Source organism: Hydrogenophaga sp., assembly GCF_030158645.1.
In the GTDB taxonomy this organism is placed as follows: domain Bacteria; phylum Pseudomonadota; class Gammaproteobacteria; order Burkholderiales; family Burkholderiaceae_C; genus Hydrogenophaga.
In genome coordinates this window covers 1-42,615 of the sequence record NZ_JAOASO010000096.1, presented here as the reverse complement: position 1 = coordinate 42,615, position 42,615 = coordinate 1, and the positions used below count along the sequence as shown (strand labels likewise).

Genomic DNA, 42,615 nt, shown 5'->3' with positions numbered 1-42,615 from the left:
GGATGTGGGTGTCCAGCGGGCCGCAGAGGTGACCCATGCGGACGTTGTCGGGCGGAGAGAAGGTGTGTCTGAGAATCAAGCCGATAATTCCTCAAAAGGATGTCCAGATGATAGGCAAGTTGACCGGTACGCTGCTGGAGAAAAACCCACCCCAGATCCTGCTGGACTGCCACGGCGTCGGATACGAGGTCGATGTGCCGATGAGCACGTTCTACAACCTGCCCGCCACCGGCGAAAAGGTGGCCCTGCTCACCCACTTCGTGGTGCGCGAGGACGCCCAGATTCTCTACGGCTTCGCCACATCACCCGAACGTGAGGCCTTTCGCCAGCTCATCAAGATCAGCGGCGTGGGCCCGCGCACTGCGCTCTCGGTGCTGTCGGGCATGAGCGTGGGCGACCTGGCCCAGGCCATCAGCGCGCAGGACAGTGGCCGCATCATCAAGGTGCCCGGCATCGGCAAGAAGACCGCCGAGCGCCTGCTGCTCGAACTCAAGGGCAAGCTCGGTGCCGATCTGAACCTGACGGGTGGCGGCCCGGCCCAGAGCGACGTGCAGAGCGACATCCAGCAGGCCCTGATGGCACTGGGCTACAGCGACAAGGACGCCGCGGCCGCCTTGAAGCCTCTGCCGGCGGATGTGGGTGTCAGCGAAGGCATCAAGCTCGCGCTCAAAGCCTTGGCCAAGTAACAACCATGAGCATCCAGACCGACGACTTCGCCCCGGCGCCGCGCATGGTGTCCGCCGCGCCGGCTTCGCCCAAGGAAGAGGCGATCGAGCGCGCCCTGCGCCCCAAGCTGCTCGACGAGTACGTGGGCCAGGTGAAGGTGCGCGAGCAGCTCGAGATCTTCATCGGCGCGGCCAAGAAGCGCAACGAGGCGCTGGACCATGTGCTGCTGTTCGGGCCGCCTGGCCTCGGCAAGACCACGCTCAGCCACATCATCGCGCAGGAACTCGGCGTGAACCTGCGCCAGACCAGCGGACCGGTGCTGGAAAAGCCGAAAGACCTGGCCGCGCTGCTGACCAACCTCGAAGCCAACGACGTGCTCTTCATCGACGAGATCCACCGGCTCAGCCCGGTCGTCGAGGAAATCCTGTACCCCGCGCTGGAGGACTACCAGATCGACATCATGATCGGCGAAGGCCCGGCGGCGCGCAGCATCAAGCTGGACCTGCAGCCCTTCACCCTGGTGGGTGCGACCACGCGCGCCGGCATGCTCACCAACCCGCTGCGCGACCGCTTCGGCATCGTGGCGCGGCTGGAGTTCTACACGTCCGAAGAGCTTGCGCGCATCGTCAAGCGCAGCGCCGGCTTGTTGAACGCGCCCATGGACGAAGCAGGCGGTTTCGAGATCGCACGCCGCTCGCGCGGCACGCCGCGCATCGCCAACCGCCTGCTGCGCCGCGTGCGCGACTTCGCCGATGTGAAGGGCACAGGCACCATCACGCAGGACATGGCCAACCGTGCGCTCGCCATGCTCGACGTGGACCCGCAAGGCTTTGATTTGATGGACCGCAAGCTGCTCGAAGCGGTGATCCACCGCTTCGACGGTGGACCGGTCGGGCTGGACAACATCGCAGCCAGCATCGGCGAGGAGCGCGACACCATTGAGGACGTGATCGAGCCCTATCTGATCCAGCAGGGCTTCCTGCAGCGCACGCCGCGCGGGCGCATCGCCACGCTGGCGGCCTACCGGCACCTGGGCGTGGCGCCGCCCGCCGCCGACAACGGGCTGTTCCAGCCCGGCAACTGAAGTCATCTCACCCATGACCCTGTCTTCCGCTCAACGCCGCTGGGGATGGGGTGCAGCAGGCGTGCTGCTGGTGCTCGCGTTCTGGGCCGGCTGGCTCTGGCGCCACCCCAAGGTGGATGCGGTCGAGCTGGAAGCGGCACCGCTGGTGCGCAGCCTGCAGTTTTCGGCCCGGGTGGCCACGCTCTCGCGCGTGGAGATCGGCAGCACCATCACCGGGCGGGTGCAGGCCGTGCTGGTGGCAGAAGGCGCCAGCGTTCGCCGGGGCGACGTGCTGCTGCGCCTGGAATCCGACGAACTCGCTGCCGCACTCATGCAGGCGGAGGCGGCCGAGCGCCAGGCCGCGGCCCGGCTGGCGGGCTTGCGCAGCACCGGGCGCACCGCCGCCCAGGCCGCGCTGGCCCAGACCGAGGCCACCGTGCGCGCCGCCCAGGCCGAACTCACGCGCACCGAACAGCTGGTGGCACAGGGCTTCGTGAGCGCCTCGCGGCTGGATGAAGTGCGTCGCGCCCTGGACGTGGCCCGTGCTCAGCAGGCCAGTGCGCGCTCGCAAACGCGGGCCAACGAAGAATCGGGGACCGACCTGGTGCAGGCGCAGGCCCAGCTGGCCGTGGCCCAGGCCACCACCCAGGCGGCGCGCGCCCGGCTGGCGCAAACCACGCTGGTGGCACCGGCCGACGCGCAGGTGCTGCTGCGCGAGGTCGAACCCGGCCAGATCGTGCAGCCCGGCAAGGCCTTGCTGGGCCTGGCGCTGGCCGGTCCCACGCAGATCGTGGCGCCGGTGGACGAGCGTTTTCTGGACCAGCTGCAGACCGGCCAGGTCGCGCGTGTGGTGGCCGATGCCTTTGCCGGGCAGCCGCTGGCCGCGCGCGTGCTGTCCATCGCCCCGTCGGTCGATGCGCAGCGCGGCGCCATCGAGGTCAAGCTCACGCTGGACGCGCCCGCACCGGCCTTTCTGCGCGAAGACATGACGGTGTCGGTCGAGGTGGAAACCGCCCGGCGAGACAAGGCGCTGGTGTTGCCGTTGGCCGCCCTGCGCACCGCGCTGCCCGACGGATCGACGACTGTGATGGTGAGCGCCGATGGCCACGCACGCAGCCGCGCGGTGAAGCTGGGCCTGCGCACGCTCGACGCGGCCGAGGTGCTCGAGGGTCTGGCCGAAGGCGACGTGGTGCTGATCGGTGGCACGCCGCAGGCCGACAGCCGCGTGCGTGTGCGCCGCGTTCAATGGCGGCCGGGCCAGAGCACGGTCCCCGGAGCGGCAGCGCCCGACGCCGGTGCTGCGCTGACCAATGCCATGGGGCGCTGAGCACCCCATGAGCGCCTGGCTGGGATTTGAACGCCGTGTGGCACTGCGCTTCCTGCGCGAGGGGCGCATGCAGACCGTGCTGATCATCGTGGGCGTGGCGGCCGGGGTGGCGGTGATTGCCTACATCTCCGCGCTCATCAGCGGCCTGCAGACCAACACCCTCAACAAGACGCTCGGCGCCCAGGCCCACATCACGCTCAGCGCGCCCGACGACGTGGTGGCGCCGCCCGCGATCCGGGCGCCGGGCACGACCACCCTGACCGAAGCCCAGCCGCGCGCGCAGCGCCTGCGCTCGGTGGCCAACTGGCAGGCGCTGGTGCCACAGCTCGAACGGCTGCCCGGCATCGCGGCGGTATCACCCATGGTGGCTGGCGGCGCGCTGGCGTTGCGCGGCGAGGCCACGCAGTCCATCTCGCTGGTCGGTGTGGAGCTGGACCGCTACGACCGCATCGTCGGCCTGCGCAGCAAGGTGGTCAGCGGCACCGCACGCCTCGCGCCCGGCGAGGCCATCGTGGGACGCGACCTGGCGGCCGATCTGGGCGTGCGCGTGGGCGACCGCCTCACGGTGCAGACCAGCACCGTGAGTGAATCGGTCCGGGTGACCGCGCTGGTGGATCTCGGTGTGAAAGAACTCAACCGCCGCACCGTGATCGTGCCCTTGCGGGCCGCGCAAAGCCTGCTCGGTCTGCCCGGCGGCGCCACCACGATCGACCTCACGGTGGACGACGTGTGGGCCGCGCAGGGGCTCACCGAAGACCTGCGCCGTCAGCTGCCCTACCAGCTGGAGAGCTGGCAGGAGAGCAACGCGCAACTGGTCTCGGCCCTCAATGCGCAGTCGGTGAGCACCAGCCTGATCCGGGGCGTGGTGCTGGTGGTGGTGGTGCTGGGCATTGCCAGCGTGCTGGTGGTGTCGGTGGTGCAGAAGCGCCGCGAGATCGGCATCCTGCGCGCCATGGGCGCCACGCGGGCCCAGGTGCTGCGCGTGTTCCTGGTGCAGGGCGCGGTGGTGGGCGCGGTGGGTTCGGTGCTCGGCATTGCGCTGGCCGTGTTGATGATCTGGCTGTTCACCACCTTCGTGCGCGGCGCCGACGGACAGCCGCTGTTCTCCATCGCCTTGCCGCCCCTGCTGGCGCTGCAGGTGGCCGTGTTGGCCACGGTGTGTGGCGTGCTGGCGGCCATTGCGCCGGCCCGCCGCGCGGCGGCCATGGACCCCGGCCAGGCCATCCGCATCTGACGCGATGACCCCCCCCGACACCGTTGCGCTGATCGAACTCAGCGATGTCCGCAAGACCTACAACGCCGGCCTGCCCAGCGAAGCCGAGGTGCTGCACGGGTTGAACCTGCGCGTGATGCCGGGCGAATTCATCGCGCTCATCGGTCCTTCGGGCTCGGGCAAAAGCACCTTGCTCAGCATCGTTGGCCTGCTCGAGCGCATGAGCTCGGGCACCTACCGTTTTCAGGGCGAAGCGGTGCAGGGGCTGGACGACAACGGCCTGACCATGCGCCGGCGCAACAAGCTCGGCTTCGTGTTCCAGTTCCACCACCTGCTGCCGGCCTTCACCGCGCTGGAAAACGTGACCATGCCCGCGCTCATGGCCGAAGGCCGGGTGAGTGCGGCGCAGTTGGCAAAGGCGCGCGAATTGCTGGACGCGGTGGGTCTGGCCCAGGCCATGGACAAACGGCCATCCGAGTTGTCGGGCGGCATGCAGCAGCGCGTGGCGATCGCCCGCGCGCTGGTGATGGAGCCGCCACTGGTGTTGGCGGACGAGCCCACCGGCAACCTGGACACGGCGTCGTCCGATGAGGTGTTCGTGCTGCTGCGGCGCATGCACGCCGAGCGCGGCGTGTCGTTCGTCGTGGTCACGCACGACCCGCGGCTGGCGGCGCGCTGCGACCGGCTGGTGGAGCTGGTGGACGGCCGCATCGCACGCGACGAGGCCATCGTTCACCCCTAGGAAACGCACCGAAACGCCGTGCCAGAATCCGGCATGACCGTCACGCCGCAGCCCGCTTCGGAGACCGCGACCACCGCGCTGTACCGCGCGGCATTGGGTCCGGTGAATGTCGGTCGGTACTTGCCCGTGTTTGCCCGCTTCGACGAGGCGGGACAGGCCGGCCCCGGCTGGAACTGGGCCGCTGCCTTGCTCACCCTGAACTGGCTCGTCTTTCGCCAGCTCTGGGGCGCTGCCCTGGTGTACGTGGCTGCCGTGGAAGGTTTGGCCTTGCTCGTGTTGGGGCTGGGCCGGGAGTGGCTGGCCATGCCGTCGCTCGCCGAGTGGGGTTTTCTGGGCGCGATCTTCGTGTTGAGTTGCCTGATTCCGGGCGTGTATGGCAACGCCTGGCTGCACGCCGACGCGCGCCGGCGCATGACCCGCGCCGTGCGCGAGGCCAGCACGGTGCGCGAGGCCTGTGTCGCCCTGGCACAGCGCTCAAGCTCCCGCAAGCGCTGGTGGGTGCTGGCGGTCATCAACGCGGTGCTGGCAGCCGCTGCGTTGGGGGCTTACTGGGGTTTGTCCCGGTGGGTGAACGAACGGCCGGTGCTGCCCACGGTGGTGTTGCCGGCGGTGGTGGCGCCGGTGGAGCCCACGCCCGTGCCGCCCGCTCCTGCGCAGGCCGAAGAACCTCCACCGGCACCACCCTCGCCAGCCGCGGAGCCACCTGCAGAGCCACCCGCCGAACCGCCGCCAGGTCAGCCAGCCGAACCGGTGCCCTTGCCTTCCACGCCTTCGGTGGAATCCTCCACCACGTCGTCGCAAAGACCCCCACCCGCACCCGCCGCGCCGTCTTCCCGCGCGGACGCGCAGCAGAGCTTTGCCATCAACGTCGGCCTGTTTGCCGATGCCGGCAACGCCGACCGCGTGCTCACGCGGTTGATCGATGCCGGCTTGCCGGCGTTCATTCAGGTGGTTGACGCGCCCACGGGTCAGCGCACCCGCGTGCGGGTGGGTCCGTTCGCCAACCGCGCGCTCGCCGATGACGCGGCGGTGCGCATCCGCGCGCTGGGGCTGGACGCGGTGGTGTTCCGGCAGTAAGCCGGACGCAAGTGGCCCTGTGCTACATTGTTCACCCATGAAAGCGCGCAATTTCTTTGCCTTTTACTTTTGGTTCTCGGTCCCCGGCGGACGAGAGGCGAGGCTGTAAGCGCATCACCGAATCTCGATCAAACCGCCGGAGCCCTCAGCCCGGCGGTTTTTTTTCGACCCCGTTTTTCCACCCTCAACACCAGCCCCAGGAGCCCTTGATGACCGCGAAACATGCCCCCGCCAGCAGCGACGCCTGGCACACCCGTTCGATCGACAAGACCAGCCAGACCGACGACGAACGCATCAAGGACATCACCGTGTTGCCCCCTCCCGAACACCTGATCCGCTTCTTCCCCATCGGCGGCACGCCGGTGGAGACGCTGATCAGCCAGACCCGCCAGCGCATCCACAACATCCTGCACGGCAAGGACGACCGCCTGCTGGTCATCATCGGCCCGTGTTCCATTCACGATCCGGCCGCAGCGGTGGACTACGCGCGCCGCCTCAAACCCTTGCGCGACCAGTACGCCGACACGCTGGAGATCGTGATGCGCGTGTACTTCGAGAAGCCGCGCACCACGGTGGGATGGAAGGGCCTGATCAACGACCCCTACCTCGACGAGAGCTACCGCATCGACGAAGGCCTGCGCATCGCACGCCAGTTGCTCATCGAGATCAACCGCCTGGGCCTGCCCGCGGGCAGCGAGTTCCTCGACGTGATCTCGCCGCAGTACATCGGCGATCTGATCGCCTGGGGCGCCATCGGCGCACGCACCACCGAGAGCCAGGTGCACCGCGAGCTGGCCTCGGGCCTCTCAGCCCCGATCGGGTTCAAGAACGGCACCGACGGCAACATCAAGATTGCCACCGATGCAATCCAGGCCGCTTCACGCGGGCACCACTTCCTCTCGGTGCACAAGAACGGCCAGGTCGCCATCGTGCAGACCAACGGCAACAAGGACTGCCACGTGATCCTGCGCGGCGGCAAGGCGCCCAACTACGACGCATCCAGCGTGGCCGCATCGGTCAAGGAGCTCGAAGCCGCCAAGCTGCCCCCGCGCCTGATGGTGGACTGCAGCCACGCCAACAGCAGCAAGCAGCACGAGAAGCAGCTGGAGGTGGCGCGCGACATCGCGGGCCAGATCACTGGCGGCTCGCGCAGCATTTTCGGCGTGATGATCGAGAGCCACATCGAAGCCGGCGCGCAGAAGTTCACCCCGGGCAAGGACGAGGTGGGGGCGCTCAAGTACGGACAGAGCATCACCGACGCGTGCCTGGGCTGGGACGACTCGCTGCAGGCGCTCGATGTGTTGTCCAACGCGGTGAAGACCGCGCGCCAGGCGAAGGCCTGAGCGGGCTGCGGGCTTTCACGGAGTTCCCCGCCCTGGGCGGGGGCCACAATGGAAGTCCATCAGGAGAACCACCATGCGAAGCCAAGTCACCGTGAGTTGGGGCGTCCGCTCCACCTACCCCTTCGATCTGGAAGAGGTGCAGCCCATGCCGCACGACCTGGCCCGCAGCTGGCTGGACGAGCAGTTCACCTTCCTGGGGTGTGATCCGATTCGGCCCACCGGCAAGGTGCTCACGGCCGACAAGATCCTGGCGGTGGCCGAGGCTGTGGGCGAGGAACGTTTTCGCGACGATGCGCACCGTGCCTGGGCGATGGCGTTTGCACGGGCGGCCAGCGCGGCGCTGGCCAAGCCGGTCATCTCCATCGATGTGCCGGCCCAGGCCCTGAGTTACTAGCAGGGGAGCTCCCCCGCGCCGCCTTCGGCGTCACCCCCTCAAGGGGGCGCATCCTGCGGCCTGGCAAAGCCAGTTCCGCGGATGCTCTGGGCAAGAGCGCGTCTTCAAGCGGAGAGTGCCTTCAGCAGGCGCTCGTGCACGCCGCCAAATCCGCCGTTGCTCATGCAGACGATGTGGTCGCCGGGTTGGGCGGCCAACACGACCTGCGCCACCAGCTCGTCGATGCTCTTGCCCACCCGGGCCCGCGCGCCCATGGGCGCCAGCGCCTCGGGGGCGTCCCAGTCCAGACCGCCCGAGTGGCAGAACGCGAGGTCGGCCGCTTCCAGGCTCCACGGCAGTTGCGACTTCATCGTGCCCAGCTTCATCGTGTTGCTGCGCGGCTCGAACACCGCCAGGATGCGCCCCCGCGGACTGCCCAGGCGGCGCTGGAGGCCGTCCAGCGTGGTGCGGATGGCGGTGGGGTGGTGGGCAAAGTCGTCGTAGACCGTGATGCTGCCACCCGCGCGCGCCACGGTGCCGCGCACTTCCATGCGCCGGCGCACGTTCTCGAAGCTGGCCAGCGCGCGCGCGGCGTCGGCCGGCGCCACGCCCACGTGTTCGGCGGCGGCAATCGCCGCGAGTGCGTTGAGCTGGTTGTGCACGCCGCTGAGTGCCCATTCCACACGGCCCGCCGGCTGGCCCTGGTTCAGCACGTCGAAGGCATGGGGTTCGCCCACGGCAGTGAAGTCGCTCACGGCGGCACCGAAGGTGCGCAGCTCGCTCCACAGGCCCTGGTGAAGCACGCGGTCCAGGCTTTCCTCCAAGCCGTTGGACACCACGCGCCCGGATGGCGGCACGGTGCGGATCAGGTGGTGGAACTGGCGCTCGATGGCGGCCAGGTCGTCGAAGATGTCGGCGTGGTCGAACTCGAGGTTGTTCAGCACGGCCGTGCGCGGGCGGTAGTGGACGAACTTGCTGCGCTTGTCGAAGAAGGCGGTGTCGTACTCGTCCGCTTCAATGGTGAAGGTAGGGCCAGTTCCCATGCGTGCCGACACGCCGAAGTTCATGGGCACCCCGCCAATCAAGAAACCCGGCTGCAGGCCGTTGGCCTCCAGAATCCAGGTCAGCATGGCGGTGGTGGTGGTCTTGCCGTGGGTGCCGGCCACCGCCAGCACATGCCGGCCTTGCAGCACGTGTTCGGCCAGCCACTGCGGGCCGCTGGTGTAAGCGGCGCCGCTGTCCATGATGGCCTCCATCAGCGGAAACTTGGGCGTGCCGTCGGGCTTGCGCGCGCGGCTGACCACATTGCCGATCACGAACACGTCGGGTTTCAGGGCCAGCTGGTCGGCACCAAAGCCTTCGATCAGGTCGATGCCGAGCGCGCGAAGCTGGTCGCTCATGGGGGGGTAAACGCCGGCGTCGCAGCCGGTGACGCGGTGGCCGGCTTCGCGGGCCAGCGCGGCCAGGCCGCCCATGAAGGTGCCGCAAATGCCCAGGATGTGTATGTGCATCGGGCGATTCTAGGTGGCAGGCCACCCGGGTCTTGCGGGTATGGCTGGTCTTGGCCGTGGCGATGTCCCGGGCGGGCACAATCCACTCGATGGAAGCGAGCCGGGACGACATCACCTTCGAAATTGCGGCCGTTGCCGCCCGCCTCGTGGCCGAAGACGGCCTGGAGTACGCGGCCGCCAAGCGCCAGGCGGTCAAGCAACTTGGCCTGCCCGCGCGCACGGCCCTGCCCGACAACGCGGCGCTGGAGGCCGCGGTGCGCGAACACATCGACATCTTCTGTGCCGATACCCAGCCCGGCGAGCTGGTGGCCCTGCGCGAACTGGCCTTGCTGTGGATGGAGCGCCTCAAGGCTTTTCGCCCGCACCTGGGCGGATCGGTCTGGCATGGAACCGCCACGCGTCACAGCGATCTCTACATGCAGCTCTTTTGCGACGACCCCAAGGCGCCCGAGTGGGCCTTGCTCGATCATCGCGTGGAGTACCACCCCGGCACGGTGAACGGCTGGCGCGGCGAGCCGGTGGAGGCGCTTACCCTGCGCACCCGCTGTGACGCGCTGGGTCAGTGGGTGCTCATTCACTTGATGGTGCACGAGCACGACGACCTGCGCGGTGCCCTCAAACCCGATGCCCAAGGCCGCAAGCCGCGCGGCGACGCCGCTGCGCTGCGGCGACGCATGGCCGTCGAGGCCGATACCCCTGGACTGGACGAATGAAATTGCAACGAAGAACGGTGTTGATGACGGGGGCCGCGGTGACTGCCGCTGGTGCGGGCGCCTGGGTGTCCTGGCAGCGCATCGCGCCCCAGGTCGTGTTGAGTGGCGCCGAGGCCGCTTTCTGGGCGGGCGCCTTTGAGGGCCCGAACGGCGAGGCGGTGAACCTGGCGGGCATGCGCGGGCGTCCCTTGCTGGTGAACTTCTGGGCCACCTGGTGCCCGCCGTGTGTGGAAGAGCTGCCCTTGCTCAACGCCTTCAACACGGCCAACGCACCGCAGGGCTGGCAGGTGCTGGGCCTCGCGGTCGACCAGCCCAGCGCGGTGCGCGGCTTCCTGCAGAAGCTGCCGCTGAATTTCCCCGTGGGCATGGCCGGCTTTGCCGGCACCGAGCTCAGCCGCAGCCTGGGCAACCCCAGCGGCAGCCTGCCCTACACAGTGGTCTTCGGGGACGAGGGCACGGTGCTGCACCGCAAGATCGGCAAGGTGTCCGAGGCCGACCTGGCCCAGTGGGCGCAACTGGGTTGACGCTCGCCAGGTGGCGGAACGACCGCTGGTCCCTTGCCGGGAATGTTCGCCCATAAAGGGCTAAATTCCAGCTTTGTCGCCCAAAACGGCAATCGACGTTCTGCGGTGGGCTTGCAAGCCTGGGCGGCCCGATCGTGCGCTACCGCACAACCCTTCGTGTACACTGCGGCACCCTGGCTGGTGGGGGTGGGTCGGCAGCCTTGAAGTTGCTCGAACTTAGAACAAATTAGCCGCTTTTCGTTGGAGAAATCATGGACTTGAGAAAACTGAAGACGCTGATCGACCTGGTGTCCGAATCAAACGTGTCGGAGCTGGAGATCACCGAAGCCGAAGGCAAGGTCCGCATCGTCAAGAGCGCGCCGATGTCCGCCGCGGCCCCCGTGACGTACAGCATGGCGCCAGCGCCGGTGGCTCCCGCGGTGGTTCCGGCGGTGGAGGCGGCGCCCGCCGTGGCCGCAGCCCCCGCCGAGCCGGTGGGCCACACCGTCAAATCTCCCATGGTCGGCACTTTCTACCGCGCTTCCAGCCCGGGCGCCAAGCCCTTCGTGGAGATCGGCGACACCATCAAGGAAGGCGAGACGATCTGCATCGTCGAGGCCATGAAGATCCTCAACGAGATCGAAGCGGACAAGTCCGGCACCGTGACCAAGATCCTGGTGGACAACGGCCAGGCCGTCGAGTACGGCCAGCCTTTGTACGTGATCGAATAAAGAAGGCCCCGAGCCCATGTTCAAGAAAATCCTGATCGCCAACCGCGGAGAGATCGCACTGCGCGTGCAGCGCGCCTGCCGCGAAATGGGCATCAAGGCGGTGATGGTGTACTCCGAGGCCGACCGCGACGCCAAGTACGTGCGCCTGGCCGACGAGGCCGTCTGCATCGGCCCGGCGTCGAGCACCCACAGCTACCTCAACATGCCGGCCATCATCTCGGCGGCCGAGGTGACCGACGCCGAAGCCATCCATCCCGGTTACGGCTTTCTTTCGGAAAACGCCGATTTCGCCGAGCGCGTGGAAAAAAGCGGCTTCACCTTCATCGGCCCCACGCCCGACTCCATCCGCCTGATGGGCGACAAGGTTTCGGCCAAGCAGGCCATGATCCGCGCCGGCGTGCCTTGCGTGCCGGGCTCTGAAGGCGCGCTGCCCGACGATCCGGTGGTGATCAAGCGCACCGCCAAGGCGGTGGGCTACCCGGTGATCATCAAGGCCGCCGGTGGCGGTGGTGGACGCGGCATGCGCGTGGTGCACACCGAAGCGGCCCTGCTGCACGCGGTGCAGACCACCAAGGCCGAGGCCGGTGCCGCGTTTGGCAACGCCGAGGTCTACATGGAGAAGTTTCTCCAGAACCCGCGCCACATCGAGATCCAGATCCTGGCCGACACGCACCGCAACGCGGTGTATCTGGGTGAGCGCGACTGCTCGATGCAGCGCCGCCACCAGAAGGTGATCGAAGAAGCGCCGGCACCGGGGATCCCGCGCCGCCTGATCGAAAAGATCGGCGAGCGTTGCGCGACCGCCTGCAAGAAGATCGGCTACCGAGGCGCCGGCACGTTTGAGTTCCTGTTCGAAAACGGCGAGTTCTATTTCATCGAGATGAACACCCGCGTGCAGGTGGAGCATCCGGTGACCGAGTGGATTTCGGGCGTGGACATCGTGCGCACCCAGATCTCGGTCGCGGCGGGCGAGAAGTTGCCGTTCACGCAGCGCCAGGTCCAGCTGCGCGGACACGCCATCGAGTGCCGGATCAACGCGGAAGACGCCTACAAGTTCACGCCTTCGCCCGGTCGCATCACGACCTGGCACGCACCGGGCGGCCCGGGCGTGCGCGTGGACTCGCACGCCTACACCAACTACTTCGTGCCGCCGAACTACGACTCCATGATCGGCAAGATCATCGTGCACGGCGACACGCGCGAACAGGCGCTGGCGCGCATGCGCACGGCGCTGGCCGAAACGGTGATCGAGGGCATCAAGACCAACATCCCGCTGCACCGCGAGCTGATGGTCGACGCGAGCTTTGTGGCGGGCGGCACCAACATCCACTACCTTGAAGAGTGGCTCTCACAGCGAGAGCGTTAACCCATGCCGTCCTTGTTCGAGCTGGTGCTCATGGTGCCAGAGACTTCGGTTGAAGCCGTGGGCGAAGCGCTGGACGCGCTGGACGCCTTGAGCACCTCGGTGGAAGACGCCGACGCCATGACCGACGCCGAGCAGGCTTTGTTCGGCGAACCCGGCATGCCGCCACCCAAGGAGGGCTGGCAGCGCTCGCGTGTGGTGGCCCTGTTCTCGTCCGAGAGCGTCGCACGGGAAGCTGCCGATCTGCTCAGGCTGCAAGACTTTTTTGAAGGCTGCGCGGTGCTGGGTGTGCAGGCCGTGCCCGAGCAAGACTGGGTGCGCCTGACGCAGTCGCAGTTCGCGCCGGTGGAGATCACACCCACCTTCTGGATCGTGCCCAGCTGGCACGAACCGCCCGCCGCCGCCAAACAGGTCATCCGGCTCGACCCGGGTCTCGCGTTCGGCACCGGCACGCACCCCACCACCCGCATGTGTCTGCGCTGGACCGCCCAGCACCCACCGGTGGGCTCGCGGGTGCTCGACTACGGTTGCGGCTCCGGCATTCTTGCTATCGGTGCGGCCAAGTTCGGCGCGCGCGAAATCGTGGCAGTGGACATCGACCCGGCGGCGGTGGAGTCGACCCGGCTCAATGCCTCGGCCAACCACGTCACGTTGAGCGAAGGCCTGCCCGACATTGCCCACGGAGAGCACGACCTCGTGCTGGCCAATATCCTGGCCACACCACTGAAAGTGCTCGCGCCGCTGCTGTGCTCGCACGTTCGCTCGGGTGGTCACCTGGTGCTTGCGGGCATTCTGGCGCGCCAGGCCGACGAGTTGATCGAGGCCTACGCGCCCTGGGTGGCGTTGCAGGTCAGCGACGAAGAAGAGGGCTGGATCCTCATGACCGCGGTCAAGGCCTGAGCCGCCGCGCAGCGCCCCCGATAATCGGCGCATGAGTTTCACCACCCGTTGTCCGGCCTGCGGAACGACCTTCAGGATCGTTGCCGATCAACTGAAGATCTCCGAAGGCTGGGTGCGTTGTGGCCATTGCGCCGATGTGTTCGACGCCACGCTGTACCTGGAGCCTTGGGCTGCCGGCGCACCGGCACCTTCCGGGTCTGCGCCAGCGCCCGATGTGCCACCGGTCGAGCCCGCCGGCGCCGACCTGGCCGACAGGGATGAGCCCATCACCCGGTCACCTGATTCCATGGCGGATGACCCGCCTGCAGATCCGTCCGTCGACGCCGACTTCAGCACCGAACTTCAGCGTTTCGCGGCTGCCAAGGCGACCCCCGAGGCGCAGGCTGCAGCGCTCGTGGCCCCGGTCTCCGATGCCGATAGCGAGTCGCCTGCCCAGGCCCCACAGGACCTCGGTGCGGAACCCGTCGAGCGGGCCGTGCCCGAGGCGGTGCCGGGATTCGTGCGCCAGGCGCAGCGGCGCGCGTTCTGGCAGTCGCGCGGTGTGCGGGTGGGACTGTCGTTGCTGGCGCTGCTGTTGGCGGCCGTGCTCGTTGCCCAATGGGTGTTGCACGAGCGTGATCGCATCGCAGCCTGGAAACCCGAAACGTTGCCATGGCTGCAACAGCTCTGCGAGCCGATCGGCTGCACCGTCGGTCCGGTGCGCAACATCGACGCCATCGTCATCGACAGCTCGGCGCTGGTTCAGCGTCTGGGCAACTTCCACTCGTTCGACCTGGTGCTCAAGAACACCGCCGACATGGCGCTGGCCCTGCCGGCCCTAGAGTTGAGCCTGACCAATTCGCGCGACGAGGTGATCTCGCGCCGCGTCTTCCTGCCAGAAGAGTGGCCCGATGCCCCATCCGTGATGCCTGCGCAGAGCTCGTTGAATGTGAGCTTCCGCCTGTCACTCTCGGTGGGCGAGGCCATGCCCATGGCGGGCTACCGTGCGCTGGTCTTCTACCCTTGATTCCTCTCCACCTTTCGAACTGACCACACCATGCCCATTCTTGTTTGCGGATCGCTGGCCTTTGACACCATCATGACGTTTGAGGGGCGCTTCGCCGAGCAGATTCTGCCCAGCCAGTTGCACATCCTCAACGTGTCGTTTCTCGTGCCTGCGCTGCGCCGCGAGTACGGAGGGTGTGCCGGCAACATTGCCTATGGACTTCGCCAGCTGGGAGCGCACGCCGTGCCCTTGGCCACGCTGGGCAACGACGGCCAGGAATACCTCGAGCGTCTCCAGGCGCTGGGCGTCGACACTGCGCACGTCAGCAGTGCGACCGAGAGCTACACCGCGCAGGCCATGATCATGACCGACCGCGACAACAACCAGATCACAGCGTTCCACCCTGGTGCCATGTCGATGGCCCACGACAACCCGGTGCCTGTGCGCACAGACATCGCTGTGGCCATCATCTCGCCCGACGGCCGCGACGCGATGCTCACGCACGCGAAGCAGTTGCATGCGGCGGGCGTTCCGTTCGTGTTCGATCCGGGCCAGGGCCTGCCGATGTTCAACGGTGAAGAGCTCAAACAGTTCATCGAACTGGCCACCTGGATCACGGTGAACGACTACGAAGGCAAGATGCTGTCCGATCGCACAGGCTGGTCGTTTGAAGACATGGCATCGCGTGTGCGTGGCGTCATCGTCACGCTGGCCGAGCATGGGTGCGAGGTGTGGGAAGGTGGTCAGAAGAGCGTGGTGCCCGGCGTGAAGGCCGCACAGGTTGTCGATCCCACCGGCTGTGGCGATGCGTTTCGCGCCGCACTGCTGCACGGGCTGGAACAAGGTTGGTCGCTGGCGCGTTGTGCCGAGCTCGGCAACCGCATGGGCGCAGCCAAGATCGCGACCCGCGGTGGTCAGAACTACACCGTCCCCGTGCTTTGAAGCAGACATGAAAAAGCCCGGCGCTTTCGCGCCGGGCTTGCCAAGTCATCGCAAGGACGACTTCAGGGCTTGCTGGACGTTGGAAACGGCCAGGCAGCCTGAGGGTTGAGCTTCGTCTGAGCCGCAGGAGCAGCAGGGGCCGCCGGCTTCTTGGCCGGCTCAGCTTTTTTTGCTGGGGCTGCCTTCGCGACGGCGGCCTTTTTGGCCGGAGCTGCTTTTTTTGCAGGAGCTGCTTTTTTCGCAGCAGGCTTGGCAGCCTTCTTCGCTGGAGCTGCCTTCTTCGCAGGCGCTGCTTTTTTCGCTGCTGGCTTCTTCGCAGCGACTTTCTTCGCTGGAACTGCCTTCTTCGCAGGAGCCGCTTTCTTCACTGCGGGCTTTTTGGCCGGTGCAGCTTTCTTCGCGACAACCTTCTTGGCCGGTGCCGCCTTCTTCGCAGGAGCCGCTTTCTTCGCCGCTGGCTTTTTGGCCGGAGCAGCTTTCTTGGCGACAACTTTCTTGGCCGGGGCGGCCTTCTTCGCAGGCGCTGCTTTCTTCGCAGCGACTTTTTTGGCCGGGGCGGCCTTTTTCGCCACAGCTTTTTTAGCTGGGGCTTTTTTCGCAGTTGCCATTGTTTTCTCCTTGATCAAGTTGCAAAGAGCACTTCAACCGGTCACTGTGCCGGTGAAGTGATTCAACGCGCTGGAGCCGTGTGGATGCATCCACGTGTGGCTCCAGGGTGCTGAATCCTGTGACAAAACCCTGCCTCCGGCACCGTGGTGCCCGCAGCAGGGTTTTGAAATGTTGAAACGCATGTGAGGTGGGTTCAATGAGGCAGTGCGACCCCGGCGATGGCATCAGTCCCAGGACAGGGCGCCGCCCGTCTGGTATTCGATCACGCGGGTTTCAAAGAAATTGCGTTCCTTCTTGAGGTCGATCATCTCGCTCATCCAGGGGAACGGGTTCTCTTCGTTCGGGAACATGGGCTCCAGGCCGATCTGCGTGGCGCGCCGGTTGGCGATGTAGCGCAGGTAGCCTTTGAACATGGACGCGTTCATGCCGAGCACGCCGCGTGGCATGGTGTCTTCGGCATAGCGGTACTCGAGTTCGACGGCCTTGAGGAACAGCTGCTTGATCTCTTCCTTGAACTCGGCCGTCCACAGCATCGGGTTCTCCATCTTGATCGCGTTGATCAGATCGATGCCGAAGTTGCAGTGCATGGACTCGTCGCGCAGGATGTACTGGTACTGCTCGGCGGCACCGGTCATCTTGTTCTGGCGGCCCAGCGCCAGGATCTGCGTGAAGCCGACGTAGAAGAACAGGCCTTCCATCAGGCAGGCGAAGACGATCAGGCTCTTCAGCAGCGTCTGGTCGGTCTCGGGCGTGCCGGTCTTGAAGTTCGGGTCCATGATCGCCTCGATGAAGGGGATCAGGAACTCGTCCTTGTCGCGGATCGACTGGACCTCGTGGTAGGCGTTGAAGATCTCGCTCTCGTCGATGCCGAGCGACTCGACGATGTACTGGTAGGCGTGCGTGTGGATCGCTTCCTCGAAGGCCTGGCGCAGCAGGAACTGGCGGCACTCCGGGGCGGTGATGTGCCGGTAGGTGCCGAGCACGATGTTGTTGGCGGCCAGCGAGTCGGCGGTGACGAAGAAGCCGAGGTTGCGCTTGATGATGCGGCGCTCGTCTTCGCTCAGGCCGTTCGGGTCCTTCCAGGTCGCGATGTCGCGCGACATGCTGACCTCTTGCGGCATCCAGTGGTTGGCGCAGGTGGCGAGGTACTTCTCCCAGGCCCACTTGTACTTGAACGGCACCAGCTGGTTGACGTCGGTCTGGCCGTTGATGATGCGCTTGTCGGCAGCGTTGACGCGGTGACCTGCGGTGGCTGCAGCAGGCGCCTTGGCGGGCGCTGCGTTCGACGCGAAAGAGGGAGCGAGGGATGCGGCTGCGGAGGAGGCGATGCGCTCACTCGACAGTGAGGCTTGCAGACCCTGCATGCCGGAGGGCATGGGGTTGATCGCTGGCTTCGTGGAGGGCGTGGTGTGTTCGTCCCAGGTCAACATAGGTGTTTCCAATTCCTCGGATTATCAAAGTGTCTGCATGAATTGCAAAGTGATCGTGCGTGCTGCGCTGTGTTTGTGTTGCTGTGTCGCATCGATTGAAGTTCGACGCGACTCAACTCACACAACACAGCGCGGTGTCATTCACTGACAAGCTTCGCAACCGGGATCGTCGATCGCGCAGAACTTGATGTCGGTGGCGGGCACTTCAGACGTCGCTGCGTTCGTTGTGACCGCCGCGTTTGCAGCGGTGGTGGCGGCCATGCCGGCGGTGGTTGCATCCAGCGACACAGCGTTGAGTTGTCCCGTGCGACCAGTGGATTTCTCGGCTTGTGTGGCCGAGGTCGTGCGCAGGTAGTAGGTGGTCTTGAGACCACGCAGCCACGCGAGCTTGTAGGTGTCGTCGAGCTTCTTGCCCGAGGCGCCGGCCATGTAGATGTTCAGGCTTTGTGCCTGGTCGATCCACTTCTGGCGGCGCGCAGCGGCTTCCACCAGCCACAGCGGTTCGACTTCAAACGCGGTGGCGTACAGCGCCTTCACTTCTTGCGGCACGCGGTCGATCGGACGCAGCGAACCGTCGAAGTGTTTGAGGTCCATGACCATCACGTCGTCCCACAAGCCCAGGCGCTTGAGGTCTTTGACCAGGTAGCCGTTGATGACGGTGAACTCGCCCGACAGGTTGGACTTCACCGAGAGGTTGCCGAAGCAGGGCTCGATGGAGGCGTCCACGCCGATGATGTTGGAGATGGTCGCGGTGGGGGCGATGGCCACGCAGTTGGAGTTGCGCATGCCGTCGGTGGCAATCTTCTGGCGCAGCGCGTCCCAGTCCATGCTGACCGAGCGGTCCACATCCACGTAACCACCACGCTCGCGCGACAGCAGGTCGAGCGTGTCGGGGGGCAGGACGCCCTGGTCCCACAGCGAGCCCTTGTAGCTGGCGTAACGGCCGCGCTCTCGGGCGAGTTCGGTGGACGCCCAGTAAGCGTAGTAGCAGACCGCTTCCATGGAGCGGTCGGCGAATTCCACGGCGTCGGTTGATGCGTAAGGGATGCGCAGTTCGTACAACGCGTCCTGGAAGCCCATCACACCCAGGCCCACCGGGCGGTGGCGCATGTTGGAGTCGCGTGCCTTCTTGACCGCGTAGTAGTTGATGTCGATCACGTTGTCGAGCATGCGCATCGCGGTCTTGATCGTGACCTGCAGCTTGTCGTGGTCGAGCACCTTGGCGCCGTCGTCGGTGTGCTTGATGTGGTTGAGCAGGTTGACCGAGCCCAGGTTGCACACGGCGGTTTCGGTGTCGCTGGTGTTGAGCGTGATCTCGGTGCAGAGGTTGGAGCTGTGCACCACGCCGGCGTGCTGCTGCGGGCTGCGAACGTTGCAGGCGTCCTTGAACGTGATCCAGGGGTGGCCGGTCTCGAACAGCATCGAGAGCATCTTGCGCCACATGTCGGTGGCGGGCACCTTGCGGTAGGGCTTGATCTCGCCGCGCGCGGCTTTCTCTTCGTAGGCCACGTAGGCCTTTTCAAAGTCGGCACCGAACAGGTCGTGCAGGTCGGGCACGCTGTTGGGCGAGAACAGGCTCCACTCGCCTTTTTCCATCACGCGCTTCATGAACAGGTCGGGAATCCAGTTCGCCGTGTTCATGTCGTGGGTGCGGCGGCGGTCATCGCCGGTGTTCTTGCGCAGCTCCAGGAATTCTTCAATGTCCAGGTGCCAGGTTTCCAGGTAGGTGCAGACCGCGCCCTTGCGCTTGCCGCCCTGGTTCACCGCCACGGCGGTGTCGTTCACCACTTTCAGGAACGGCACCACGCCTTGCGATTCGCCGTTGGTGCCCTTGATGTGGCTGCCCAGGGCGCGCACGCGGGTCCAGTCGTTGCCCAGGCCGCCGGCGAACTTGGAGAGCAGTGCGTTTTCCTTGATCGACTCGTAGATGCCGTCGAGGTCGTCGGGCACGGTGGTCAGGTAGCAGCTGGAGAGCTGCGAGCGCAGCGTGCCGCTGTTGAACAGCGTGGGGGTGGACGACATGAAGTCGAACGAGGAGAGCACCTCGTAGAACTCGATGGCGCGCGCTTCGCGGTCGATCTCGTTGAGCGACAGGCCCATGGCCACGCGCATGAAGAAGGACTGGGGCAGCTCGATGCGGGTCTTGCGCACGTGCAGGAAGTAGCGGTCGTACAGCGTCTGCAGGCCGAGGTAGTCGAACTGCAGGTCGCGCTCGGGCTTGAGCGCGGCACCCAGGCGGGCCAGGTCGAACTGCATCAGGCGTTCGTCGAGCAGGTCGTTTTCCACACCCTTCTTGATGAATTGCGGGAAATAGTCGGCGTAGCGCGCGCCCATCTCGGTGGAGGGCACTTCTTCGCCCATGACTTCCTTGACGATGGTGTGCAGCAGCAGGCGCGCGGTGGCGTAGGTGTAGTCGGGGTCTTTTTCGATCAGCGTGCGCGCGGCCAGGATGGAGGCTTTGTAGACCTCTTCGATCGGCACGCCGTCGTACAGGTTGCGCTTGGTCTCTGCCACGATGGGGTCGGCGTGGATGTCCTTGCCCAGGCCGCTGCAGGCGTCGGCGATGAGCGCTTGCAGTCGTTCGAGATTCAACGGCACGCGCTGGCCGCCGTCGATCACGTGCAGCGTGGCTTCCACCGGCTTGGCCACTTCGGCCTGGTGGGCACGCTCTTGCGTGCGGCGTTCACGGTAGAGCACGTAGGCGCGGGCGACTTCGTGGTGGCTGCTGCGCATGAGGCCAAGCTCGACCTGGTCCTGCACGTCTTCGATGTGGAAGGTGCCGCCGCCCGGGCGCGAACGCATCAGCGCCTTGACCACCGCGCCGGTGAGTTCGTCCACCGTCTCGCGCACGCTGGCCGAGGCCGCGCCCTGGGTGCCGTGCACGGCCAGGAAAGCTTTCATCATGGCCACAGCGATCTTGCTGGGTTCAAAAGAAACCACCGCGCCGTTGCGGCGGATGATCTGGTACTGGGCGAACACCGAGCTGTTCGTGCTTGCGGGCGCCGTGGTGGATGAACCCATGGGTTGCTTCGGGGAGGCTGAAGGTGTGGCGTGGGTGGGGGAAGCGGTCAGCATGGTTCCTCTTTCGTTTGTTGTGATGGGCCTGCTCGCAAGGCGCGGTGACGGGGAGCAAGACGTTCGGTTTCAGTTCGGGTTCGCGGCGTTGTTCGGGGTGCCAAAAAGTTCTCAGCGGGGTGAAAACGGGCCGGAACAACGTGGACAGTGTCGAATCTGGAAACGCAGAGCACACACTATATCTGGTGTGTGGGTGGTCTTCAAGCCACTACCGGTAGTGTTTGAGAAAAAATCTCCCCGGTGCTGAAAGCCCTGTTTTGGTGATCCCGGCCGGCGCTCGATCAGCCCATGCGCCGCGTCGTACCGGCGTCGCGCCGGAATGCCCGAAATCCTTGGGCGCCCCGATCTGCGCTCAGCAACGGCGGGCTTTGTGGCGCGATTTGCCCGCGCATGCCGCTGCCCGCTTGTCGCCCGTCGACGCAGGCGCGCGCCCGGTGTGTGGCCTCAGACGCCGGGCGGGTTCGTGCCGGTCATCGCCTCGGGGAAACACGCCCCCGACCAGCCCAGTTCGTGTTGCAAACGCGCCCAGTCAAACCCCGACCCCGGGTCCTGTTTGCGACCGGGAGCGATGTGCTCGTGACCCGCGATGTGGGCCACCGGGTAGCGCGCCCGCAGTTGGCGGCACAACCGAGCGAGGGTGCTGTACTGCGGCGCCTCGAACGGCTCGCCCTCCAGGCCTTCGAGTTCGATGCCGATGGAGTCGTCGTTGCAGTTCTCCCGGCCGCGCCAGCAGGACGCGCCCGCGTGCCAAGCGCGCGCATCGGCGTCGACGAACTGCACCAGCTCACCGTCGCGGCGGATGAAAAAGTGGGCCGAGACTTCCATGCCGCGGATCTGTCCGAAGTAGGGGTGGGCGTCCCAGTCCAGCGTGTTGGTGAACAGCTGCTCGACCTCGGGGCCGCCGTACACGCCGGGCGGCAGGCTGATGGAGTGCAGCACGATCAGGTCGATCTGTGCACCCCCGGGCCTGGGTCCGTGATTGGGTGATGGGCAGTGGCGCGCCGTGGCCAGCCATCCGCCAGCCCAGGAGCTTGCAGGCGATTCAGGCGGCATCGTCATCGTTGGAGGGCATGGCAATGCCCAGGCGCTGGATGCGGTATCGCATCTGCCGCAGGTTCAGGCCCAGCCGCGCGGCCGCAGCAGTGCGGTTGAAGTCGCATTCGCGCAGGGCCTTGAGCAGGACTTGCTTCTCCTGTTCGTCGAGGTAGGACTGGAGGTCGCTCGGAATCTCCTCGTGCTCTCGTGCCGTCGAAGTGGAGGCTGAGAGCACCGAGTCGGGCAACTGGTCGGGTTGTGTGGGGATTTCGTCCGTGTCGTCGGTGTCGCCGAAGTCTTCGGGTTCCAGCCGTTCACCGCTGCTCAGGGCCAGCGCGCGTTGCAGCAGGTTTTCCAGCTCGCGCACGTTGCCGGGCAGGTCGCGTGCCTTGATCCAGTCCAGTGCCCGGTTCGAGAGCTCGGGGGTGGGCTGACCCGATTCTTTGCAGATGCGCTGCAGCAGGGCATGCGCCAGCTCGGGCAGGTCGTCACGCCGTTCGCGCAACGAGGGTGTGCGCAGCTCGATCACGTTGAGCCGGTAGAAGAGATCCTGGCGGAACTGCCCCGCCTGCACCAGCGCGACCAGGTCGCGGTGGGTGGCGCTGACCAGGCGAACGTCCACCGCTTCTTCCTGCACACCGCCGAGGGCCCGCACGCGCCGCTCCTGGATCACGCGCAGCAGCTTGGCCTGCATGGCCAGCGGCAGATCGCCGATTTCATCGAGGAACAGCGTGCCGCCCTTGGCGGCCTGGAAGTAACCCTCGCGATCGTGCGTGGCGCCGGTGTAGGCGCCCTTGCGCGCGCCGAAAAACTCGGCCTCGATGAGGTTCTCCGGGATGGCGCCGCAGTTCACGGCCACGAAAGGACCATGGCCGCGGTGGCTGCAGTCGTGCACCGCGCGCGCCACGAGCTCTTTGCCGGTGCCCGACTCGCCCAGGATCAGCACCGGCGCCATGCTGGTGGCCACCTTCTCGATGCGACCCTTGATCTGCACGATGCTGGCCGCGCGGCCGACGATGCGCCCGAGCGACTTCAGGCCCGAGGGCGGCGGTGGCGCGCTGCGCATGGGTTCCGCGCTGGTGGCTGCGCCGTTGCCCGCCGGGCTCTGGTGTCCCGCGAGCGGGTGGCGCTGACTCTGCACCGCTTGTGTCACCGCATTGCGCAGTTGTTTGAGGTCCACCGGTTTGGTGAGGTAGTCGAATGCGCCGGCCTTGAGCGATTCCACCGCATTGTCGGCCGAGCCAAAGGCGGTGATGACGATGCACTTCTCGGTGCGTTGGGCTTGTGTGAGTTCGCGCAGCAACTCCAGGCCCAGGCCATCGGGCAGGCGCATGTCGGAGATCAGCACGTCAAACCGTTGCTGGGCCAACCACTCGCGCGCCTGCGCCAGGTCGGCGGCGGCCACCACCGCATGACCTTCGCGCAGCAGGGTGAGCTCGTAGAGCGTGCGCAGGTCGGGCTCGTCATCAACGACGAGCACGGAGGCCGAGAGGGAGGGGGTGTTGGAGCTGATGGCCATGGGTGCGCTGTGGCCGGGTCAGCCCGTTGCCAGCGGGGGGTCGCCCAGGGTGGGGCTGAAGCGGGTGCTGTAGGGTCGTGAGTCGCTGGACGGGTAAGCCAGGCTTTGTTGCGTGGGCTGTTGTCCTGCGTGGCCGTTGGGCATGGTGACGAAGAATTCGTTGCCTTCCAGCTGGTCCAGCCGCACGCGCTGGTAGGCGATCTGCGCGCCGTAACGCTCGCAGAGTTCGCGGCAGATGTACAAGCCCAGCCCGCTGGAGCGGCTCTCCGACGAGAAGAAAGGTTCGAACAGGTGGCGCATCACGCTGTCTTCCAGCGGCTGCCCGTCGCTCCAGACCGAAAGCCGGCTGTGGTCATGGCCATTGGGCTGCGTGACCACACGGATGGACGAGGGCTTGCCGGATGCGTGGCGCAGCGCGTTGTCCAGCAAGTTGACCAGCAGGCGGCGCAGGTGCTCGGGATCGAACTCCACGTGCGCCTCGGGTGCATGCAGGTGAACGCCCAGCACGCCCTTGGCCGGGTTCTGGCGCAGCCAGTCCATGGTGATCTGGCGCACCATGGGGTCCAGCGCGAGGCTGGGCATGGAGCCGTCGCCGCGCACCGGCTGGACGCGCGCCACGTTCAGGATGTCGTCCACGATGCGCGAAAGCCGCTGCGCGTTTTGCTCGATCATGCGGGTGAGCCGCTTTTGAGCCGGGTCTTTCACCTCTTCATCCAGCAAGGCGCTGGCCTGGGTGATGGCCGAGAGCGGGTTGCGGATTTCGTGCGCCACGGCGGCCGACATGCGGCCCATGGAAGCGAGCTTCTCGGTGCGCACGCGGGCTTCCACTTCGCGCAGGTCTTCGAGGAACAGCACACACAAACCCGTGCTGCGGCCGCCCTGCGACGTGAGCCGGGTGCGCGCATGCAGCCGTTGGCTGGGCCGGTCTTCGTTGTCGATGGTGGTTTCTGTTTCCAGCGCTTGCCCCAGCACGAAGGTCTCGCTCACCAGGTCGGACAGGTGGCACCAGCTGGGGCGTGCCGAGAGCAAGAGCTTGGAGGCTTGCGGGTAGACCTCGCCCCTGAGCATGATTTGCGCAGCCGGGTTGGCATTGCGCACCACGCCGTCCGGGTCGACCACCAGCACGCCCACACTCAGGCTCTCGATCACCAGTTCATTGACCTGTGCCTGCGTGCGCGCGGCGGCCTGGCTGCTGGAGGCCAGGGCTTCCTCGCGCGCCAGGCGGATCGCCAGCTGGTTGGCCAGCACCGCCACCAGAAAGAAGCCGGTGCTGGCCAGGCCCGCCTGCAAATACCGCGCGGTGCCGAGGTCGCTGAACAGCGGCGCACTCAGGAACGCCTCGGTGAGCAGGAACAGCGTCACGATCGCTGCGGTGCCCAGTGCCAGCACGAGTGGGCCCAGGATGGACGCCAGCAACACCGGCAGGGCAAACAGCGGCGTGTAGTTGATGGAGCCGATCTGGAAGAACTGCAGCAGCGCGAACACCACCACGTCCACGCCGATGGTCAGCAGCCATTGCGCCTGGATCGGCGCGCTTTGCTCCGCGGGCCGCCAGGCGTACAACACAACCAGCGTGGCGGTGAGGTGGACCGCTGCGAGCAGCAGCAGCCAGTCCGGACCACCAGAGCCCGTGACGACCATGAAGATCTGCAGGGCCAGCAGCACGAGGGCAATGAACACCCGCGCCCGCATGAACGCCACCCACAGGCGCACAAAGGCGCGCAGGCGCTGTTCGCGTCCCTGGTTGTTGCCGGACTCAAAGGCCACGAACCAGGAGGGGGCGAACTGCGAGCTGTCTTCGCGGGCCATGTCAGTTCCCGTCGCGGGGCGCGCTGGCCCGGGGTGTGCGCAGGGGCGTCATGCCGGGCCACCTTCCTTGATTCGTCGGTGTTCAGCGCTGCAGTAGGGCCCCAGCACCCCCTGAACCGTGTCGCCCTGCGGCAGGTGGGTGCCGCACTGCTGGCAAGCCACCATCACCACCGGCAGGCGCGAAGCTCCCGGGGAGGGGGGGTGCTGGCGCGACTTCTCCGAGCGGTCGGTGACGCGGTTGTTGCGCCACACATAAAACGCCACCATCACCACGGCCAGGACGAGCAGGTATTTCATGTGGAGAGTGGGTCAGCCGCGGTGCAACAGCACTTCGAGCACAAAGCGGGAACCGGCGTATCCCAGCAGCAACAAGCCCGCGCCCAGGTAGAGGGTGCGAGCGGCAAAGCGGCCGCGCCAGCCCAGGCGCCAGCGCCCCCAGAGCAGCACGCCCATGGTGATCCACGACAGCACCGAAAAGACCGACTTGTGGTCCCACACCCAGCGGTGGTTGAGCAGCTCTGAGAAATACCAGCCCGCCATCAACGTGGCCGTGAGCAGCACGAAGCCGGCGGCCACGAATCGAAACGTCAGGCGCTCCAGTGTGAGCAGCGGCATGGCGGTTTTGGCAGAGGTGCCCAGTCGCATGGCTTTCTCTGCGCGCTGCATCAGCCAGGCATGGCCCACGGCCACGGCGATCAGGCCGTAGGACGCGATGCCCAGCGCCCAGTGCAGCGGCATCCAGTTGGAGCGCAGGGCGGGATAGGGTGTGCCCGGGAACACCAGGGCCAGCAGCACCACCACGGTGCCCACCAGGGCGAAGGTCCAGCGTTCGCGCAACTGGGGATACAGGCGGCTCTCGATCATGTAAACCGTGAGCACCAGCCAGACCGTGACCGACAGCGAGGGCGCAAAGCCGAAGCGCGCCGGTTGCTCGAACAGCCCGAACACCAGCACGCCGAGGTGCAGCAGCCAGGCGACGGTGAGCAGCGCGCGGCTCTGAAGCGCCGAAGCGCGGGGGTGGACCCAGGCCAGGATGGCGTAGGCCAGTGCCGCCAGGCCCGAGAGCACCACTGCGGGCAGGTTGGTCGCTAGCGTCGGCAGCAGGTTCATAGGGGGTGAGGCGCGCGCAGCGGGCAGGGGGTGGGCGCGGCTAAAATCATGGGCGGAGTTTAACGGCCCTGACCGTTGCCAGACGCCGGTTTCCCGGTCAATGGCCCGACATACCCCCCAGCTGGCGTGCATTCCGCAGCCCGCGGGCACTTCTCCCACCACCCGAGCGCAGCATGGCATCAGCCCTTTCCGACCGACTCTCACGCATCGTCAAGGAAATGCGCGGCCAGGCCCGCATCACCGAGACCAACGTCACCGACATGCTGCGCGAGGTGCGCATGGCCCTGCTGGAGGCCGACGTGGCCCTGGCCGTGGTGCGCGATTTCATTGCGAGGGTGAAAGACAAGGCCCTGGGCCAGGAGGTGGTGGGTTCGCTCACGCCGGGTCAGGCCCTGGTGGGCATCGTCAACCGCGAACTCGCGCTGACCATGGGCGACGGCGTGGCCGACATCAACCTGGCGGCGCAGCCGCCGGCGGTGATCCTCATGGCCGGCCTGCAGGGCGCGGGCAAGACCACCACCACCGCCAAGCTGGCCAAGCACCTGATCGAAAAGCGCAAGAAGAAGGTGCTCACGGTGTCGGGTGACGTGTACCGCCCCGCCGCCATCGAACAGCTCAAGACCGTGACGGCGCAGGCCGGCGCCGAGTGGTTCCCGAGCACACCCGAGCAGAAGCCGGTGGACATCGCACGCGCGGCCATCGACTACGCGCGCAAACATTACTTTGATGTGCTGCTGGTGGACACCGCGGGCCGGCTGGCCATTGACGAAGCGCTGATGCGCGAAATCCAGGAACTGCACGCCGTGCTCAAGCCGGTGGAGACGCTGTTCGTGGTGGACGCCATGCAGGGCCAGGACGCGATCAACACCGCGAAGGCTTTCAAGGAAGCACTGCCTCTGACCGGCATCATCCTCACCAAGCTCGACGGCGACTCGCGCGGTGGCGCGGCGCTCTCGGTGCGACAGATCACGGGTGCGCCGATCAAGTTCGCCGGTGTGTCGGAAAAAATCGACGGCCTCGAGGTGTTCGACGCCGAGCGCCATGCGCAGCGCATCCTGGGCATGGGCGACATCCTCGCCCTGGTGGAGCAGGTCACGGCCGGTGTGGACATGGCGGCGGCGCAGAAGCTCGCGGCCAAAGTCAAGAGCGGCGAGGGTTTCGACCTCAACGATTTCCTGGACCAGCTGCGGCAGATGAAGCAGATGGGTGGCCTCTCCAGCCTGATGGACAAGCTGCCCGCTGCCATGGCGGCCAAGGCCGGTCAGGTCGACATGGGCCGGGCGGAGAAAGACATCGCCCGCAAGGAAGGGATCATCTGCAGCATGACGCTCAAGGAGCGCCGCAAGCCCGAGATCATCAAGGCCACGCGCAAGCGCCGCATCGCCGCGGGCGCGGGTGTGCAGGTGCAGGAAGTCAACCGCCTGCTCAAGGAGTTCGAGCAGATGCAGGACATGATGAAGAAGATGAAGGGCGGCGGGATGATGAAGATGATGAAGCGCATGGGCGGCATGAAGGGCATGCCCAAACTGCCTGGCATGGGCTGATGCCTTTCCCCATCAAGATTTCAAGGTGAGCGTTGCTTCCTTGTCGCGCGGAGACCTGCTGCGCGCGCTGGCCGTGGTGGTGATCTGGGGCCTGAACTTCGTGGTGATGAAGGTCGGCCTGCAGGGCATCGGCCCCATGCTGCTGGGCGCGCTGCGTTTTTCGGCCGCCGCCGTGCCCTTCCTGCTGTTCGTGAAGTTTCCCAACCTGCCCTGGCGCTATGTGGCGGCCTACGGCCTGGCGCAGGGTCTGGGGCAGTTCGGTTTCCTGTTCCTCGGACTGCAGATGGGCATGACGGTGGGCATGGCCTCGGTGGTCATGCAGACGCAGGCCTTCTTCACCCTCTTGCTGGCGGTGCCGGTGCTGGGCGAGCGTGCGCGCGCTGCGCAATGGCTGGGTTTGGCGGTCGCTCTGGGCGGGCTGCTGCTGATCGCCACCGCGCACGGTGAAGGTCCCGGGCAGATGACGCTCGCCGGCTTCGTGCTCACACTGGGTGCGGGGTTCATGTGGGCGGTGTCCAACCTGGTGGCACGCCTGGCCAGCCGCGTAGCCGATTACGACCCCTTCCCCTTCATCGTCTGGAGCAGCGTGTTTCCCGTTCTGCCGTTTGTGGCGCTGGCGCTGTGGATGGACGGGCCGCAGACCGTGGTGCAGCAGCTCACGGGCATTGGTTGGCCCGCGATCTTGTCGGTGCTGTTCCTGGCCTGGTTCGCCACGCTGCTGGCCTACAGCCTGTGGACCCGCCTGCTCAAACGCCACCCGGCCGGGCGGGTCACGCCGTTCTCACTGCTGGTGCCGGTGGTGGGGTTGTGGTCTGCCTGGATGTTCTTCGATGAACTGCCGCTGCTTCAGCAATGGTTGGGCACCGGGCTGGTGCTTATGGGACTGGTCGTGAACCAGTTGGGGGGTTGGTGGCAGTCCGTGCGAGCGCTGCGCAACGGGCCCTGAAACGACAACGCGCCGCAAAAGCGGCGCGTTGGCAAAGAGCGTTCGGAGCGATCTTCAGGCGGCCTGCGCCAGTGTGAAGCGACTGGCATGGCGCCAGGCACGGCGCAGCACGGCCGGCGACCACGACTCTTCGGGAATCAGCAACACGCCGCGCGAACGCATCCAGGCGCCGAGGTCCACGTGGCTGGTGGCCACGGTCAGTGGCACGGCCAGCAGCAGCGGCAGGGCGACCGGTGCGAGCCAGATCAGCGCATTGGCGTTGATCGCGGCCACACCCAGGCCCAACAGGCCGATCACCACCGTCATGGGCGCCAGCCGCGCCAGCGCATCGCGCCAGCTCACGCCGTTGGCCTCACGCGGAGGCGACTTCCATTCCAGCTTCAGGCCGGTGAGCGCGACCAGCACGAACAGCGAGTGCGCCAGCATGCGGATGGGGGCCTGCATCAGGGCGAGCACGGTTTCCACCACCGAACTGCCCAGCAGGCCTGCCGTGCCGCCAAACGATTTCTGCTCGCCCTTGAGGAACACCGCCAGCAAACCCAGCACACGGGGCATGAACAACATGGTCAGTGTCCACATCCACAGGGCGCGCAGCTCTTCGGGCACGGCTTGCCAGCTGGGAATGGCGCTGGAATCGGCGGCCCAGAGGGCGGTGCCGATGGTCAGGAAGGCCAGCCACAACGGAGCCGAGAGGTAGGACATGGCGCCGATGGCGAACATGGTGCGGTGCACGCGGTGGATGCCGGGCTCGGCCATCAGGCGCGAGTTCTGCAGGTTGCCCTGGCACCAGCGGCGGTCGCGCTGCAGTTCGCTCAGCAGGTCGGGCGGCTGCTGTTCGTAGCTGCCGGTGAGGTCGGACACCAGCCACACGTGGTAGCCGGCGCGACGCATCAGCGCAGCTTCGACGAAGTCGTGCGACATGATGCCGCCGGACATGCCGCCCGTGCCCTGGATGGGGGCCAGCGCGCAATGCTTCATGAAAGGCTCGACGCGGATGATGGCGTTGTGGCCCCAGTAGTGGCTCTCGCCGAGCTGCCAGAACTGCATGCCCAGCGTGAACAGGCGACCCGTCACGCGCGAGCCGAACTGTTGTGCGCGGGCGTGCAGCGTGGCGTGGCCGATGGCCTGCGTGGCGGTCTGCACGATGCCTGCCTTGGGGTGGGCTTCCATCAGCTTGACCATGGAGACGATGCAGCTGCCGCTCATGACGCTGTCGGCATCCAGCACCACCATGTAGCGGTAGTCGCTGCCCCAACGGCGGCAGAAGTCGGCCACGTTGCCGGCCTTGCGGTGGGTGCGGCGCGTGCGCAAGCGGTAGTACACCTCGATCTGTGGCAGCTCGGGCTGGGCGGCCAGTGCGGCGCGCAGGTCTTCCCAGGCCGATTTTTCGGCGGCGGCGATCGCCGGGTCGTAGCTGTCGGAGAGCACGAACACGTCGAACTGGCGGGCGTGGCCGGTGGCTGCGAGCGACTCGCAGGTGGCGCGCAGGCCGGCGAACACGGTGGCCACGTCTTCGTTGCAGATCGGCATGATGATGGCCGTGCGCGCGTCCGGGTTCATCGGGTCGTTGCGCACTGCGGCGGCGGACAGTGTGTGCGCGTCACCGCGCAGCGACACCCAGAAGCCCATGAGCGCGGTCACGAAACCGGTCACGACCCAGGCCGAGAGCAGACCGAACAAACCCAGCTGACCGTATTGCAGCCACACGTTGTCGTGGGAAGGTTGGGCGTTGGCAAACAGGCTGGTGGCAAAAGCGGTGCTCAGCACGGTCAGCAACACGAACACCAGGCGGCGGCGGTTGGCGGCTGTTTCCCAGGCTTCGGGCACAGGCTGGGCCCCGGCATGCGCGGGCGCTTCGTACGGCGGCAAGGCCTTGCCGGCCACGCTGAGCAGCGCGGTGCCGATGCTGTTCCAGAAACCGCGCCAGGGGCGGGGCACCATGGAGCCGCGGTTGAGCGGCGGCGCGGTCACGGCGTTGGGGTGGCGTTCTTCACGCAGGGTGCTGCGTGGGGCGGGTGTGGTGTTCGTGGAAGTGTTCATTCGGGTAACAGCAGGTGTGTCCATGTTTCAGTCACGGTGTCGTTGTTGTGCTGAAGGAAGGCGCGCAATTCCACGGGCTGCGTGGCATCGACACGCTCGACGCGCAGGGTCACGCGCCAGGTGCGCGTGGCGGGGTTGGGATAGGCCAGCGTTTCCAGCACGCGGCCGTTGGTGTTGGCGCTCACCACGGCCTTGACCTTGGCGTTGGCGGGCAGTGCGTCCAGCGCGGGGCCGGTGAAGTCGATGACGTACTGCGGCTGGCGGCCCTGTTCTTCTGCGCTGAGCTTGGTGTAGCCGTAGCCCCGTCGGCTCTGGGTCACCCAGCTCGATGGCGGGCGCTGTTGGGCATCGCCTTGCCAGGCCAGCTCGTAGGCCACTTCGAGTGGCTGACCAGGGGCGGGCAGGGTGGCCGGGACCCAGTACGCCACGATGTTGTCGTGGGTTTCGTCGGGCGCGGACAGCTGCACCAGCTCCACGCGGCCGGGGCCCCAGTCGCCCAGCGGCTTGACCCAGGCGCTGGGACGGCGTTCGTAGCGCGCTTCCACGTCTTCATAGCTGGCGAAGCTGCGGTCACGCTGCATCAGGCCGAAGCCGCGCGGGTTCTGCATGGTGAACGAACTGACCGTCACGGCCTTGGGTCGCTGCAGCGGGCGCCACAGCCATTCACCTTCGCCGGTCACCATCATCAGACCGTCGGAGTCGTGCACCTCGGGGCGGAAGTCGCTGGCCAAGGGCTGGTTCTCGCCCGAGAGGAACATGCTGGTGAGCGGTGCCACACCCAGCGTGTTGATCGGGCCTGCACCAACGCGCTGAAAGATGCGGGCGTTCACCGTGGTGGTGGTCTGCAGGCCGGGGCGGATCACGAAGCGGTAGGCCCCGGTGGCGCGTGGCGATTCGAGCAGGGCCAGCACGGTGACTTCGGTGGCGCTGGCGGTCGGGCGTTGCAGCCAGAACTCGGTGAAGCGCGGGAATTCCTCGCCGCTGCCGCCCACGGTGTCGATCGCCAGGCCGCGGGCCGACAGGCCGTATTGCTGGCCGGCCCCGAGGGCGCGGAAGTAGCTCGCGCCCTGGAACACCACCAGCTCGTCCTTGTAGGCCGGGCCGTTGAGCGGGTAGTGCAGGCGGAAACCGGCATGGCCCAGGTCGCCCCAGGGCGAAGGGTCAAAGGTGTTCTTGCCGTAGTCGAAGTCGGCACCGCGGTAGGGCAGGTGGTTGACCCGGCCATCGGGCATCAGTTCGTGGATGCGAACCGGCTCGGTCTGGTACAGGCCGAGGTGGAAAAATTGCGCCTCGAACGGCAGGGCGTCCGCGCGCCAGAGTGACTGGTCGGTCTTGAAACGGATGTCGCGCAGCTGGTCGTAGGTGATGCTGGCGAGCGCGGCGGGCAGCTTGTCGCTGTTTGCTTGATAAGTCTCGGTGGCGCGGCTTTGGGCCAGCTGGGTCAGACCGTCCCAGTCCATGCGCTGGGCCTGGGCTGACGCCCCGCAAAGCAGGGAAAACAGGGCGCCCAGCAGCACCAGGGTGCGGGTGCACCGGGCGGCGGAAAAGGGGCGGTTCGTGGGGGTCATGCCTTGGTAAGGGCAAACCCCGTGCCAGGTTGAAAAAACCCTGCCAGATCAAAGACTTGGAGTCAAAACCTCTTTTGCCGACTCGCGAGCGGGGTCGGAGAGGGCCTCAACCCCTGGTTTTTGTCGTCAAACGGCGACAGCAGATGCTGCGCCATGAAAAAAAACCAATGAAATCAACGAGACAGGGCTGTCACTCATCGGCGACAGCGTCTCCGGGAATACCCGAAGAACCCGGCATTCCGTCGCTCTTGAAGAGGCCCGGGGTGAGCGCGTGTTTTTGCAGCAGGCGGTAGAACTCGGTGCGGTTGCGCTGGGCCAGACGGGCCGCGTCGGCCACGTTGCCGTCGGTCATCTTGAGCAGGCCCACCAGGTACTCGCGCTCGAAGCGCTGCTTGGCGTCGGCAAAGCTGAGCACCTCCACCGACGGCGTTCGCAGGGCGCGCTGCACCAGGGCCAGCGACACCAGCGGCGTGGTGGAGAGCGCGCAGACCTGCTCGACCACGTTGTAGAGCTGTCGCACGTTGCCCGGCCACGCCGACATGGTCAGCGCCTTGAGCGCCTCGGGCGCAAACCCGGAGCTGCGCTTGCCGTACTTGGCCGCCAGCTTGGCCAGGAAGTGGTTGGCCAGCAGCGGGATGTCTTCGCGCCGCTCGGCCAGCGTGGGCAGGGTCAGCGTGACCACGTTGAGTCGGTAGTACAGGTCCTCGCGGAACTGCGCCGTGGCCATGGCCTCTTCGAGGTCGCGGTGCGTGGCCGAGATGATGCGCACATCCACCGGCAGCGACTGGCTCGACCCCAGCGGGCGCACTGCGCGCTCCTGCAAGACGCGCAGCAGCTTGACCTGCAGGGCCGGCGGCATGTCACCGATCTCGTCGAGCAGGAGGGTGCCGCCGTCGGCCGCCTGGAAGAGGCCCTTGTGGTTGGCCACCGCGTCGGTGAACGCGCCCTTCATGTGGCCGAAGAGTTCGGATTCCAGCAGCGCCTCGGGAATGGCGCCGCAGTTCACCGCAATGAAGGGTTTGCCCGCGCGCGCACTGGCCTTGTGGATGGCGCGTGCCAGCATTTCCTTGCCGGTGCCGGAATCGCCGCGCAGCAGCACGCTCGCATCGCTCTGCGCCACCATGCGCGCCTCGGCGAGCAGGTCGGCCATCCGGTTGGAGCGGCTCACGATCTCGCTGCGCCAGGCTTCGTCCACCCGCGCGTTGTCGCTCGCCGGAGCGCCCAGCGCCAGGGCCTGCGCGATCTTCTCCAGCAGCTCTTTGGCGTCGTAGGGCTTGGTGAGGTAGGTGAAGACGCCGCGCGCCGTGGCTTCCACCGCGTCGGGAATGGTGCCGTGCGCGGTGAGCAGGATCACGGGAAGCGAGGGGTGGCGCTTGCGGATCTCGTCAAACAGGGCCAGGCCGTCCTTGCCCGGCAGGCGCACGTCGGAGAGCACCAGCTGGGGCCGCTCGATGTCGAGCTGGCTCAGCGCGGCTTCGGCCGAGCCGACCGAGGTGACCTGGTAGCCCGCCGACCCCAGGCGCATCGCCAGCAGGCGCAGCATGTCGGCGTCGTCGTCGACGACCAGCAGGCGCGCGCGTGGCGATGTGGTGTTCATGGAGGCGTGGTGCTCAGGGTGGCGCGCTTCGGCTGCCGTTGGGCGCGGCGGGCGGGCGGGTGGTCAGGCTGCGCTCGATGGCGCGCATGGCCTCCAGCCGCTCGTTGAGCTGGTCGATGCGGCGCTGGTTGTCGCGCAGTTGCTGGCTCTGACGCTCCAGGCCGTCTTCGAGCCGGCGCTGCTCCATCAGTTGGTAACCCAGCAGCCGCGCCAGCGGTTTGAGAAGCGTGGCCTCGGGTGAAGGATTGCCCACCACCCGTTGCAGCAGCCCGAGCGCTCGCGCTGTGTCCACCGCTTGGGGGCTGTGCATCAGCGCCAGGGCCAGCTGCATCTGCCGCAGCGGAGCGTTGCCCGGGTCGCCCTGCACCGCAATCTCGGCAGCGAGGTCGGTCGGGCTGAGCTGGCGCACGCGTTCCGAGTACGTGAGCAGGGCGGTGACCACGTCGGGCAGCGGGGACGCTGGCGCGTTCAGGGATTCGGGGGGGGTGGCCGCGGGCGCCTGGACCGGCGTGACCACCAGAACCTGGGGCGCCGGTGCCTGTGCCGGCGTGGTGATCACCGTGGTCACCGATGCCGGGGTGGATGGTGGTGTTGTGGTGCCGCACGCGCTCAGCAGGAGCGCCGTCGCAGCAGCGGGAAGACTAGTTCGCATGGGGAAGTTCGATACGGAAATGGGCGCCCTGGCGCTGGGGCAGCAGCTCGATGCGGCCACCGTGGGCCACAATGTACTCGTGCACGATGGACAGGCCGATGCCGGTGCCGCGCACCGCGCCCTGGGGCTGGCGTTCACCGCGGTAGAAGGGCTCGAAGATGCGGTCGCGGTCGGCCTCGGCCACGCCGGGTCCCTGGTCGATGATGTCCAGGCTGACGCGTCCGGGCAAGTCCAGCAGCACCAGGCGGATCACACCGCCGTGCGGCGAAAAACGGATCGCGTTGGACAGCAGGTTGCCCACGGCCGAGGCGATCTTTTCGCGGTCGATCGGCAAGACCACCGAAGCGCCTTCGGCCCGCACGGTGAGACCCTGGGCCTGCCAGTGGAGCCGCTGCGCGTCGATCTGGTCTTCCAGCACGCCCATGAGATCGGTTTGCTCGCGCTTGAGCTGGCGCGCCTCGAAGGCCGCCGCGTTGAAGCGCAGCAAGGCCTCGATCTGGTGCTGCAGCATCAGGGTGTTGTGCTGCAGGATGTTGACCACCTCGGCCTGGCTGGGGTTCAGTGCGCCGGCCACACCGTCGCCCAGCACCGCCACGCCTTCGTGCAGCGAGGCCAGCGGGGTCTTGAGCTCGTGCGAGATGTGCCGCAGGAAACGCGCCTTGTCGGCGTCGAGTTCGGTCAGGCGCAGCCGCAGCCAGTCCAGCTGCTGGCTGACGCGGCGCACGTCGGCCGGACCTGCGATGTCGATCGGCACGTCCAGGCGGTTCTCGCCCAGACCCTGGATCGCTTTTTCAATTCGCTTGAACGGGCGCGCCAGCCACACGCCGAAGCCCAGCGCCATCACCGCGGCCACAAAGATCGAACCCAGCACCTGCTGCGTGAGTTCCTGGCGGCTGGTCTCGAAGCGCGCCTGCAGCGTCTCGTTGCGCGTGCCGATGATGGACTGCACTTTCTGCGCGATCGAGGTGCTGTGGCCGTCGATCTCGCGGAAGGCGCGGGCCACCTCGCGTTCGCGGTCCAGTGCGGTCTCGGGCGGACCCTCGAGCAGCTCGGTGATGACATTCAGTTGCTGCAGCCAGTTGAATGAGAACTCGGGCGGCAGTTCGTTGTCTTCCAGGCGCTTGAGGATGTCGCGCGCGTTGCCGGCGGCTTCGTTGAACCGCTGGCGCAACTGGTTGTCGCGCAACACCAGCGACTGGCGCGCCGCCCGCTCCATGGTCAGGCTGCGTTCGGACAAGGACTGGGCGGCGGTCGACAGCGCAATCGCCTGCGCCGCGCTGTCGCGGCTCTGGGCCATCAAGGCCTCCAGCGAAAAGAGCGCGCGCAGGGCCGCTGCACCCAGCAGCAGTCCGATCAGCAGGAACGCCACCAGCAGCAGCTGGGGGAACGAAAAACGGGGTGACTTCACGGGCTTGGGTGGCCTCAGGCGCCCAGAGCGGATTCGTGCGTCAAGACCTCGGCCCGCAACGAATGCGGCCGGGCTTCGGTGATGCGCACGTCGACCATCTGGCCCACCAGGCGCTCGGCCAGCGGGCCGCCGGGGAAGTTGACGATGCGGTTGCACTCGGTGCGTCCGGTGAGTTCGGGCACCTCGGCGCTGGAGCGGCGCGACGCGCCTTCCACCAGAATGCGCTGCACCGTGCCTTCGCGGCTGGCGCTGATGCGGCGCACGTTCTCTTCGATCGTGGCCTGCAGGTGCTGAAGCCGCTGGAGCTTCACGGCGTACGGCGTGTCGTCCGCCAGGTTGGCCGCGGGTGTGCCCGGGCGCGGGCTGAAGATGAAGCTGAAGCTGGTGTCGAAGCCCACGTCGGTGATCAGCTTCATCATCTTGTCGAAGTCATCGTCGGTCTCGCCGGGGAAGCCCACAATGAAGTCGCTGCTCATCACCAGCTCGGGGCGGATCGCGCGCAGCTTGCGCACCGTGCTCTTGAATTCCATGGCGGTGTAGCCGCGCTTCATGGCCATGAGGATGCGGTCGCTGCCGTGCTGCACCGGCAGGTGCAGGTGGTTCACGAGTTTGGGGATCTTGGCGTAGGCCTCGATCAGGCGCGGCGTGAACTCGTTGGGGTGGCTGGTGGTGAAGCGCAGGCGCTCGATGCCGGGGATGTCGGCCACGTATTCGAGCAGCAACGCGAAGTCGGCGATCTCGCCACTGTCGCCCATGGCGCCGCGGTAGGCGTTCACGTTCTGGCCCAGCAGCGTCACCTCTTTCACGCCCTGATCGGCCAGGCCCGCGACCTCCACCAGCACGTCGTCGAACGGCCGGCTCACCTCTTCGCCACGTGTGTAGGGCACCACGCAGTAGCTGCAGTACTTGGAGCAGCCTTCCATGATGCTCACGTAAGCCGCGCCACCGTCGACCTTGGCCGGTGGCAGGTGGTCGAACTTCTCGATCTCGGGAAAGCTGATGTCCACCTGCGGCACGGCCAGGCGCGCGCGCTGGTTCAACAGCTCGGGCAGGCGGTGCAGCGTTTGCGGGCCGAACACGACGTCCACATACGGCGCTCGCTTGATGATGTCGGCGCCCTCCTGGCTGGCCACGCAGCCACCCACGCCGATCAGCACACCCTTGTCCTTCAAGTGCTTCACGCGCCCGAGGTCGCTGAACACCTTTTCCTGTGCCTTCTCGCGCACCGAGCAGGTGTTGAAGAGGATCAGGTCGGCCTCTTCCACGTCCTGCGTGGGTTCGTAGCCTTGCGCAGCGTGCATCACGTCGGCCATCTTGTCCGAGTCGTACTCGTTCATCTGGCAGCCGAAGGTCTTGATGAAAACTTTTTTGCTCATGGAAAGCTCCTGTGGCACCGGCTTCTCGAAAGCGGTGCCCGCGCCGCGCGCAGTGTGGGAATGGGGTGTCCACCGCAGGCCGCTCAGGCCTGCGCTGGCCGTGCTTCAGTTGGCGGTGGCGGCGGCCGGCTTGGGCTGCAGCGACTCGAACACGTAGTTGCGTTGCACACCGAAGCCGGCGCGCTTCTCCTTGGCCTCGGCCTCGGTGAGGATCCACACGTTCTGGATCTGGTCGCGCAGGTCCAGCGTGTAGTTCACCACCACTTCCTTGTTCAGCAGCGAAGACGACATCACCAGCGAGTTGTTGGTGTTGTAGATGCGCGCGCCTGGCGACAGGCGTGTGGCGCGGTCGTCCATGGTCACGTTGGGCGGCTGCACCACCACCAGCGTGCCGCGCAGGGCCTTGGCGGGGAAGTCGCGTGTGCCCGACTGGGCCTGGACTGTGAAGGGCAGGGCGATCAGCAGCGCTGCGAGCAGGCCGGAACGGACGGAGGGGGTGCAGCGGTTCATGGTGTGTGTCCAGAGGCTGTTGGAAGGGTCGCCAGCCTGTGCGAGAGGCCGGGGCGAGCAGGGCCGCGATTGTCTCACGCCCCCCGCCGCCGAAGGACCGTCAAGGCCGGCGCGGACCGTCCAGCGGCCGGTCCGACTCCACCAGCGGATACCCGTCGGCCACATAGGCCGGGCCCTTCATGACCATCACGATGAAAGCACCGATGGCCAGGGTGAGCAGCAGCGTCCAGAGCAGCACCACCACGCCGATGGCCACGAAGTCCACCATCTGGATGCTCGCGGCCACCGCCGATTCGCTGCCGCTCCATCCGAACCAGCGGGCCGACAGCGCTGCCAGGGCCGGCACCAGGGCGCTCAGCAGCAGGGCCTTGGGCATGCGCCGCAGGATCACGCGTTCCAGCCCGGCGGGTGTGCGCACGAAACCGGGAAGCTGGTTGAACATCGACATGGGATCGGACCGGTTGGACAGAGGTGGGTCATTGGCCCCGCGGGGCGCTGCGTTTCAATGTACGGCGCACAATGAAATCTGTCCACCAGCCTGCGAGATGCCCCCCATGTCCTCACCGTCGTCCCGATCTGTGCACCGCTGGCTGCACCGCGCGTTCCTGTTGTTGTGCCTGGCGGGCCTGCCGCTGCTCAACGCCTGCACCTCGCCGCCCGACGGCGTGACGGTGGTGAGCCCCTTCGATGTGAAGCGCTACGCCGGCCAGTGGTTCGAGATCGCGCGCCTGGACCACCGTTTCGAGCGCGGCCTGAGCGACGTGAACGCCACCTACCGGCTGGAGGCCGACGGCAGCGTGGCGGTGATCAACCGCGGGTTCAACGCCGAGAAAAGCGAATGGAAAGAAGCCGTGGGCAAGGCCCTGTTCACCGGTGACTCCAACACCGGCTCGCTCAAGGTCTCGTTCTTCGGTCCGTTCTATGGCGGCTACCACGTGATCGCGCTCGACCCGGGCTACCGCTGGGCCATGGTGATCGGTCCCAACACCGACTACCTGTGGATCCTGGCGCGCGACAAACAATTGCCGCCGGGCGTGCGCGAGCAGCTGGTGGCCCAGGCCGCGCGCCTGGGCGTGAAGACGAACGAACTCATCTGGGTCGAGCACCGCCGCAGCGACAGCTGATCGACCCACTCCACCGCTGTCTGCACATCATTTCCAGCGGATCGGCTCCACGGCCACACTGCCACGGTCGCTGGAGAGCGTGAGCACAGCTTCCTGCACGGTGGCCTGCAGCTGCATGCTGCGCTCGGCCATCTGGGCCAGCGAGGGCGCCACCTCGGTGGGCAGGCGCCAGACCTGCAAGCGGTCCAGCCGCGTGAGCTTGGTGTGTATGCCGCGCCACCACACGTCGGCCGCGCTGCCGAACGCGTAGAGCACCACCGCGTCGGCCTTGCTGCAGGCCTTGGCCAAGGGTTTGTCCTCGGGCTGGCCCACCTCGATCCACAGGCGCTTGCGGCCGGTGAAATCGGTGAGCGAGACGTCCGGATCGTCCGGGTCGGACAGGCCGGTGCCGAAGGCCAGCGTGCCGTCGCCGCGGCAGGTGTCCTGCAGTTCGTGGGCGTGGAGGGCCAGCGCCACCAGGCGCACCATCATGCGTTCGTCGGTCTCGCTCGGGTGGCGGGCCAGGGTGAGCGCGTGGTCGGCGTAATAGCTGTGATCGATGTCGGCGATCTGCAGGTTTGCCTTGAAGATGGTGGACTTGATGGCCATGGTGATCCGTCTGTGAGGGCCGCAACGGCGCGCGCCATGAAAAAAGCGGACCCTGTTGCCAGAGCCCGCTTTTTGAATGTTGGTGGTGATAGGTGGACTTGAACCACCGACATCAGCATTATGAATGCTGCGCTCTAACCAACTGAGCTATATCACCAACGAGGCGGGATTGTAGCTCAATTCAGGCCGCGGTCCTTGGGTGGCCGGGCACGAACCCGGTTGTTCAGGTCGTCTTTTTGACCCAGGATGAACACCAGCCCGCGGCGGCCACCTGTTTGCCTGCAAACAGCGGGCAAGGACCGGCCTCGGTACCTGCCGCGCCCTGGTACAGCGCGCAATTGGCGCAGTTGCTGCCCGCCACAAAGTTGGGGTATTTGGCCGTGTCGTGGTTGGCCGCCACGGCCACGTAGCCCAAAGCCACGGCGGTGGGGTCGGTGGCTTCCACCATGGGGCCTGCTGCAACGGGGGCTGGCGACGCTGCCGGGGCTGGTGCCGCGGCCGCGGGTGGTTCGGCCGGTGCAGGCGCGGGAGCGGGTGCCGGAGCGGGGGCCGCCGCAGCGGGTTCTTCCTGCTTGGAGCAAGCAGCGGCGAGCACGGCGCCGCTCACGGGCACCATCATCAAAAAGCGTCGGCGTGTGGTCATGGGGATCTCCTGAGTTATGAATGGGGAGCAGGCCGGTGGCCTGCCCACGCAGCCTCCCGAATTGTTGCCTTTCGGGCTACTGCTGCGTGCCGACGGTTATACGCTGGCCCAACGGGTCGGCGTGTTACAGCCTGTGCATCCCCCACCCCCACGCTGCGCCATTACTGGTGCTTGAAATCGGGCTTGCGCTTGTTCACGAAGGCGTCCATGCCTTCCTTCTGGTCGGCGGTGGCGAACAGCGCGTGGAAGACGCGGCGCTCGAACATCACGCCGTCGGACAGCGAGCCTTCGAAAGAGCGGTTCACCGATTCCTTGGCCGCCATGACGCTGGGCAGCGAGAAGCCGCAGATGGTGAGCGCGGCACCCAGGGCTTCGTCCATCAGCTTGTCCAGCGGCACCACGCGGCTCACCAGGCCGGCGCGTTCGGCCTCGGTGGCGTCCATCATGCGGGCGGTGAGCACCATGTCCATGGCCTTGGACTTGCCGATGGCGCGCGGCAGGCGCTGCGTGCCCCCCGCGCCGGGGATCACGCCGAGCTTGATCTCGGGCTGGCCGAACTTCGCGTTGTCGGCGGCGATGATGAAGTCGCACATCATGGCGAGTTCGCAGCCGCCACCCAGTGCAAAGCCGCTGACCGCAGCAATCACCGGTTTGCGGATGCTGCGGATGGTTTCCCAGTTGCGGGTGATGTAGTCGCCCTTGTAGACGTCGGCGAAGGTGTAGCTGGCCATGGCGCCGATGTCGGCACCGGCGGCGAAGGCCTTTTCACTGCCGGTCAGGATCATGCAGCCGATGTCGTCGTCAGCGTCGAAGGCCTTGAGCGCGGCGCCGAGCTCGTCCATCAGTTGGTTGTTCAGCGCGTTGAGTTGTTTGGGGCGGTTGAGCGTGACGATGCCGACCCGACCTTCGGTGCGGACGGTGATGCATTCGGGTGCGGTGGTGGTGGTCATGGGGTCTCCTCGAGGGTCGTTGGGGGCTGAAAAGCTGTTCACTATAGCGGTCGGTACCAAGGGAAAACATTAACCGACCGATTGGTTGGCGAATGGTAAATTGCAGCGCCGAACCACCACCGAACAACACCGCTCGCCGGAGGAGACCCAACGCCATGACCGATGCCACCGTCTTGTATGAAGAGCGCGGGGCCGTGGCCCTGGTCACGCTCAACCGGCCGGACGCCCTGAACAGCTTCACGCGCCAGATGCACCGCGACCTGTGGGCCGCGCTGGACCAGGCCGAAGCCAACCCGGTGGTGCGCGCGCTCGTGATCACGGGCGCGGGTCGCGGTTTTTGCGCCGGCGCCGATCTGGCCGAGTTCGACTTTGCACCGGGTCCCGACCTCGTGAAACGCGCCGACCCCGGCCCGGTGATCGAACAGGCGTTCAACCCCACCGCGCGGCGCTTGCAGGGCCTGCGCATGCCCACCGTCGCCGCGGTCAACGGCGTGGCCGCGGGTGCCGGTGCGTCGCTGGCCATGTGCTGCGACATCGCCATCGCCGCCACCGGGGCCAGCTTCATTCAGGCCTTCAGCAAGATCGGCCTCGTGCCCGACGCGGGTGGCAGCTGGTTGCTGGTGGAGCGCCTGGGCCTGGCGCGTGCCATGGCGCTGGCCATGACCGGCGACAAGCTGCCGGCCGCGCAGGCGAAGGAGTGGGGGATGATCTGGGACGTGAGCGACGACTGCGTGGGGGCCTCAATGGCCATGGCGACCAAACTCGCCACCATGCCCACACGGGCCCTGGTCGCCACGCGCGCGCTGCTGCGCGATGCGGCCACCCGCACCCTGAGCCAACAGCTCGACGTGGAACGCGACACGCAATCGGCGCTGGGCAAGACGCACGACTACATCGAAGGCGTGATGGCGTTTCGTGAAAAGCGCCCGGCGCAGTTCAAGGGGGAATGATGAGTCCCCACGAAAGAGCCGCCAAGGTCGGCGAGACGATGTTCGCGGTCGACACCGCGAGCAAGGACACCATGGGCATGGAGTTGCTGAGTTGCGAGCCGGGTCGCGCCAGCATCCGCATGGTGGTTCAGCCGCTGCACCTCAACGGCCACCAGATCTGCCACGGCGGTTTCATCTTCACGCTCGCCGACTCCACCTTTGCGTTTGCCTGCAACAGCCACAACAAGAACACCGTGGCCGCGGGCTGCAGCATCGAATTCCTGCGCCCCGCGCACGCGGGTGATGTGCTCACCTGCGAAGGCGTCGAGCAAACGCTCAGCGGGCGTCACGGCATCTACGACATGCGGGTGTGCAACCAGCGCGGAGAAGTGGTGGCCATGTTCCGTGGCAAGAGCGCGCAGATTCCCGGGACGGTGTTTCCCGAAGAAGGAACCCCATGAAAGCCTTTGCCCTGGAGCCGATTGAAAAGGCCAGCGTCGACGAACTGCGTGCCCTGCAGCTCAAGCGCTTGCAGGCCACGCTGCGCCACGCGTACACCAACTCGCCCGTCTACCGCGCCAAGTTCGACGCGGCGGGCGTGCACCCGGACGACTGCCGCAGCCTCGCCGATTTGGCGAAGTTTCCCTTCACCACCAAGAAGGACCTGCGCGACAGCTACCCCTTCGGCATGTTCGCCGTGC

40 protein-coding genes, 1 tRNA gene and 1 pseudogene are annotated in these 42,615 nt (G+C 66.7%); 21 read left to right on the top strand and 21 right to left on the bottom strand.

The genetic code is table 11. The features are described from left to right. Nucleotides 1-107: 107 nt before the first annotated feature. From ruvA to Q1W68_RS11150, 8 genes are all read left to right on the top strand, one after another. Nucleotides 108-686: a Holliday junction branch migration protein RuvA gene (ruvA, locus tag Q1W68_RS11185; protein WP_300658360.1), complete on the top strand. Its 579-nt coding sequence runs from the start codon at nt 108-110 to the stop codon at nt 684-686. 5 nt (nt 687-691) lie between these two features. Further along, complete coding sequence (gene ruvB / locus Q1W68_RS11180) at nt 692-1,750, top strand: Holliday junction branch migration DNA helicase RuvB (protein ID WP_300716698.1); 1,059 nt, start codon at nt 692-694, stop codon at nt 1,748-1,750. Between the two features lie 13 nt (nt 1,751-1,763). Beyond that, nucleotides 1,764-3,056, top strand: coding sequence for an efflux RND transporter periplasmic adaptor subunit (locus Q1W68_RS11175; RefSeq protein WP_300653821.1), 1,293 nt, complete (start codon nt 1,764-1,766; stop codon nt 3,054-3,056). A 7-nt stretch (nt 3,057-3,063) separates the two neighbouring features. Beyond that, on the top strand, nt 3,064-4,290 hold the full coding sequence (locus tag Q1W68_RS11170; RefSeq protein WP_300658364.1) for an FtsX-like permease family protein: 1,227 nt from the start codon (nt 3,064-3,066) through the stop codon (nt 4,288-4,290). A 4-nt stretch (nt 4,291-4,294) separates the two neighbouring features. Next, nucleotides 4,295-5,011 carry an ABC transporter ATP-binding protein gene (locus Q1W68_RS11165; protein WP_300651193.1) on the top strand — a complete coding sequence of 239 codons (717 nt, stop codon included), beginning with the start codon at nt 4,295-4,297 and terminating at the stop codon, nt 5,009-5,011. Nucleotides 5,012-5,044: 33 nt separating this feature from the next. After that, on the top strand, nt 5,045-6,088 hold the full coding sequence (locus tag Q1W68_RS11160) for an SPOR domain-containing protein (RefSeq protein WP_300651191.1): 1,044 nt from the start codon (nt 5,045-5,047) through the stop codon (nt 6,086-6,088). Nucleotides 6,089-6,297: 209 nt separating this feature from the next. Beyond that, nucleotides 6,298-7,431 (top strand): 3-deoxy-7-phosphoheptulonate synthase, encoded by a 1,134-nt coding sequence (locus tag Q1W68_RS11155; RefSeq protein ID WP_300716693.1) that lies wholly within the window; start codon nt 6,298-6,300, stop codon nt 7,429-7,431. Between the two features lie 73 nt (nt 7,432-7,504). Next, the gene (locus Q1W68_RS11150; RefSeq protein WP_300651185.1) at nt 7,505-7,825 is read left to right on the top strand and encodes a hypothetical protein; all 321 of its coding nucleotides are present in this window, start codon (nt 7,505-7,507) and stop codon (nt 7,823-7,825) included. Between the two features lie 104 nt (nt 7,826-7,929). On the opposite strand, the gene mpl is transcribed toward Q1W68_RS11150, so the two are convergent. Beyond that, a complete protein-coding gene (gene mpl / locus Q1W68_RS11145; RefSeq protein ID WP_300716691.1) occupies nt 7,930-9,315 on the bottom strand; it encodes a UDP-N-acetylmuramate:L-alanyl-gamma-D-glutamyl-meso-diaminopimelate ligase in 1,386 nt (461 codons plus the stop codon). 89 nt (nt 9,316-9,404) lie between these two features. Here mpl and Q1W68_RS11140 point away from each other — a divergent pair, with 89 nt between their 5' ends. From Q1W68_RS11140 to Q1W68_RS11110, 7 genes are all read left to right on the top strand, one after another. Continuing rightward, entirely contained in the window at nt 9,405-10,028 is a 624-nt protein-coding gene (locus tag Q1W68_RS11140) for a hypothetical protein (RefSeq protein WP_300716688.1), read from the top strand. Continuing rightward, the gene (locus tag Q1W68_RS11135; protein WP_300716686.1) at nt 10,025-10,552 is read left to right on the top strand and encodes a TlpA disulfide reductase family protein; all 528 of its coding nucleotides are present in this window, start codon (nt 10,025-10,027) and stop codon (nt 10,550-10,552) included. The genes Q1W68_RS11140 and Q1W68_RS11135 overlap by 4 nt, the downstream gene beginning before the upstream one ends. A 251-nt stretch (nt 10,553-10,803) precedes the next feature. Beyond that, nucleotides 10,804-11,262 (top strand): acetyl-CoA carboxylase biotin carboxyl carrier protein, encoded by a 459-nt coding sequence (accB, locus tag Q1W68_RS11130; RefSeq protein ID WP_300716684.1) that lies wholly within the window; start codon nt 10,804-10,806, stop codon nt 11,260-11,262. A gap of 16 nt (nt 11,263-11,278) precedes the next feature. Next, entirely contained in the window at nt 11,279-12,628 is a 1,350-nt protein-coding gene (gene accC, locus Q1W68_RS11125) for an acetyl-CoA carboxylase biotin carboxylase subunit (RefSeq protein WP_300716681.1), read from the top strand. Between the two features lie 12 nt (nt 12,629-12,640). Then, nucleotides 12,641-13,525, top strand: a complete 885-nt coding sequence (prmA, locus tag Q1W68_RS11120; protein WP_300716701.1) for a 50S ribosomal protein L11 methyltransferase — start codon at nt 12,641-12,643, stop codon at nt 13,523-13,525. Nucleotides 13,526-13,556: 31 nt separating this feature from the next. Next, complete coding sequence (locus Q1W68_RS11115; RefSeq protein WP_300653978.1) at nt 13,557-14,531, top strand: DUF3426 domain-containing protein; 975 nt, start codon at nt 13,557-13,559, stop codon at nt 14,529-14,531. Nucleotides 14,532-14,561: 30 nt separating this feature from the next. Next, complete coding sequence (locus Q1W68_RS11110) at nt 14,562-15,452, top strand: carbohydrate kinase family protein (protein WP_300653976.1); 891 nt, start codon at nt 14,562-14,564, stop codon at nt 15,450-15,452. A 62-nt stretch (nt 15,453-15,514) separates the two neighbouring features. Here the strand turns inward: Q1W68_RS11110 and Q1W68_RS11105 are convergent, their stop codons facing one another. The 8 genes from Q1W68_RS11105 to ccsA all read right to left on the bottom strand — a co-directional run bounded on the left by Q1W68_RS11105 (nt 15,515) and on the right by ccsA (nt 26,039). Then, nucleotides 15,515-16,060, bottom strand: coding sequence for a histone H1-like DNA-binding protein (locus Q1W68_RS11105; RefSeq protein ID WP_300661938.1), 546 nt, complete (start codon nt 16,058-16,060; stop codon nt 15,515-15,517). A 225-nt stretch (nt 16,061-16,285) separates the two neighbouring features. Beyond that, nucleotides 16,286-17,491, bottom strand: coding sequence for a ribonucleotide-diphosphate reductase subunit beta (locus tag Q1W68_RS11100; RefSeq protein ID WP_300716678.1), 1,206 nt, complete (start codon nt 17,489-17,491; stop codon nt 16,286-16,288). Nucleotides 17,492-17,632: 141 nt separating this feature from the next. Next, nucleotides 17,633-20,512, bottom strand: coding sequence for a ribonucleoside-diphosphate reductase subunit alpha (locus Q1W68_RS11095; RefSeq protein WP_300661926.1), 2,880 nt, complete (start codon nt 20,510-20,512; stop codon nt 17,633-17,635). 498 nt (nt 20,513-21,010) lie between these two features. Beyond that, entirely contained in the window at nt 21,011-21,619 is a 609-nt protein-coding gene (gene ampD, locus Q1W68_RS11090; protein WP_300652417.1) for a 1,6-anhydro-N-acetylmuramyl-L-alanine amidase AmpD, read from the bottom strand. Beyond that, nucleotides 21,609-23,120 (bottom strand): sigma-54 dependent transcriptional regulator, encoded by a 1,512-nt coding sequence (locus Q1W68_RS11085; protein ID WP_300652392.1) that lies wholly within the window; start codon nt 23,118-23,120, stop codon nt 21,609-21,611. Before Q1W68_RS11085 ends, ampD begins: the two co-directional genes overlap by 11 nt. A gap of 18 nt (nt 23,121-23,138) precedes the next feature. Continuing rightward, entirely contained in the window at nt 23,139-24,929 is a 1,791-nt protein-coding gene (locus Q1W68_RS11080; RefSeq protein WP_300652394.1) for an ATP-binding protein, read from the bottom strand. Nucleotides 24,930-24,977: 48 nt separating this feature from the next. Further along, nucleotides 24,978-25,226: a PP0621 family protein gene (locus Q1W68_RS11075; RefSeq protein ID WP_300652398.1), complete on the bottom strand. Its 249-nt coding sequence runs from the start codon at nt 25,224-25,226 to the stop codon at nt 24,978-24,980. A gap of 12 nt (nt 25,227-25,238) precedes the next feature. Continuing rightward, nucleotides 25,239-26,039, bottom strand: coding sequence for a cytochrome c biogenesis protein CcsA (gene ccsA / locus Q1W68_RS11070; RefSeq protein ID WP_300652400.1), 801 nt, complete (start codon nt 26,037-26,039; stop codon nt 25,239-25,241). 173 nt (nt 26,040-26,212) lie between these two features. On the opposite strand from ccsA, the gene ffh reads away from it, so the two are divergent. Beyond that, a complete protein-coding gene (ffh, locus tag Q1W68_RS11065; RefSeq protein WP_300716674.1) occupies nt 26,213-27,583 on the top strand; it encodes a signal recognition particle protein in 1,371 nt (456 codons plus the stop codon). A 25-nt stretch (nt 27,584-27,608) separates the two neighbouring features. After that, the gene (locus tag Q1W68_RS11060; RefSeq protein ID WP_300661923.1) at nt 27,609-28,529 is read left to right on the top strand and encodes an EamA family transporter; all 921 of its coding nucleotides are present in this window, start codon (nt 27,609-27,611) and stop codon (nt 28,527-28,529) included. Between the two features lie 54 nt (nt 28,530-28,583). Here the strand turns inward: Q1W68_RS11060 and mdoH are convergent, their stop codons facing one another. The 8 genes from mdoH to Q1W68_RS11020 form a co-directional block, all read right to left on the bottom strand. Next, nucleotides 28,584-30,569 (bottom strand): glucans biosynthesis glucosyltransferase MdoH, encoded by a 1,986-nt coding sequence (mdoH, locus tag Q1W68_RS11055; protein WP_300661920.1) that lies wholly within the window; start codon nt 30,567-30,569, stop codon nt 28,584-28,586. Next, entirely contained in the window at nt 30,566-32,029 is a 1,464-nt protein-coding gene (locus Q1W68_RS11050; RefSeq protein WP_300652420.1) for a glucan biosynthesis protein G, read from the bottom strand. The genes mdoH and Q1W68_RS11050 overlap by 4 nt, the downstream gene beginning before the upstream one ends. A gap of 298 nt (nt 32,030-32,327) precedes the next feature. Next, nucleotides 32,328-33,734 carry a sigma 54-interacting transcriptional regulator gene (locus Q1W68_RS11045; protein ID WP_300652411.1) on the bottom strand — a complete coding sequence of 469 codons (1,407 nt, stop codon included), beginning with the start codon at nt 33,732-33,734 and terminating at the stop codon, nt 32,328-32,330. A gap of 13 nt (nt 33,735-33,747) precedes the next feature. Continuing rightward, entirely contained in the window at nt 33,748-34,386 is a 639-nt protein-coding gene (locus tag Q1W68_RS11040; protein WP_300661917.1) for a hypothetical protein, read from the bottom strand. Then, the gene (locus Q1W68_RS11035; RefSeq protein ID WP_300661914.1) at nt 34,376-35,794 is read right to left on the bottom strand and encodes an ATP-binding protein; all 1,419 of its coding nucleotides are present in this window, start codon (nt 35,792-35,794) and stop codon (nt 34,376-34,378) included. Before Q1W68_RS11035 ends, Q1W68_RS11040 begins: the two co-directional genes overlap by 11 nt. A 14-nt stretch (nt 35,795-35,808) precedes the next feature. Beyond that, complete coding sequence (miaB, locus tag Q1W68_RS11030; RefSeq protein ID WP_300716670.1) at nt 35,809-37,170, bottom strand: tRNA (N6-isopentenyl adenosine(37)-C2)-methylthiotransferase MiaB; 1,362 nt, start codon at nt 37,168-37,170, stop codon at nt 35,809-35,811. Nucleotides 37,171-37,275: 105 nt separating this feature from the next. Continuing rightward, on the bottom strand, nt 37,276-37,680 hold the full coding sequence (locus Q1W68_RS11025; protein WP_300716668.1) for a hypothetical protein: 405 nt from the start codon (nt 37,678-37,680) through the stop codon (nt 37,276-37,278). A gap of 100 nt (nt 37,681-37,780) precedes the next feature. Next, on the bottom strand, nt 37,781-38,122 hold the full coding sequence (locus Q1W68_RS11020) for a hypothetical protein (protein ID WP_300716666.1): 342 nt from the start codon (nt 38,120-38,122) through the stop codon (nt 37,781-37,783). A gap of 112 nt (nt 38,123-38,234) precedes the next feature. Here Q1W68_RS11020 and Q1W68_RS11015 point away from each other — a divergent pair, with 112 nt between their 5' ends. Next, nucleotides 38,235-38,804: a lipocalin family protein gene (locus tag Q1W68_RS11015; RefSeq protein ID WP_300654975.1), complete on the top strand. Its 570-nt coding sequence runs from the start codon at nt 38,235-38,237 to the stop codon at nt 38,802-38,804. Nucleotides 38,805-38,831: 27 nt separating this feature from the next. On the opposite strand, the gene Q1W68_RS11010 is transcribed toward Q1W68_RS11015, so the two are convergent. From Q1W68_RS11010 to Q1W68_RS10995, 4 genes are all read right to left on the bottom strand, one after another. Then, nucleotides 38,832-39,392, bottom strand: coding sequence for a YaeQ family protein (locus Q1W68_RS11010; RefSeq protein WP_300654978.1), 561 nt, complete (start codon nt 39,390-39,392; stop codon nt 38,832-38,834). An 80-nt stretch (nt 39,393-39,472) separates the two neighbouring features. Continuing rightward, nucleotides 39,473-39,549: transfer RNA gene (locus tag Q1W68_RS11005), tRNA-Met, on the bottom strand. A gap of 66 nt (nt 39,550-39,615) precedes the next feature. After that, nucleotides 39,616-40,035 carry a high-potential iron-sulfur protein gene (locus Q1W68_RS11000; RefSeq protein ID WP_300654573.1) on the bottom strand — a complete coding sequence of 140 codons (420 nt, stop codon included), beginning with the start codon at nt 40,033-40,035 and terminating at the stop codon, nt 39,616-39,618. A 161-nt stretch (nt 40,036-40,196) separates the two neighbouring features. Beyond that, nucleotides 40,197-40,985, bottom strand: a complete 789-nt coding sequence (locus Q1W68_RS10995) for an enoyl-CoA hydratase (RefSeq protein ID WP_300716664.1) — start codon at nt 40,983-40,985, stop codon at nt 40,197-40,199. A gap of 155 nt (nt 40,986-41,140) precedes the next feature. Between Q1W68_RS10995 and Q1W68_RS10990 the strand changes: the two genes are divergently transcribed. The 3 genes and pseudogenes from Q1W68_RS10990 to Q1W68_RS10980 all read left to right on the top strand — a co-directional run. After that, nucleotides 41,141-41,935 (top strand): enoyl-CoA hydratase-related protein, encoded by a 795-nt coding sequence (locus Q1W68_RS10990; RefSeq protein WP_300654579.1) that lies wholly within the window; start codon nt 41,141-41,143, stop codon nt 41,933-41,935. Continuing rightward, the gene (gene paaI, locus Q1W68_RS10985) at nt 41,935-42,375 is read left to right on the top strand and encodes a hydroxyphenylacetyl-CoA thioesterase PaaI (protein ID WP_300654582.1); all 441 of its coding nucleotides are present in this window, start codon (nt 41,935-41,937) and stop codon (nt 42,373-42,375) included. The genes Q1W68_RS10990 and paaI overlap by 1 nt, the downstream gene beginning before the upstream one ends. Next, a pseudogene (locus Q1W68_RS10980) lies at nt 42,372-42,615 on the top strand (phenylacetate--CoA ligase); the annotation flags it as partial. The gene paaI and the pseudogene Q1W68_RS10980, both read left to right, overlap by 4 nt.

What these genes read in the sequence shown, in the direction of transcription:
- ruvA (WP_300658360.1), top strand. Translation starts at nt 108, where the DNA reads ATGATAGGCAAGTTGACCGGTACGCTGCTGGAGAAAAACCCACCCCAG.
- ruvB (WP_300716698.1), top strand. Translation starts at nt 692, where the DNA reads ATGAGCATCCAGACCGACGACTTCGCCCCGGCGCCGCGCATGGTGTCC.
- Q1W68_RS11175 (WP_300653821.1), top strand. Translation starts at nt 1,764, where the DNA reads ATGACCCTGTCTTCCGCTCAACGCCGCTGGGGATGGGGTGCAGCAGGC.
- Q1W68_RS11170 (WP_300658364.1), top strand. Translation starts at nt 3,064, where the DNA reads ATGAGCGCCTGGCTGGGATTTGAACGCCGTGTGGCACTGCGCTTCCTG.
- Q1W68_RS11165 (WP_300651193.1), top strand. Translation starts at nt 4,295, where the DNA reads ATGACCCCCCCCGACACCGTTGCGCTGATCGAACTCAGCGATGTCCGC.
- Q1W68_RS11160 (WP_300651191.1), top strand. Translation starts at nt 5,045, where the DNA reads ATGACCGTCACGCCGCAGCCCGCTTCGGAGACCGCGACCACCGCGCTG.
- Q1W68_RS11155 (WP_300716693.1), top strand. Translation starts at nt 6,298, where the DNA reads ATGACCGCGAAACATGCCCCCGCCAGCAGCGACGCCTGGCACACCCGT.
- Q1W68_RS11150 (WP_300651185.1), top strand. Translation starts at nt 7,505, where the DNA reads ATGCGAAGCCAAGTCACCGTGAGTTGGGGCGTCCGCTCCACCTACCCC.
- mpl (WP_300716691.1), bottom strand. Translation starts at nt 9,315, where the DNA reads ATGCACATACACATCCTGGGCATTTGCGGCACCTTCATGGGCGGCCTG.
- Q1W68_RS11140 (WP_300716688.1), top strand. Translation starts at nt 9,405, where the DNA reads ATGGAAGCGAGCCGGGACGACATCACCTTCGAAATTGCGGCCGTTGCC.
- Q1W68_RS11135 (WP_300716686.1), top strand. Translation starts at nt 10,025, where the DNA reads ATGAAATTGCAACGAAGAACGGTGTTGATGACGGGGGCCGCGGTGACT.
- accB (WP_300716684.1), top strand. Translation starts at nt 10,804, where the DNA reads ATGGACTTGAGAAAACTGAAGACGCTGATCGACCTGGTGTCCGAATCA.
- accC (WP_300716681.1), top strand. Translation starts at nt 11,279, where the DNA reads ATGTTCAAGAAAATCCTGATCGCCAACCGCGGAGAGATCGCACTGCGC.
- Q1W68_RS11115 (WP_300653978.1), top strand. Translation starts at nt 13,557, where the DNA reads ATGAGTTTCACCACCCGTTGTCCGGCCTGCGGAACGACCTTCAGGATC.
- Q1W68_RS11110 (WP_300653976.1), top strand. Translation starts at nt 14,562, where the DNA reads ATGCCCATTCTTGTTTGCGGATCGCTGGCCTTTGACACCATCATGACG.
- Q1W68_RS11105 (WP_300661938.1), bottom strand. Translation starts at nt 16,060, where the DNA reads ATGGCAACTGCGAAAAAAGCCCCAGCTAAAAAAGCTGTGGCGAAAAAG.
- Q1W68_RS11100 (WP_300716678.1), bottom strand. Translation starts at nt 17,491, where the DNA reads ATGTTGACCTGGGACGAACACACCACGCCCTCCACGAAGCCAGCGATC.
- Q1W68_RS11095 (WP_300661926.1), bottom strand. Translation starts at nt 20,512, where the DNA reads ATGGGTTCATCCACCACGGCGCCCGCAAGCACGAACAGCTCGGTGTTC.
- ampD (WP_300652417.1), bottom strand. Translation starts at nt 21,619, where the DNA reads ATGCCGCCTGAATCGCCTGCAAGCTCCTGGGCTGGCGGATGGCTGGCC.
- Q1W68_RS11085 (WP_300652392.1), bottom strand. Translation starts at nt 23,120, where the DNA reads ATGGCCATCAGCTCCAACACCCCCTCCCTCTCGGCCTCCGTGCTCGTC.
- Q1W68_RS11080 (WP_300652394.1), bottom strand. Translation starts at nt 24,929, where the DNA reads ATGGCCCGCGAAGACAGCTCGCAGTTCGCCCCCTCCTGGTTCGTGGCC.
- Q1W68_RS11075 (WP_300652398.1), bottom strand. Translation starts at nt 25,226, where the DNA reads ATGAAATACCTGCTCGTCCTGGCCGTGGTGATGGTGGCGTTTTATGTG.
- ccsA (WP_300652400.1), bottom strand. Translation starts at nt 26,039, where the DNA reads ATGAACCTGCTGCCGACGCTAGCGACCAACCTGCCCGCAGTGGTGCTC.
- ffh (WP_300716674.1), top strand. Translation starts at nt 26,213, where the DNA reads ATGGCATCAGCCCTTTCCGACCGACTCTCACGCATCGTCAAGGAAATG.
- mdoH (WP_300661920.1), bottom strand. Translation starts at nt 30,569, where the DNA reads ATGAACACTTCCACGAACACCACACCCGCCCCACGCAGCACCCTGCGT.
- Q1W68_RS11050 (WP_300652420.1), bottom strand. Translation starts at nt 32,029, where the DNA reads ATGGACTGGGACGGTCTGACCCAGCTGGCCCAAAGCCGCGCCACCGAG.
- Q1W68_RS11045 (WP_300652411.1), bottom strand. Translation starts at nt 33,734, where the DNA reads ATGAACACCACATCGCCACGCGCGCGCCTGCTGGTCGTCGACGACGAC.
- Q1W68_RS11040 (WP_300661917.1), bottom strand. Translation starts at nt 34,386, where the DNA reads ATGCGAACTAGTCTTCCCGCTGCTGCGACGGCGCTCCTGCTGAGCGCG.
- miaB (WP_300716670.1), bottom strand. Translation starts at nt 37,170, where the DNA reads ATGAGCAAAAAAGTTTTCATCAAGACCTTCGGCTGCCAGATGAACGAG.
- Q1W68_RS11025 (WP_300716668.1), bottom strand. Translation starts at nt 37,680, where the DNA reads ATGAACCGCTGCACCCCCTCCGTCCGTTCCGGCCTGCTCGCAGCGCTG.
- Q1W68_RS11020 (WP_300716666.1), bottom strand. Translation starts at nt 38,122, where the DNA reads ATGTTCAACCAGCTTCCCGGTTTCGTGCGCACACCCGCCGGGCTGGAA.
- Q1W68_RS11015 (WP_300654975.1), top strand. Translation starts at nt 38,235, where the DNA reads ATGTCCTCACCGTCGTCCCGATCTGTGCACCGCTGGCTGCACCGCGCG.
- Q1W68_RS11010 (WP_300654978.1), bottom strand. Translation starts at nt 39,392, where the DNA reads ATGGCCATCAAGTCCACCATCTTCAAGGCAAACCTGCAGATCGCCGAC.
- Q1W68_RS11000 (WP_300654573.1), bottom strand. Translation starts at nt 40,035, where the DNA reads ATGACCACACGCCGACGCTTTTTGATGATGGTGCCCGTGAGCGGCGCC.
- Q1W68_RS10995 (WP_300716664.1), bottom strand. Translation starts at nt 40,985, where the DNA reads ATGACCACCACCACCGCACCCGAATGCATCACCGTCCGCACCGAAGGT.
- Q1W68_RS10990 (WP_300654579.1), top strand. Translation starts at nt 41,141, where the DNA reads ATGACCGATGCCACCGTCTTGTATGAAGAGCGCGGGGCCGTGGCCCTG.
- paaI (WP_300654582.1), top strand. Translation starts at nt 41,935, where the DNA reads ATGAGTCCCCACGAAAGAGCCGCCAAGGTCGGCGAGACGATGTTCGCG.